This window comes from Micromonospora sp. CA-246542, assembly GCF_050942905.1.
GTDB lineage: Bacteria > Actinomycetota > Actinomycetes > Mycobacteriales > Micromonosporaceae > Micromonospora.
Map to the genome: position 1 here is coordinate 2,683,563 of NZ_CP192040.1, position 55,980 is coordinate 2,739,542.

The window sequence follows — 55,980 nt, forward strand, 5'->3', positions numbered from 1 at the left end:
GTCACGCTGATCGCGGCCAACGTCTCGCTCGCCGACCCCGCCGGGGTCGACCTGGTCCGGGTCGGCACGACCGCCGAGCTGCGCGAGGCGACCCTGAAGGCCGCCGACGAGGCCGACGCGGTCGTGATGGCGGCGGCTCCGGCCGATTTCCGACCGGCGACGTACGCGCCTGGCAAAATCAAGAAGTCGGACGACGGTGTCGCTCCCACCATCGAGCTCGTCACGAATCCCGACATCGCGGCGGAGCTCGGCCAGCGCAAGCGACCGGGGCAGGTGCTGGTGGTGTTCGCCGCCGAGACCGGCGACGCGGAGGCCAACGGCCGGGCGAAGCTGGCCCGCAAGCGGGCCGACCTCATCGTGGTCAACGAGGTCGGTCCGGACCGGGTCTTCGGCGCCGACACCAACACGGTGACGGTCATCGGCGCGGACGGCTCGGTGAGTCGTCTGCCGGAGCAGGCCAAGGAGGCGGTGGCCGACACCGTGTGGGACCTCGTCGTGGCGCGGCTGGCCAACCGCTCCTGACGGGTGGAACAGGGCGCGACCGCCCCCGACACCGGCCGCAGCGGTGACTAGACTGCCGCGGAACGACCTCACACGCTTAGGAGTGCCGTGACACGCCGCCTCTTCACGTCCGAATCGGTCACGGAAGGCCACCCGGACAAGATCGCCGACCAGATCAGCGACGGCATCCTCGACGCGCTGCTCGCCGAGGACCCGCACAGCCGGGTCGCCGTCGAAACCATGATCACCACCGGCCAGGTGCACATCGCCGGCGAGGTCACCACCAAGGCGTACGCCGACATCCCCACCATCGTCCGTCGGACCATCCTCGACATCGGATACGACTCGTCGAAGAAGGGTTTCGACGGCGCGTCCTGCGGGGTCAGCGTCTCGATCGGCGCGCAGTCCGAGGACATCGCGCAGGGCGTCGACAACGCCTTCGAGCTGCGGACCGGGGCGTCGGAGAGCGCGTTGGACGCGCAGGGCGCCGGCGACCAGGGCATGATGTTCGGCTTCGCCTGCTCGGAGACGCCGGAGTTGATGCCGCTGCCGATCGCGCTGGCCCACCGGCTGGCCCGTCGGCTCGCCGCGGTGCGCAAAGACGGCACGATCCCCTACCTGCGGCCGGACGGCAAGACCCAGGTCACCATCGAGTACGAGGGGCTGCGCCCCGTCCGGCTGAACACCGTCGTGGTGTCCAGCCAGCACGCCGCGGACATCTCGCTGGAGTCGCTGCTCACCCCCGACGTGCGCGACTCCGTCATCGCGCCCGAGCTGGAGAGCCTCGGCCTGGACACCGACGGCTACCGGCTGCTGGTCAACCCGACCGGCCGGTTCGAGATCGGCGGCCCGATGGGTGACGCCGGCCTGACCGGCCGCAAGATCATCGTCGACACGTACGGCGGGTACGCCCGGCACGGCGGCGGCGCGTTCTCCGGCAAGGACCCGTCCAAGGTGGACCGCTCGGCCGCGTACGCGATGCGCTGGGTGGCCAAGAACGTGGTCGCCGCCGGCCTCGCCGAGCGGTGCGAGGCGCAGGTCGCGTACGCCATCGGCAAGGCGCACCCGGTGAGCCTCTTCATCGAGACGTTCGGCACCGAGACCGTGCCGGTCGCCTCGATCGAGAGCGCCGTCTCCGAGGTCTTCGACCTGCGCCCGGCCGCGATCATCCGGGACCTCAACCTGCTCCGCCCGATCTACCAGCAGACCGCCGCGTACGGCCACTTCGGCCGGGAGCTGCCGGACCTGACCTGGGAGAGCACCGACCGGGCCGCCGACCTCAAGTCGGCCGCGGGAGCCTGACCGCCACCAGGCGTAGCGACCGGCGACCCGCACCGGGGTCGCCGGTCGCGCGCGTCTGCGTGGACGTGCCGCTGGCGCACCTGGACCGCCCGTTCGACTACCTCGTGCCGGCCGAGTTGGACGACGTGGCGGTGCCCGGCACCCGGGTCAAGGTGCGTTTCGCGGGGCAGTTGGTCGACGGTTGGCTGCTGTCCCGGGCGGACGACTCCGGGCACACCGGCCGCCTCGCCTACCTGGAGAAGGTCGTCTCGCCCGAGCCGGTGCTGACCCCCGAGGTCGCCCGTCTGGCCCGCGCGGTCGCCGACCGGTACGCCGGCAATCTCGCCGACGTCCTGCGGCTCGCCGTGCCACCCCGACACGCCCGTGTCGAGAAGGAGCCTCACGACGAGGAGTCCACGCCGGAGGCCGCGCCGGGGGAGCCGATCGACCCGAGGGGATGGCGGGACTATCCGGCCGGTCCGGCGCTGTTGCGGGCGCTCACCGACGGCCGGCCCGCCCGTGCGGTCTGGTCGGCGCTGCCCGGCGAGGACTGGGCCGCCCGCTACGCCGACGCCGTGGCCGCCACCGTCGCCGGTGGGCGCGGCGCGGTGGTCGTCGTACCGGACGCGCGCGACCTCGACCGTCTCGACGCGGCGCTGACCGACGTGCTGGGTCCGGGGCGGCACGTCGCTCTCTCCGCCGCCCTCGGGCCGGCCCGGCGCTACCGGGCGTTCCTCGCCGCCCGTCGCGGGCAGGTGCCGGTGGTCATCGGCACCCGGGCGGCGATGTTCGCCCCGGTGCGCCGGCTCGGTCTCGTCGCCGTCTGGGACGACGGGGACGACCTGCACTCCGAACCCCGCGCGCCCTATCCGCACGCCCGGGACGTGTTGCTCACCCGGGCGCGGCTCGGCGAGGCCGCAGCGCTGGTCGGCGGGTACGCGCGTACGGCCGAGGCGCAGTTGCTGCTGGAGACCGGCTGGGCCCGGGAGGTGGTCGCCGACCGGGCGACGGTACGGGCGCGGATACCGGCCATCGCGCCGACCGGGGACGACCCGCAGCTCGCCCGTGATCCCGGTGCGGCCACCGCCCGGCTGCCCAGCCTGGCCTGGACAGCCGCCCGCGACGCGCTCCGGGCGGGTCTGCCGGTGCTCGTGCAGGTGCCCCGCCGCGGCTACCTGCCCTCGGTCTCCTGCGCCGACTGCCGCACCCCGGCCCGCTGCGCGCACTGCGCCGGCCCGCTCGCCCTGCCGTCGGCCGGCGGCACCCCGTCTGCCGGTGGTGCGCCCGGGTCGCCGCCGCGTACGCCTGTCCCGAGTGTGGCGGGCGGCGGCTGCGGGCGGCGGTCACCGGCGCCCGGCGTACCGCCGAGGAGCTGGGCCGGGCGTTCCCCGACGTGCCGGTGCGGACCTCGGGGCGGGAGGAGGTGTTGACCGACGTGCCCGGCACGGCCGCCCTGGTCGTCGCCACGCCCGGCGCCGAGCCGGTCGCGGCGGGCGGCTACGGCGCGGTGCTGCTGCTCGACTCGTGGGCCCTGCTGACCCGGGCCGACCTGCGTGCCGGCGAGGAGGCGCTGCGCCGCTGGCTGGCCGCGGCGGCTCTGGCCCGCCCGGCGCCGGCCGGCCGCGTGGTGGTCGTCGCCGACGGCGCGCTCGCCCCGGTGCAGGCGCTGCTGCGCTGGGACGCCGCCTGGTTCGCCGGTCGGGAGCTGGCCGAGCGACGCGAGCTGGGCTTCCCGCCGGCCGTCCGGATGGCGAGCGTCACCGGTCCGGCCGAGGCGGTGGCCGACCTGCTCGCCGAGGCCCGACTTCCCGCCGACGCGGAGGTGCTCGGGCCCGTGCCGGCCGAGGAGGGGCGCGAGCGGATGCTGCTGCGGGTGCCCCGGGCGCGGGCCGCCGCGCTCGCCGAGGCCCTGCACTCGGCCGCCGGGGTGCGCGCCGCCCGCAAGGCCGCCGAGCCGGTTCGTCTCCAGGTCGATCCGTTGAGCCTGTTCTGACCGTTTCGCAGGCGGTGGCAGGCGGGCGCGGCGACCGGTGCCCGCACACCGCGTCCGGCAGAACGCTGGTGACGAGGTGGTAGCATCGCCCGTCATGCTCGGGCTGTCGATGATGTCAGGAAGCCGGTTATCAGGGGTGGACCAGTCGTGACCGTTCGACAATCGATCGTCTTCAACGGCGACCTCGGCAGCGGCAAGAGCACGGTGTCGGTGGAGATCGCCAAGCGGCTCGGTATGCGCCGGGTCAGCGTGGGTGATCTCTATCGGGAGATGGCGCAGCAGCGGCAGATGACCGCCCTGCAACTCAACCTGCACGCCGAGCTGGACCAGGCCGTCGACGGGTACGTCGACCAGCTCCAGCGCGACATCGCCGCCTCCGGCGAACACCTGATCATGGATTCGCGGCTGGCCTGGCACTTCTTCACCGACGCGCTCAAGGTGCACATGATCACCGAGCCGGGTGAGGCGGCCCGCCGGGTGCTGGCCCGCCCGTCCGGCCCGGCGGAGAGCTACGCCTCGCACGAGGAGGCCAAGGCCAAGCTCCGCGAGCGCAGCGCCAGCGAGCGCAGCCGGTTCATCCTCCGCTACGGGGTGGACAAGGCGCGGTTGCGCAACTACGACCTGATCTGTGACACCACCCGGGCCTCCGCCGCCGAGGTGGTCGAGCACATCGTCGCCGCGTACGAGGGCACGCTCGGCGCCGAGGTGCTGCGCGACGGCCCGCCGCTGCTGCTGCTGGATCCGGCGCGGGTCTACCCGACCGAGGACATCGCCACCCTGCGTGGCCTCTGGGACAGCGAGTTCGTCGGCGACGTGGCCGAGGCCGGCGACGAGTCGTTGGAGCCGCTCAAGATCGGCTTTACGGGGGAGTACTTCTTCGTCGTCGACGGTCACCGGCGGCTCAGCGCCGCCCTGCAGAACGGCTTCTCCCTGGTGCCGGCCCAGCTCGTCGCCGAGGTCGACGAGCCGGTCGTCGGCGGGATGAGCGCCGTGGACTACTTCGCCGCGCAGGTGCGGCCGGGCCTGGTCTACGACTGGGAGGCGGCCCACAAAATCCACCTGCCGTTGCCGGAGCCGGCGCTGCTGCGCGGCGACGCCGTGCTCGCGGCGGACACGGGCGTCGGCGCCTAGGCGCAGCCTGGGCGCGACACCCGGACCGGCGCGCGGGATGCGCGCCGGCCCGGGTGTCGGGTTGGACGATGGTCGTGCGGAGGCGTCAGCCCAGGACGACCCCGGAGGCGCCCACGCCGGCCATGCCGGAGAAGATGTCCTCGTAGTAGAACCGCCAGGCGCACACCCGCCCGGAGGTCACGTAGCCGGTGCACGCCGTCGTCGTGTTGGTGTCGTCGATGGCGGTGTTGGTGCCGGTCGCCCAGACCTGGAGGGTGTTCGCCGCGTTCACGATCTCCACCGGGCCGCCGCTGTCACCCTGGCCGACCGCGTTGGTGTGGGCGGTGTTCTCCGCCTGCACCTGACCGCAGACCGTGCCGAAGTTGCGCACGTTGATGCACAGGTTGCGGGCCTTCACCTGGATCGAGCAGCGGGTGCCGGAGTACGCGCCCGAGCTGCACACCCAGTTGCCGACCTGGCTGGCCTGCGCGCCGATCACCTGGTTGCTGAACTCGCTGACCACCGCGCCGGCCGCGTCCGTGCTGTTGTTGAAGACCCGACCGCCGCCGCTGCCCGCGATGAGCAGGGTGTCGCTGCTGACGTTGCGGCTGATGACGGTGCCGATGGTCTGCCCGGTCGGGTCGGCCGCCACGACGTTGAGGTTGGCGCAGTGCGCGGCGGAGAGCACCCGCGACACCCCACCCTGGTAGACGCCGAAGCCGGTCGAGCAGCCGCCACCGGTGGAGGTGTTGCGCCACGCCGCGCCACCCCACCAGGGCGGGCTGTCGTCCCACCGGGTGGCGGGAGCGGCGGCGACGCCGGTCTGGACGGTCACCGGAACGCCGGCCATAGCCGTCGCCCCGAGCAGACCGCTCTGCGTACCGACCAACCGGCCCGCGCCGTCGGCGCGCGGCCCCACGGTCGTGATCTTGTCGCCGGCCGTGGCGCGCAGCTTGTCGGCCGCGACCATCAGTTCCCGCTGCGAGTACGCGGCGGGCAGCACCGTCGTCGCGACGGTGGCCCGGGCGTTGGCCACCAGTCGGGCCGGCGGCTCGCCCTTCCAGTAGACCTGGAGGTGCCGGGTGGTGGGATCGGCGACGATGCCGGCGAAGCCGGAGTTCGCGCTGCGCTGCGCGGCGTTGGTGATCTGGGCGGCGGCGGTGTTCATCCGCTGCTGCAACTGGAGCAGCTCCGACCAGGAGGCGAAGCCGCCCGGCACCGTGGTGCCGTCGACGAACGATCCGGTGGTGGTGGCCTTGCCCTTCGGCGCGGCGGTGGCCGACGTGGCGGTCACGCCCGTGACGAGCAGCGTGAGGCCGCAGGCGGCCACGGCGATGCGACGCAGCATCGACGCGGACCGTCGGGCGTTCGGGTGTGGACGGATCATCTGTACCCCTTCCCCAGGGTTCGTGGCGCGGGCCGGGCCCGCACCAGGGACGGTGGCACGCGACGTCCGATCCGGACGGCGATCCTGGACGGGATTGGACACGGTCGGACAGCATCGGACGGCGAAAGGTCCGATGTGAACTGTCAAACATCGGCGATCTCCTATCTCACTGCCGGTGGCCGCGTCTAGCCTGCCCGTGTCGGCATCCGGGGCGGCCGGGTGACCGCGAGGGGGTGGGGGCCGCATGTCCGACCAGTGGATTCCTCCCGGCGTTCGTGCCGATGCGCAGGAGTCGTCTGGGGCGTGCGACGTGGCACGCCGTGCCGTCGCGGCGCAGAGCCTGCCGGATCTGGCCGGTCTGCTGCGTCAACTGCGCCGCCGCGAAGCACGGCAACAGGGCGAGACCCGGCTGACCTACCGGCAGTTGGCGGCGAAGACCGGCTGGTCACGCGGCATCATCGGGGAGTACTTCGCCGGCAATGTCCTGCCCCCGCCGGAGCGGTTCGACGCGCTCATCCGGTTGCTCGGCGCGAGCCCCACCGAGCAGGGCGTGCTGGCCACCGCGCGGGACCGGATCGAGGAGCGCCGCCGACGCCCCACCGGTGAGCACGCGACCGACGTACGGGCGGGCACCGGGGCGGTGCGTCCCCAGAGCGGCGGCGCACGGGTCGCCGCGATGTCGAACCGCCTCCCCGTACCCCGTCAACTGCCCCCGGCACTGCCCGGATTCGTCGGACGTACCGCCCAGCTCGCGCAGCTCGACGCCGCCTGTGCCAGCCCGGACGCCGCCGACGACGGCGGCCTGGCGCCGGCCGGGGTGGTGACCCTGTCCGGTACGGCCGGGGTCGGCAAGACCACCCTGGCGGTGCACTGGGCGCATCGGGTCGCCGACCGTTTCCCGGACGGTCAGCTCTACGTCGACCTGCGGGGATTCGACTCCACCGGCACGGTGGTGACTCCTGTCGAGGCGGTCCGGGGGTTTCTCGAGGCCCTCGAGGTGCCGCCCGAACGGATCCCCACCCATCTGAGCGCGCAGGTGGGCCTGTACCGCAGCCTGCTCGCGGGCCGTCGGATGCTGGTGCTGCTGGACAACGCCCGCGACGCCGAGCAGGTCCGGCCGCTGCTGGCCGGCAGCCCGACCTGCCTGGTCCTGGTCACCAGCCGCAACCGCCTGGCCGGTCTGGTCGCCGCCGAGGGCGCCCGGCCGGTGGGCGTGGAGCTGCTCAGCGCCGCCGAGGCGTGGCAGCTGCTGGCCCGCCGGCTCGGCGCGGACCGGCTGACCCTCGAGCCAGGGGCGGTGGACGAGATCATCGAGCGGTGCGCGCGGTTGCCGCTGGCGCTGGCGGTACTCGCCGCGCGGGGCGCGGCGAATCCCGGGTTCCCCTGGCCAGCCTCGCGGCCGAGCTGCGCGAGGCGCCCCGCCCGTTGGAGTCGTTCGACGCCGGTGATGCCGGCACCGACGTGCAGGCTGTGTTCTCCTGGTCCTACCGGAGCCTGACGCCCCCGGCGGCACGGCTGTTCCGGCTGTTCGGCTGCCACCCCGGCCCGGACATCGGCGTGGCGGCGGCGGCCAGCCTGGCCGGGGTGCCCCGGGAGCAGGCGCCCCGACTGCTCGCGGAGCTGGCCCACGCGCACCTTGTCACCGAGCACGCCCCGGGCGGTTCGGCGCGCACGACCTGCTCCGGGCGTACGCCGTCCAGCAGGCCGAACGGTTCGAGCCGGCCGGCGCCCGACGGGCCGCGATCCGGCGTGGGCTGGACCACTACCTGCACACCGCCCACGCGGCCGCGCTGCTGCTGCAACCGGGCCGCGATCCGGTCACCCTGGCCCCGGCCGCACCCGGTGTGCGGCCCGAGGAGATCGTCGACCACGGGCGGGCGCTCGCCTGGTTCACCACCGAGTACCCGGTGCTCCTGGCGGCGGTCGCGCACGCCCGGCACATCGGGTTCGACGGCCACGCCTGGCAGCTGGCGTGGACGCTGGTGGACTTCCTGCAACGCCGGGGGCGGTGGCCGGACCTCGCCACCGCCCAGCGGACCGCCCTGGCCGGGGCCCGCCGGGCGGGCGACCGGCTCGGGCAGGCGAACGCCCACCGGGACCTCGCCCGGGTGCTGTCCCGGCTGGGTCGGGTGGACGAGGCGGCGACCAACTACCGGGAGGCGCTGACGATCTTCGGGGCGTTGGGTGACCACACCGGGCAGGCGCGTACCCACCGCGCGTTCGGGGCGATGCTCGACGGCCTCGGCCGGCACGCCGAGGCGCTGGAGCACGGGCAGCGGGCGCTGGCGCTGTACCGCGACGCCGGCCACCTCGCCGGGGAGGCGAGCGCCCGCAACGCGGTCGGCTGGGCGCACGCCCAGCTCGGGCAGTACGCCCCGGCGCTCACGCACTGCGGGCAGGCGCTGACGTTGCTGCGCCGTACCGGTGACCGGCACGGTGAGGCGAACACCTGGGACAGCCTCGGCTTCATCCACGCCCGCCTGGGTGACCACGCCGAGGCGATCCGCTGTTACGGGCGCGCGCTCCGGCTCTACCGGCGGATCAGCGACCGTTACGACGAGGCGGACACCCTGTCCCGGCTCGGCGAGAGCCGGCAGGCGGCGGGGGACACCGTCGGCGCCGTGCGGACCTGGCGGCGGGCCCTGCGCATCCTCGACGACCTCGGCCATCCCGACGCCGAGCGGGTCCGTGCCCTGCTGGCCGCGGCGGCGACCGCCCGGGGCTGACGAGCGCCGGGCAGGGGATGCCTTCCGGCGGCGGCACCGGGATGATGGAGCCTTCCACGCATCGACGGGGAGGCCGACCATGGAGGCTGCCGAGGCGCTCACACTGCTCATGTCACCGCAGGGACGCGTCGATCCGTACCCGACGTACGAGCGGCTGCGCTCGCACGGTCCGGTGGTCGAGGCGTTGCCCGGCCTGTACGTGGTGACCGGCTACCCGGAGGTCGACGAGCTGCTGCGCGACCCCCGGCTCGTGGTGCTCGACGACGCGCTGCGGGACCAGGTGTGGCCGAACTGGCGGCAGAGCCCGGCGATGAAGTCGATCGCCCGGTCCATGCTGCGGACCAACCCGCCCGACCACAGCCGGATGCGTCGGCTCGCCGCCGGGGTGTTCAGTCCGCGCCGGATCGCCGGGATGCGTGACGTGGTGCGGGCGCAGGCCGAGGAGTTGCTCGACGCGATGATCGAGCGCGCCGAGGACGGCCGGCCGGTCGACGTGCTCGCCGACTTCGCGTACCCGCTCCCGGTCGGGGTGATCTGCGCGCTGCTCGGCGTGCCGGCGCAGGACCGACCGCTGTTCCGCCGCTGGGCCGGCGACATGACCGGGGTGCTGGAGCCGGAGATCACCACCGAGGAGCTGGCAGTCGCCGACGCGGGCGCAGCCGAGCTGCGCGACTACTTCGTCGAGCTGATCGTCGCCCGGCGCCGGGAACCGGCCGATGACCTGACCACCGCGCTGGTCCAGGTTCACGACGCCGACGGCGAGCGGCTCACCGGCGACGAACTGTTGGCCAACCTGGTGGTGCTGCTGGTGGCCGGCTTCGAGACCACCACCAATCTGCTCGGCAACGGCCTCGTCGTGCTGCTGCGCCACCCCGACGACGCCGACGCGCTACGCGCCGAACCCGGGCTCGTCCCGGCGTACGTCGAGGAGCTGCTGCGCTACGACTCCCCGGTGCAGCTGACCACCCGGACCAGCGCGGCGCCAGTGCGCTGCGGCGGGCTCGACCTGCCGGCCGGCAGCACGGCGCTGCTGCTGCTCGGCGCGGCCAACCGCGATCCCCGCCGCTTCACCGACCCGGAGCGTTTCGACCCCACCCGTGAGCAGGCGCACCCGCTGTCCTTCGGTGCCGGTCCGCACTACTGCCTCGGCGCCGGCCTTGCCCGGCTGGAGGCGCAGCTGGCGTTCCCGCTGCTGCTGCGCCGGTTGCCCGAGCTGGCACTGGCCGAGCCGCCCCGGCACCGGACCCGGCTGACCCTGCGCGGCTACGAGAGCCTGCTGGTGACGCTGGGCACACCGGCCCCGGCCGATCGAGGTACGCCGGCCGGCGCGCTGCCGGGCACTCCGTAGACTGGTACGGCACCGCTCGCCCGTCCGACGAAGGAGCCGTCCCGCGTGACCGTCCAGCCCATCCGTCTTTTTGGGGATCCGGTGCTGCGCACGCCGGCCGATCCGGTGGTCGACTTCGACGCCGAGCTACGTCGGCTCGTCGCCGACCTCACCGACACGATGCGGGAGCAGAACGGGGCCGGTCTGGCCGCGCCGCAGCTCGGCGTGAGCCTGCGGGTGTTCACCTTCGACGTCGACGACGTGCTCGGGCACCTGATCAACCCCGTGCTGGAGTTCCCCGACGAGGAGGAGCAGGACGGCCCGGAGGGCTGCCTGTCGATCCCCGGGCTCTACTTCGACACCAAGCGCCGGCAGAACGTCGTCGCCAAGGGCTTCAGCTCGTTCGGCGACCCGATGCAGATCGTCGGCAGCGGTCTGATGGCGCGCTGCGTGCAGCACGAGACCGACCACCTCGACGGGGTGCTCTTCCTGGACCGACTGGACGCGCAGGGGCGCAAGGAGGCCATGAAGGCGATCCGCCAGGCCGAGTGGTACGACGGTTCGGCCCCGCCCACGGTCAAGCTGAGCCCGCACATCAGCGACCCCTTCGGTCTGGGTCGGTGACCCGGATGCGTGTGATCTTCGCCGGCACTCCGGCGGTGGCCGTACCCGCCCTGGCCGCCGTCGCGGCCTCCCGGCACGAGCTGGTCGCCGTGGTCACCCGACCCGACGCGCCCGCCGGACGGGGGAGGGGCCTGTCCCGCTCCCCGGTCGGCGTGTGGGCCGACGAGCACGGCGTGGAGGTGCTCACGCCGGCCCGTCCCCGCGACCCGGAGTTCCTCGACCGGCTGCGCGCGCTCTCCCCGGACTGCGTACCGGTGGTGGCCTACGGCGCGCTGGTGCCGCCGTCCGCGCTGGAGATCCCCCGCCACGGTTGGATCAACCTGCACTTCTCGCTGCTGCCGGCCTGGCGGGGAGCCGCGCCCGTGCAGCACGCGGTGCTGCACGGCGACGAGCTGACCGGGGCCAGCGTCTTCGAACTGGAGCAGGGCTTGGACACCGGGCCCGTCTACGGCACCCTGACCGACGAGATCCGTCCCGGCGACACCTCCGGTGAACTGCTGGAACGCCTCGCCGACAGTGGCGCTGGGCTGCTCGTGGCCGTGCTCGACGCGATCGCCGACGGCACCGCCCGCGCCGAGCCGCAGCCGGCCGACGGGGTGTCCCTCGCGCCAAAGCTGACCGTGGAGGACGCCCGGGTCCGCTGGGGCGACCCGGCCTTCGCGGTGGACCGGCGCATCCGCGCCTGCACCCCGGCGCCCGGTGCGTGGACGACCTTCCGCGACGAGCGGGTGAAGCTCGGCCCGGTCGGGACGGTGGCCGACGGCCCGGACCTGAAACCGGGGGAGTTGCTGGTGGAAAAGACCCGCGTGCTGGCCGGCACGGCAACCGGGCCGGTGCGCCTCGGTGAGGTCCGCGCCGCGGGCAAGCGGGCCATGGCGGCCACCGACTGGGCGCGCGGCGTCCGCGTCGGCGCCGGCGAGGGACTCGCGTGACGGCCCCGGAGGGGACGCGTCCGTACCGGGGCGGTCCGTCGACCGGCCGTGGTGGCGACCGCCGGCCGGCGCGACCGCCGCTGGACCGGCCGCGCCGCGCGGCGTACGAGGCGGTGGCCGCCGTGCACCGCGACGACGCCTTCGCCAACCTGGTGCTGCCCATCATCCTGCGGGAGGAGGGGCTGTACGGCCGCGACGCCGCCTTCGCCACCGAGCTGACCTACGGCACGCTGCGTCACCTGGGCACGCTGGACGCGATCCTCAGCGACGCGGCCGGCCGGGACGTGGCCCGGATCGACCCGCCGGCACGCGACGCGCTGCGGATCGGGGCGTACCAGCTCCTGCACACGCGGGTGCCCCCGCACGCAGCCGTGTCGTCGACCGTGGACCTGGTCCGCTCGGTCGCGCCGGGCGCGGCCGGGTTCGCCAACGCGGTGCTGCGCGAGGTGTCGACCCGGGACATCGACGGGTGGGTGGCCAAGCTCGCGCCGCCGATCGAGACCGACCCGGTCGGGCACCTGGCGCTGGCCTACAGCCACCCGCAGTGGATCGTGCGGGCCTTCTCCGAGGCGCTCGGCGGTGACCTGGGCGAGACGGCCCGCCTCCTGATCGAGGACAACGAACGTCCCCCGGTGCACCTGTGCGCCCGACCCGGGTTGATCGATCCGGTCGAGCTGGCCGACGCGGTCGGCGGGGCGCCCGGCGCCTTCTCCCCGTACGCCGTCTATCTGCCGGGCGGCGCCCCGGGCGACGTGCCGGCGGTGGTCGACGGCCGCGCCCACGTCCAGGACGAGGGCTCCCAACTGGTGGCCGCCGCGCTCGCCGACGCGCCGCTGGACGGCCCGGACGGGCGCTGGCTGGACCTGTGCGCCGGCCCCGGCGGAAAGGCGGGTTTGCTCGGCGCGATCGCCGCGCAGCGGGGCGCCCGCCTGACCGCCGTGGAGGTGGCCGAGCACCGGGCCCGGCTGGTGTCCCAGGCGACCCGGGGCCTCCCGGTCACCGTGCTCGCGATGGACGGTCGTGAGGTCGGCGCGGACCCGAAGCTGCCGGAGGGCCACTTCGACCGGGTGCTGGTGGACGCGCCGTGCACCGGGCTGGGCTCGCTGCGTCGGCGTCCCGAGTCGCGCTGGCGGCGGCAGCCGTCGGACCTGCCGCCGCTGACCCGGCTGCAACGCGAGCTGCTGGGCGCGGCGCTGCGGGCGGTCCGTCCGGGCGGGTTGGTCGCCTACGTGACCTGCTCGCCGCACACCGTGGAGACCCACGTGACGGTCACCGAGGCGGCCCGCCGCAGCGGTGTGGCGGTGGACTTCGTCGACGCCCGACCGTTGCTGCCGGCCGGCATGCCCGGCCTGGGTGACGGCCCCACCGTGCAGCTGTGGCCGCACCGGCACGGCACCGACGCGATGTTCCTCGCCGTCCTGCGCAAGGGCTGAGCCGCCCCGCTAGCTGAAAGAAGGGCCCCTTGTTATACGCCAGGCGTTAACAAGGGGCCCTTCCTTTCAGCTCAGCGGGGGTCAGGTGATCGGGAGGCCCTTGTCGCCGGCGTTGCGCATCGAGCGGGTCAGGTTCCGGTCGCTGATCCACAGGAAGCACTGCACCCCACGGTTGCCGTTCTTCCACTCCTGCTCGTACGGCTGGTAGTAGATCGTCCCGGCGCGGAAGTCGAGCTTGGAGTCGTCGGGCACCTTGGCGTACTTGGCGGTGACCGACTGGCACGCCCGGTGGGTGCGCTTGGTGGTGCGGTTGAACTCCGCATAGCTGATGTCCGGGGCCCGCCAGATCCCGACGAACTCGGCGTGGTGCTTCGCCGTGCAGGACACCGGCACCATCGCCTCGATGTCGTCCTTGACCAGCTTCGGGTTGAAGCAGCGGTAGGCCAGCGGGGCCGCGCCGGCCAGCGCGCCGCGCAGACTGCCGGTGCGCAGGTCGACGGCGGTGTCGTCGATGCTGGCGATCTCGGTGACGTCGCAGCGGTACCAACGGGCGCCGCCGGCCCAGGCGGGCGACGACGGCAGCACGACGGTCAGTCCCAGGCGTCCGGAGCGCCAGTCGCCGCCGACCGCCTTGGTGACCTCCTTCTCGCAGCCGGCCTGTGCGGCGCGCATGCCCTCGGAGCCGGCGGGCGGGGTGGTGCCGCGCTCCGCGGCGGGCCCGGTGAGCGTGCCGACGTGGATGGTCTCCACCCGGTGCGCCTCGCTGCACTCCATCGGGTTGTAGCCGCTGAGGAAGCCGACCTGCTGAAAGGAGTGGTGGCAGACACCGGCCGCGGGTACGAACTGCTTCGCCGCCACGGGGGCCGGCCAGTCGTCGGTGAGGTTCCGGTCAACTCCGGTGGGCGTGCCACAGCCGGCGAGGGCCAGGGCCACCGCCGCGCCCCCGGCAATCGCCGTCAACCACCGTCGCATCTTCGACCTCCCGCCGCCGGTGACCTCCGGTCGACCTCCAGCCGGCCGGTAACGCCACGGCGCAGCAGCATACGGCACCGTAGCTCAGATCGCGGGTAGTCCCTCGGGGCCGGCGCCGCGCATCGAACGGGTGAGTTTCCGGTCGTCGCTCCACAGGAAACAGCGCACCCCGCGGTCGCCCTCCTCCCACTCCCGTTGCGACGGTGGGTAGTAGATGGACCCGGCCCGATACGGCAGCTCGCTGTTGTTGGGCACCGCCACGTATGCGGCGATCAGCGCCATGCAGCGCCGGTGCGCCTGCTCGCCGGAGCGGGTGAAGGCCGCCCAGCTCAGGTCCTTCTCCTCGTAGACGCCGACGAACTCGGCGCGGTGCGGCTCGGTGCAGAGCACCGGGGCCATGTAGTTGAGGTTGTCGCCGATCAGCTTGGGATCGAAACAGCGGTGGGTCAGTGGGCTGTCGCCGATCAGCGCGCCACGCAGGCTGCCGACGCGGTTCACCGGGCGGGTGTTGTCGATGCTGTCGGTCTCGCTGAGGTCGCAGCGGAACCAGCGTGCGCCGCCGGTCCACGCCGGCGCCGTGGGCAGCGACAGCGTCAGGGTGAGCCGGGCCGTGTGCCAGTCGCCGCCGAGCACGTCCCGGGCCCGCTGGTCGCACTCGGCGCGGGCCGCGCGCAGCGCGGTCGAACCCGGGCCCGGCCGGGCGCCGGCCCGCGCGGCCGGCCCGGTGAACGTGCCGACGTGGATCGCCTCGGCGAGGTGGCTGCGGGCGCAGTCGACGGTCTCGTACGTGCTGGCCTGCACGACCGCGGTGATCCGGGGCAGGCAGGTGTCGGTGGCCGGGGTGAACGGTCGGGGAACCCGCAGTTCCGGCCAGTCGTCGGTGAGATCACCGTCCGCGCCGCGTGCCGGCGCGCAGCCGGAGAGCAGCATCGTCGTGACGCCGACCAGCGCCAGCGCTGCAAGCCACCGTCGCATCGTCCGCCCTCCCGGGAGCTGGCGACCGGTCGCCGCGCCCCGTGGCGCGACCCCGGCGGGCGTGCAGCCTACGGCACCGTCCCGCTTGGAGTGTCGTCGCGTTTGGGTCGATCGGCCAGCCACTGATGTCTGTTCGTCCGGATTCGAGGATCCGGATCGGTTTATTCTGCACTACTGGTCACTGCTGGATCACAGCGTGTCGGAGTTGGTGCCGTGCTGCGGGCGGCGGGTGGCCGCGTTCGTACACTGGCCCCGTGACCGTACCGCCGCCAATCGTCGCGCCGAGCATCCTGGCCGCCGATTTCGCTCGCCTCGCCGAAGAGGTCCGTGCCGTCGAGGACGCCGCGGACTGGTTGCACGTGGACGTGATGGACAACCACTTCGTGCCCAACCTGACCATCGGGCTGCCCGTGGTGCAGAGCCTGCGGGCCGCCACCACGATGCCGTTCGACGTGCACCTGATGATCGACGACCCGCGTCGGTGGGCCCCGGGGTACGCCGACGCCGGGGCGTACAACGTCACGTTCCACGCCGAGGCGGCCGACGACCCGGTGGCCCTGGCCAAGGACCTGCGTTCGGCCGGCGCGAAGGCCGGACTGGCCATCGACCGGGACACCCCGATCGAGCCGTACCTGGACCTGCTGCCCAGCTTCGACACCCTGTTGATCATGACGATCAAGGCGGGCTTCGGCGGGCAGCGGTTCGTCCCGCAGTTGTTGGACAAGGTCCGCGCCGCCCGCCGGCACGTGAACGCCGGGCACCTGGAGCTGCGCATCGAGGTGGACGGCGGGATCGCCGCCGACACCATCGAGCAGGCGGCCGCGGCCGGCGCCGACGCGTTCGTGGCCGGCACCGCCGTCTACGGCGCCGCCGACCCGGCGGAGGCGGTACGGCACCTGCGGGCGCTGGCGGAACGCGCGGCGCCCGAGGCCTGAGATGGAGCCCGAGGCCGACCGCAAGGACGTCATCCTCGTCGTCGACGACGACGAGGACATCGCCCGGTTCGTCGAGTTCAACCTGCGGTTGCACGGCTTCGAGGTGATCCACGCCAGCGACGGTCAGGAGGCCCTGGAGGTCATCGAGCGCCAGCGCCCCGACCTCGCCGTGGTCGACCTCATGATGCCCCGCATCGACGGGCTGGAGCTGACCCGGCGGCTACGCGCCGACCCGATGACCTCCGCCCTGCCGGTGATCATGCTGACCGCCAAGGGGATGACCGTGGACAAGGTCCACGGGCTCAGCGCGGGCGCCGACGACTACCTGGTCAAACCGTTCGACACCGCCGAGTTGGTGGCCCGGGTCTCCTCGACGCTGCGGCGCAACAAGGAGTTCCGGGAGGTGTCCCCGCTCACCGGACTGCCCGGCAACAGCCGCATCCGGCGGGAGATCAGCGACCGGGTCCGGCAGGGGGTGGACTACGCGGTCGGCTACATCGACATCGACCGGTTCAAGAGCGTCAACGACCGGTACGGCTTCGTCCGGGGCGACGACTTCATCTCCGCCCTGGCCCGCAGCCTGCACCGGGCCGTGGTGGCGGTGGGGCTGCCCCCGGCCTTCCTCGGCCACGTCGGCGGCGACGACTTCGTGATCGTCTGCGCGCCCGACCAGGTCCGCCCGCTCACCTCCCGGGCGGTGGTCGACTTCGAGAAGTCCGCCGACACGCTCTACGACGCGAACGACCGTGAGCGCGGCTTCGTCGAGCTGAAGGACCGGCGCGGCAACATCCGCCGGGCGGCCCTGGTCACGCTCTCGATCGGCGTCTCGCTGTCCGACGCCGGCAAGCGGTTCACCGACCCGCTCGAAGCCATCGCGGTGGCCTCGGAGATGAAGACGGTCGCCAAGAGCCAACCGGGGTCGTACGTCGCCGTGGACCGGCGGCGCGGCGTCACCTGACGCGTGATCCCGCTGTGAAGTAGCTCGCCTGAATAACGACACGCCGGGTTCGGCGTGTAAGACTGCGAAGTACCCACCACGCGCTGGCGGGACTCGGTGAAATTCCGAACCGGCGGTGATCCACGGTCCAACCGTGGTCAGCCCGCGACCCGGACGGCTCTGCCGCCCGGTGGACCTGGTGAAAATCCGGGGCCGACGGTTGGGGGCGGCTCGTCCGCGCCCAGACAGTCCGGATGGGAGACAGCGCGCGGGACGGACGGGTCCGAGCCGGCCGCTGGCTTCAGCGTGCCGTGCCGCCCACCCGGGGCGGCTGTGCCGTACCCGGAATCCGCCGCCGCCTGCCCGCGGTCCATACCGCCTCCCTGACCGCCCGCGCGATGAGGCGAGTGAGAGGGCAGGACAGGGCGATGGCCAGCGTCTCCGTCGACGAGGCGATGCGGCGTGCGATCGAGCTGGCGGCGCGCGGGCTGGGCACCACCAGCCCCAACCCGGTGGTCGGGTGCGTGCTGCTCGACGCGGACGGCCAGGTCGTGGGCGAGGGCTTCCACGCGTACGCGGGCGGACCGCACGCCGAGATCGTCGCGCTGGCCCAGGCCGGCCGGCGGGCCAAGGGCGGCACGGCGGTCGTCACTCTGGAACCCTGCGACCACACCGGCCGCACCGGCCCCTGTAGCACCGCGCTGGTCCAGGCCGGCGTGGCCCGGGTGGTCATCGCCGTACCCGATCCGAACCCGGTGGCCTCCGGGGGCGCGGCCACGTTGCGCTCCGCCGGGGTCCAGGTGGACCTGGGAGTACGCGGCGAGGAGGCCGAGGCCGGCAACGTGGCCTGGCTGACCTCGATGCGCCGGGGTTGGCCGTACGTCATCTGGAAGTACGCCGCCACCCTCGACGGCCGGTCCGCCGCCGCCGACGGCACCAGCATGTGGATCACCTCGGAGGCGGCCCGGATCGACGTGCACGCGCTGCGCGGCACCGTCGACGCGGTCATCGCCGGGGTGGGCACCGTGCTCGCCGACGATCCGCGCCTGACCGCCCGCAACCTGCGCGACGGCAGCCTGGCCATCCGGCAGCCGCTGCGGGTCGTGGTGGACAGCTCGGGGCGTACCCCGGTGGACGCCCGGGTCCGCGACGGCGCCGCGCGGACGTGGATCGCGACCGCCGCCGAGGTCGGCGCGGGCAAGGACGGCCGGGTCGACCTGCCGGCGCTGCTCGCGGCGCTGCACCAGCGCGGCGTCCGGGCGGTGCTGCTGGAGGGTGGGCCCCGGCTGGCCGGCGCGTTCCTGGCCGCCGGCCTGGTGGACAAGATCGTCGGGTACGTCGCGCCGCGGCTGCTCGGCGCCGGCCCCACCGCCCTGGTCGACGCGGGAGTGACGACCATCGCTGAGGCCATCGATCTGGAGCTCGTCGACGTTACGCAGGTCGGTCCGGATCTCCGGATCACCGCTTTGCCCCGAAAGAGGGAGGGCTGACATGTTCACCGGCATTGTCGAGGAATTGGGCGAGATCGTGCGCGTCACGGCCACAGCGGGTGATTCCGCGCTGATCGCCGTGCGGGGCCCGCTCGTCACCTCCGACGCCCGGCACGGTGATTCCATCGCCGTCAACGGTGTCTGCCTGACCGTCGTGGACGCGGCGGACGGCGTCTTCACCGCCGACGTCATGGGTGAGACCCTGCGCCGCTCCGCGCTGGGCGCGCTGCACGCGGGCGACCCGGTCAACCTGGAACGGGCCGCCGCGCTGGGCAGCCGCCTCGGTGGGCACCTCGTGCAGGGTCACGTCGACGGTGTCGGCGAGCTGATCTCCCGCGAGCCGGCCGAGCAGTGGGAGACCGTACGGTTCCGGCTCCCCGCCGAGCTGTCGCGGTACGTGGTGGAGAAGGGCTCGATCACGATCGACGGCGTGTCGCTGACCGTGGCAGCCGTCGGCGTCGACGAGTTCGCCGTCGGGCTCATCCCGACCACCCTCAAGCTGACCACCCTCGGCGCGAAGGGCGTCGGTGACCCGGTCAACCTCGAGGTCGACGTGGTGGCCAAGTACGTCGAGCGGCTGCTGGGCAGCCGGCTCACCGAGACCGGCGAGGTGGCCTGATGAGCGCCATCGGCTGGCTCCTCGACGCCCAGGTGCAGGTCGCCGGCTCGCCGGTGCTGGTCCGGGAGATCGTCGGCAACGCGTTCGGCCTGATCTCGGCGCTGCTCGGGCTGCGCCGGCTGGTCTGGGCCTGGCCGGTCGGCATGATCGGCAACGCGCTGCTGTTCACCGTCTTCCTCGGCGGTGTGTTCGCCACCCCGCAGGCTCACGACCTGTACGGGCAGGCCGGCCGGCAGGTCTTCTTCTTCGCGGTGAGCGTCTACGGCTGGTGGCGCTGGCAGCGCAACCGTCGGGCCGACGCCCAGCACGCCGCGGTGCTGCCGCGCTGGGCCACCGGGCGGGAACGGCTCGCCCTGCTGCTGGCCGCCGTCGTCGGCACCGCCGCGGCGTACCCGCTGCTCAAGGCGCTGGGCTCCTGGGGCCCGCTGCCGGACGCCTGGATCCTCACCGGCAGTCTGCTCGCCACCTACGGCATGGCCCGCGGCTGGGTCGAGTTCTGGCTGGTGTGGATCGCCGTGGACGCCGTCGGCGTGCCGCTGCTGCTGCGCGGTGGGTTCTACCCGTCGGCGGTCATGTACCTGATCTACGGCGCCCTCTGCGCCTGGGGCTTCGCCGCCTGGTGGCACACGTCGCGCGCCACCCGCCCGGCCACCGCACTCCCGCCCACCTACACGGAGGCCGTCGCATGAGCTTCGCCGATATCGAGCACGCGGTCGCCGAGATCGCGGCCGGACGGCCGGTCGTCGTGGTCGACGACGCCGACCGGGAGAACGAGGGCGACCTGATCTTCGCGGCCGAGCTGGCCACGCCGGAGCTGATGGCGTTCATGGTGCGCTACACCTCCGGGTACGTCTGCGTGCCGTTGACCGAGAGCGAGGCCGACCGGCTCGACCTGCCGCCCATGCACCACACCAACCAGGACCGGCGTGGCACCGCGTACACGGTGACCGTCGACGCCCGGGAGGGGGTCAGCACCGGCATCTCGGCGGCCGACCGCGCGTACACCATCCGACTGCTCGCCGACGCGGCCACCGACCCGACGGACCTGGCGCGTCCCGGGCACGTGGTGCCGCTGCGCGCCCGCGAGGGTGGGGTGCTGCGCCGGCCCGGGCACACCGAGGCGGCGATCGACCTGACCCGGCTCGCCGGGCTGCGTCCGGCGGGTGTGCTCTGCGAGCTGGTCAACGACGACGGCACCATGATGCGGTTGCCGGACCTGGAGAAGTTCGCCGCCGAACACGGTCTCGTGCTGATCACCATCGCCGACCTGATCGCCTACCGGCGGCGGACCGAGAAGCAGGTCGAGATGGTGGCCGAGGCCCGGATGCCCACCCGGCACGGGGTGTTCCGCGCGCTGGGCTACCGCTCCGAGCACGACCCGGCCGAGCACGTCGCCCTGGTCATCGGAGACCTCGGTGACGGCCGGGACGTGCTGGTCCGGGTGCACTCCGAGTGCCTCACCGGGGACGTGTTCGGCTCGCTGCGCTGCGACTGCGGGCCGCAGTTGGACGCCGCGCTGGCCCGGGTCGCCCGCGAGGGCCGGGGTGTGGTGCTCTACATGCGCGGCCACGAGGGGCGTGGCATCGGGCTGCTGCACAAGCTCCAGGCGTACCAGTTGCAGGACCAGGGCCGCGACACCGTCGACGCCAACCTCGACCTGGGCCTGCCGGCCGACGCCCGCGACTACGGCACCGGCGCGCAGATCCTCTACGACCTGGGCGTGCGCTCGATGCGACTACTCACCAACAACCCGGCCAAGCGGGCCGGGCTGGAGGGTTACGGGCTCACCATCACCGGCCGCGAGGGCCTGCCGGCCGGCGCGCACCCGGAGAACCTGCGCTACCTGCGCACCAAGCGGGACCGGATGGGTCACCTGCTGGACGAGTTGGACGAGGTGTCCGAGGCGCCGCTGGGGCGTCCGGTCGCCAACGACGAGATCGGAGCATGACGATGGCGGGTTTCGGTGAGCCGGGAGTCGACGCGGTGGACGCCGCGGGGCTGACCGTCGGCGTGGTGGCCGCGCGCTGGCACGGCGACCTGACCGACCACATGCTGGAGCGCGCGGTCGCCGCCGCCGAGGCGTGCGGCGCGCGATCCGTGGTCGCCCGCGTCGCCGGCTCGGTCGAGCTGCCCGTCGTCGCCCAGGCCCTCGCCCGCCGCTGCGACGTGGTGGTCGCGCTCGGCGTGGTCGTCCGGGGCGCGACCGCCCATTTCGACTACGTGTGCCGGTCGGTCACCGACGGGCTGACGCGGGTGGCGCTGGACGAGGGCAAGCCGGTCGCGCACGGTGTGCTCACCGTGGAGACCATCGAGCAGGCCCGGGACCGCGCCGGGCTGCCCGGCTCGGCGGAGGACAAGGGCTGGGCGGCGACCGTCGCGGCGCTCGACGCCGCGCTGGCCGTGCGGACGGTGGCGGCGGGCAACGCGCAGCGGGTCGGCTTCGCCGGCTGACCCGCTCGGCCCGCGGCCGGGCCGGGTCGCGGTCGGGCCCGACGGCGGCCGTCCGGTCTCAGAGCCGGCCGGCCTCGATGATCCGGCGGAGGAACTGCCGGGTACGGGGCTGCGTCGGCTCGCCGAGCACCTGCTCCGGCGGGCCGCTCTCGACGACGCGCCCCGCGTCGAGGAAGCACACCTCGTCGGCGACCTCCCGGGCGAAGCCCATCTCGTGGGTGGCCAGCACCATGGTCATCCCGTCGGCCTTCAGATCCCGGATCATCGTCAGCACCTCGCCCACGAGTTCCGGGTCCAGCGCCGAGGTGACCTCGTCGAGCAGCATGAGCCGAGGCGAGTTCGCCAGCGCCCGGACGATCGCCACCCGCTGCTGCTGCCCGCCGGAGAGCCCGTCCGGGTAGGCGTGCGCCTTCGCGCCCAGCCCCACCCGGTCGAGCAGGTCGCGGGCCTGGGCCTCGGCCTCCGCACGGGTTCGCCGGTGTACGCGCCGGGGCGCGAGGGTGATGTTGTCCAACACGCTCAGGTGCGGAAACAGGTTGTACGCCTGGAACACCATGCCGATCCGCCGGCGTACCCGGTCGGCGTCGACCCGTGGGTCGGAGATGTCCTCCCCGTCCAGCTCGATCGTGCCGTCGTCCAGCTCGTCGAGGAGGTTCACGCACCGCAGGAGCGTGGACTTGCCCGACCCGGACGCCCCGATCAGCGCCACCACCCGGTGCTCGGCGACCGTCAGGTCGAGCCCGTCCAGCACGACGTGGCCGGCGAACTCCTTGCGCAGCCCCCGGCAGCGCAGCAGCGTCATGGTCAGCCTCCCGACTGGCGACGGGCCGAGCGCAGCGTCACCCAGTCGGTGACCGCGATCAGCGGGATCGCGAGCAGTACGAACAGCACGCCCGCCACGATGTACGGCGTGTAGTTGAACGTCTGGGCGGTGGCGATCTGGGCGGCCCGGACCGCGTCGATCGGACCGGCGAGCGAGACCAGCCCGACATCCTTCTGTAGGGCCACCACGTCGTTGAGCAGCGGTGGCGCCACCCGGCGGACGGCCTGCGGCAGCACCACGTGCCGCATCGTCTGCCGGTAGGTCAGGCCGAGCGACCGCGCCGCCGCGAGTTGGCTGGGGTGCACCGACTCGATGCCGGCCCGGAACACCTCGGCGAGGTAGCCGCCGTAGGTGAGCACCAGCGCCAGCCCGCCCAGCACCAGCACCGACGGCATGCCCCGCAGCCGCAACCCGGGGACGCCGAGGGTGAGCAGGTAGAGCACGATGATCAGCGGTAGGCCGCGGAACGTGTACGTGTAGCCGGCGGCCAGCGCCCGTACCGGGAAGAAGATCGGGCCGCGCAGCGTCCGCAGCACGGCGATCACCAGCCCCAACAGCAGGGCCCCGGCCGCGCAGCAGACCAGCAGCCGTACGTTGAGCCAGAGCCCGTCCAACACGGCCGGCAGCGCGTCGGCGGCGATCCTCGGGTCCAGGAACGACTCCCGTACCCGGTCCCAGCCCGGCGCGCCGGTCACCGCGACGACCAGCAACGTGCCGAGCGCCGCCGTGGACGAGGCCGCGACCAGCACGCTGTAGACGGTCTGTCGACGCCGGTACGCCGTTCGCCGTGCCTGGGCCGCCGAGGGGGTGTGCGCCGGTGGCGTTACGGCGGGGGTGGTTTCCCGCGGCGTCACGTCAGCTCGGCCGCGCCCGCCACCTGCGCGAGCCATTTCTGCTCCAACTCCTTCAGCGTGCCGGCCTCGCTGAGCTGACCCACCGCTCCGCTCACACAGCGGGTCAGCGGCGAGTTCTTGTCCAGCAGCAGCCCGAACACCTCCGGCACGCCGACCCGCGGCACCTGGCCGACGATCACCGCGTCGGTGACCTCCGCGCCGGTGATGTAGAAGGCCGTCGGCAGGTCCACCACGAGACCGTCGATCTGCCCGTTCTGCAGGGCCTTCTTGGCGTCGTCGTTGCTGTTGTAGACCTGCGGCTTCACGGTGGGCTTGATGACGTCGGTGATCGCCTGGTAGCTGGTCGTGCCGACCTGGGCCCCGAGCTTGGCGCCCTTCAGGTCGGCCACGGTCTTCTTGCCGGCGATCTTCGACGACTTGAGCGCGATGACCGTCTGCCGCACCAGGTAGTACGGCGCGGAGAAGTCCACCGCCTGTTTGCGCTCCTCGGTGACCGAGAACTGGTTGATGTCGAAGTCGAAGGTCTTCTCCCCGGGCGCGATCGCGGTGTCGAACTTCACCCGGGTCCAGGTGACGTCCCCCCGCGCGTAGCCCAGCTTCTCGGCCACGGCGTACGCGACGGCGGCCTCGAAGCCCTCGCCGTTCTCCGGCTTGTCCTGCCGGAACCACGGCTCGTACGCCGGCTGGTCGGTGGCGATGGTGAGCTTGCCCGCCGTACGGGTGGGCAGGCTGTCCTTGACGCAGGACGGCGCGGCGGTGACGGTGGGAGTCGGTTCGTCCTGCGGCGCACAGGCGGCGACGGCGCCGACGACGGCGCCGACGAGGGTGAGCGCGAGAAGACGTGAGCGGCTGGCCATGGCGGACAGCGTAAAGCTCCACGGGCATCGATCGAAGATCTTCCCACCGTGACGATAGGGAATTGTCCGCCTGCTGGGTTCGGCCGGACCCGGACGTCCGGTGGCGGCCCGGCGGCTGGAAGAATCGTTCCCCGTGAAGACGTTCGAGGAGTTGTTCGCCGAGCTGCAGGCCAAGGCCGCCGCCGGCACCCCGGGCTCGGGCACCGTCGCCGCTCTGGACAAGGGCGTGCACTTCATCGGCAAGAAGGTCGTCGAGGAGGCGGCCGAGTCGTGGATGGCCGCCGAGCACGAGGGGCCCCAGCGCACCGCCGAGGAGATCTCCCAACTGCTCTACCAGGTCCAGGTGCTGATGCTCGCCAGCGGTCTCGAGCTCGAGGACGTCTACCGACATCTGTGAGTGCGCCCCGTCGTTGATCAGATTCGATCGAAGGAGCACTCCGTCATGCTGCGTGTCGCCATCCCCAACAAGGGCACCCTGGCCGAGCCGGCCGCCCAGATGCTGCGCGAGGCGGGTTACCGCCAGCGCACCGATCCCAAGGACCTCGTCTGCCGGGACGAGGCCAACGACGTCGAATTCTTCTACCTGCGTCCCAAGGACATCGCCACCTACGTCGGCTCCGGTGATCTCGACCTCGGCATCACCGGCCGTGACCTGCTGATCGACTCGGCCGCGCCCGCCGAGGAGGTCGTCGATCTCGCCTTCGGCCGGGCCACCTTCCGGTTCGCCGCCCGCCCCGACGACATCGACTCCGTTCAGGAGTTGGGCGGGCACCGGATCGCCACCGCGTACCCGGGGCTGGTCGAGCGGCACCTCGACGAGGCGGGCGTCAAGGCCGAGGTGATCCGCCTCGACGGCGCGGTGGAGAACGCCGTACGCCTCGGGGTGGCCGACGTGATCGCGGACGTGGTGGAGACCGGAGCGACGCTGCGTCAGGCGGGCCTCGTCGTGTTCGGCGAGCCGCTGCTGCGCTCGTCGGCGGTGCTGGTGCGCCGGGCCGGCGCGCCGGCCCACCCGCAGGCCGAGCAGCTCCTGCGCCGCCTGCACGGCGTGCTGGTGGCCCGCCGTTACGTGATGCTCGCCTACGACGTGCCGGCCGGTCTGCTGGACCGGGCCAGCGGGTTGACCCCCGGCATCGAGTCGCCCACGGTCTCGCCGCTGCACCGCGAGGGCTGGGTGGCCGTGCAGGCCATGGTGCTCAGCGACGACGTGCACCGGATCATGGATGAGCTGTACGACCTGGGCGCCCGCGCCATCCTGGTCACCAACATCCACGCCTGCCGCCTCTGACCGCCGGTTGATCCACCCGAGATCGCGCAAGTGGGGGTGTCCACCCGCGCGGGTGACTCCCACTTCGCCGACCTCGGGTGGATCACCGCTGTCCTGCGCCGGTGCGGTGCACGGAGGTCCGCCTGGCGCCCGGCGCCCGGCGTCCGGCGTTCCCCGTCCGGCGTCCCGGGGGCAAGATCACGCTCGATCCAGGATGTAGTGGCGTCAGCCCGCCACCGATACCACTACATCGTGGATCGAGCACGATCTTGCGGCGGCGGGTGGCGCCTCGGCGGGTGGTGCGCGGATCGAGCGGACGTGAGTGGCAGACTGGGGGAGTGAGTGACACCGAGCTGGTCCGCCTCAAGCCCCGCCGCATCCGGGTGGTGTGCTGGTCCGCGGCGATCGTGCTGGTGGTGGTGTTCGCCCTGGTCGCCACCTCGCTGACCGGGCCGACCGGCGACGGGTACGGCAGCTTCCAGCGCGGTGACCAGATCGCCATGATCGGCCTCGGCATCTTCGGGGCATTGGGCTTCCTGCTGTTCACCCGCCCGCGCATCGAAGCGGACGAGCGGCGCATCCGGGTGCGTAACGTGATCAGCTCCTACGAGCTGCCCTGGGAGGTTGTCCGGGGTGTCCGCTTCGATCGCGGAGCGCCCTGGGCCAGCCTGGAACTGCACGACGACGACCTGCTGCCGTTGATCGCGCTCCAAGCGGCCGACAAGGAGTTGGCCGTCGACGGGGTGCGCGCCCTGCGCCGGCTGCACGAGGCCCACCAGGCCCGCCTCGCCGAACGCGCCGTCGGCAGCTGAGCACCCACCCCCGCACGCGAACCACCGCGCTCCCGCAATGCCTCCCCGACGCCTCCCCACGCCAGCTCGAAGCTGACTCAGTGCGGTGATCAAGAGGTTTGCGTCACGGGGCACGGCGTGTCGTGACGCAAACCTCTTGATCACCGCGCGCCGCGCGGCCCGCGCACCCCGCGATCTGCCGGTCGTGCCCGGTTTGGGGGTGGGCGGGGCGGCGGTGTAGTGTTGTCGAGTCGACCAGGCTGTCTCCGCGTGCGAGCAGACAGCCTTGAAAGCGGAGCGCCTGCTCCCACCCGAGTCGCCGCTACGGTGGCCGGGTCCGGTCACCGGTTCCGGGCATGTCCCGGTCCCGGATGCGCGATCCTGTGATCGTGCCGACCGGTCGAGCGGGCCCTGGCATACGCCGGGGCCTTCTGTTTTCCAAGTCGGTTCCCTCCCGGGAGCCGCAGGGGTCGGCACCTGAGCAGAAACGACTCGAGGAGGCCCCATCAGCGTCGAACCACGCGTGAACGAGCAGATCCGGGCACGTGAGGTCCGACTGGTCGGCCCAGAGGGTGAGCAGGTGGGCATCGTCCCGCTGGAGCGCGCCCTTCAGCTGGCCGCGGACGTCGATCTGGACCTGGTCGAGGTTGCGCCGATGGCGCGCCCGCCGGTGTGCAAGCTCATGGACTTCGGCAAGTTCAAGTACGAGAGCGCACTCAAGGCGCGCGAAGCGCGGCGTAACCAGCAGCAGACCGTCATCAAGGAAATGAAGCTTCGGCCGAAGATCGACCCGCACGACTACGAGACCAAGAAGGGTCACGTGGTGCGGTTCCTCAAGGCGGGCGACAAGGTCAAGGTGACGATCATGTTCCGCGGTCGCGAGCAGAGCCGCCCGGAGCTGGGTTACCGGCTCCTGCGCCGGCTCGAGTCCGAGATCACGGATCTGGGATACGTCGAAGCCGCTCCCAAGCAGGACGGCCGAAACATGATCATGGTTCTCGCTCCGCACCGGGCCGTAAAGGCTTCCGCGGTCGCCGCCACGGCGTCGCGCGGTGGTCCTCGGGACCGGGTCGGGGACGAGTCCGCCGCTCCGGCAGCCGATGAGACCGCGGCGGTCGGCGAGACCGCAGCAGCCGGCGACACCGGCACCGCCGCCACCAGCGGCGAGTAACAGGGGAGAAGACGTTCCACATGCCGAAGATGAAGAGCCACACGGGTATGGGTAAGCGGGTCAAGCTGACCGGCAAGGGCAAGGTCGTTGCCCAGCAGGCCGGCCTGCGCCACAACCTGGAGAAGAAGCCCTCCACCCAGACCCGCCGGCTGACCGGCACGGTCGTGCTGGCCAAGGCCGACGTCAAGCGCATCAAGAAGCTGCTCGGCCGCTGACGCGCGCCACCTTTACGTAAGAAGGAGTTGAGATGGCACGCGTCAAGCGGGCTGTAAACGCCCAGAAGAAGCGTCGTACCCTGCTGGAGACCGCGAGTGGTTACCGCGGCCAGCGCTCCCGGCTGTACCGCAAGGCCAAGGAGCAGGTGCTGCACTCGATGCAGTACGCCTACCGGGACCGTCGTGACCGCAAGGGCGACTTCCGGCAGCTGTGGATCCAGCGGATCAACGCGGGCGCCCGGGCCAACGGGATGACCTACAACCGCCTGATCCAGGGCCTGCGTCTGGCCGGCATCGAGGTCGACCGCAAGATCCTGGCCGACATGGCCGTCAACGACGCCGCCTCGTTCGCGGCGATCGTCGAGCTGGCCCGGGCTGCGGTCACGGCCGAGGGCACCGGCGGCGCGGCGGCTCAGGCCGCCTGATCCCCACGCACCAGAGAGAGGCGTCTCCCGCGTCGGCACCGCCGTCCGGGGGGCGCCTCGATCGTGCCGAAGGAGCAAACCCCATGGCCTTCACCCCGCGTACCCCCAGGGTTGTCGCCGCCCGCCGCCTGCAACGCCGCCGGGACCGCGACGCGGCCGGCCGGTTCCTGGCCGAGGGCCCGCAGGCGGTCCGCGAGGCCCTGGCGCGGCCGGGGGTGGTCACCGAGCTTTTTGGTACGACCACCGCGCTGGACCGGTACCCGGAGCTGGCCGCCACGGCGGCCCGCGCCGACGTGCCGGTCTCCGAGGTGACCGACGACGCCATCGCGGCTCTGACCGAGACGGTCGCCCCGCAGGGGCTGGTGGCCGTCTGCCGGCACCTGGACGTGACGTTGGAGCAGGCGCTCGCGGGTGCGCCCCGGCTGGTGGCGGTGCTCGCCGAGATCCGCGACCCCGGTAACGCCGGCACCGTGCTGCGCACCGCCGACGCGGCCGGCGCGGGCGCGGTGATCTTCGCCGGCGACGCCGTCGACCCGTACAACGGCAAGTGTGTCCGCGCCTCCGCCGGCAGCCTGTTCCACGTCGACGTGGTGCGCGCGCCCGATCCGGTCACGGTCGTCGACGCGCTGCGCGTCGCCGGGCTGTCGATCTTCGCCACCACCGGGTACGGCGATGACGACCTGGATGATCTGACCGACTACGGCCGGCTCGTCGGGCCCACCGCCTGGCTGTTCGGTTCCGAGGCGCACGGGCTGCCCGAGGAGTTGACCGCCGCCGCCGACGCCCGGGTGCGGGTGCCGCTGTACGGGCGCGCGGAGAGCCTCAACCTGGCTGCCGCGGCGGCCGTCTGCCTGTACGCTTCAGCGAGAGCACAGCGCTGAGGTGACCCTCGGCGCGACTGACAGCAGGGGAGAGCGTCCGTCCATGAACGCGCCACGGCGTTCGTTTAGCCAGCCCGCCGGTGTCGGCGGGCGGCGGGCCTGACCTGCTCCCTGCGCAACTCCTACCGGCGGGCTGCGGCACAGCCGCGCGTCCGTAGACTCGCTTCGCCGCCCCGATGACGGGCTGGCGCCGCCGTGAGGGAGTGCCCGTACGCCATGAGCTACCGCAACGATCCGTACGACCCGAAGCAGGTCGCCCTGCTCGACCCGGCCGCCCTGGCCGAGGCCGTCGCCGACGCCACGAAGGCGTTCGACGACGCCGCCGACCCGGACGCGTTGACCGCGCTGCGCCCCGCGCACCTCGGTGACCGGTCTCCGGTGTCCCTCGCGCGCCGGGAGATCGGCGCGTTGCCGCCGGCCGCGAAGTCCGACGCCGGCAAGCGGGTCAACGAGGCCCGCCGGGCGATCGAGACCGCGTACGCCGAGCGCTCCGAGGTGGTGGAGCGCGAGCAGGCCGCGCGGGTGCTCGTGGAGGAGCGGGTGGACGTCACCCTGCCGTACGCCCGGCGTCCCCGTGGTGCCCGGCACCCGCTGAGCACGCTCATGGAGTCGATCAGCGACCTGTTCGTCGGGATGGGTTACGAGGTGGCCGAGGGCCCCGAGGTCGACCTGGAGTGGGTCAACTTCGACGCGTTGAACATCCCCGCCGACCACCCGGCGCGCGGGTTGATGGACACGTTCCACATCGCATCCCCTGATGGGTCCGCGGGCTCCGGCCTCGTTCTGCGCACGCACACGTCGACGGTGCAGACCCGCACCATGCTCAGCCGCAAGCCGCCGATCTACGTGATCGTTCCCGGCCGGGTCTACCGCACCGACGAGATCGACGCCACCCACAGCCCGGTGTTCCACCAGGCCGAAGGCCTGGTGGTCGACAAGGGCATCACGATGGCGCACCTGCGGGGCACCCTCGACCACTTCGCGCGGGCGATGTTCGGTCCCGAGGCGAAGACCCGGTGGCGGCCGCACTACTTCCCGTTCACCGAGCCGTCGGCGGAGTTCGACGTGTGGTTCCCGGAGCACCGCGACGGTCCGCAGTGGGTCGAGTGGGGTGGCTGCGGGATGGTCAACCCCCGGGTGCTGCGCGCCTGCGGGGTCGACCCGGAGGTCTACTCCGGCTTCGCCTTCGGCATGGGCATCGACCGGACCCTGATGGTCCGGCACGGGGTCAGCGACATCCGCCATCTCTTCGAGGGCGACGTGCGGTTCAGCCGCGCGCTCGGGACCGGGGCGTAGGCGATGCGGGTACGAGACACGGGAACGGTGGTCTGAAGTCATGCGAGTTTCTGTCAGTTGGCTGCGGGAGTACGTCGACCTCCCCGCCGACCTACCCACCGGTGACCTGGAGCAGGCCCTGGTCGACCTCGGCATCGAGGTCGAGTCCGTACTGGACCTGCGCGCGAGCGTCACCGGTCAGCTCGTCGTCGGCGAGGTACGCGAGATCGAGGAGCTGACCGGCTTCAAGAAGCCGATCCGGTTCTGCCGGGTGGACGTGGGCGCCGCCAACGGCACCGGCGAGCCGCAGGAGATCGTCTGCGGGGCGCGCAACTTCGCCGTCGGCGACCGGGTCGTGGTGATCCTGCCCGGCGGCGTGCTGCCCGGCGGGTTCGCGATCGGCGCGCGCAAGACGTACGGGCACAACTCGGCCGGCATGATCTGCTCGGCCAAGGAGCTGGGCCTGGGCGACGACCACTCCGGCATCATCGTGCTGCCGCCGGAGGTGGCCGCCAAGCCGGGCGACGACGCGCGGTCCGTCGTGGGCCTCGACGACGTCGTGTTCGAGCTGGAAATCACCCCGGACAGGGGGTACGCGCTGAGCCTGCGCGGTCTGGCCCGGGAGCTGTCGCACGCGTTCGACGTGCCGCTGCACGACCCGGCCCTGGCGCCCGCCCCGAGCGGAACGCCGACGCCGGCGTACCCGGTCGAGGTCCGCGACACGGTCGGCTGTGACCGGTACGCCGCCCGCCTGGTGCGCGGCGTCGACCCGGCCGCGCCCACGCCGTCGTGGATGGCCCAGCGGCTCGTCACCGCCGGCATCCGCAGCATCTCGCTGCCCGTCGACATCACCAACTACGTGATGTTGGAGCTGGGCCAGCCGATGCACGCCTTCGACGCCGACCGGATCGCCGGCCCGCTGGTGGTCCGTCGTGCCGAGGCGGGGGAGAAGCTGACCACCCTGGACGGTGTCAGCCGTGTGCTCACCGCCGACGACATGGTCATCTGCGACGACACGGGTCCGATCTCGCTCGCGGCGGTGATGGGCGGCGAGACCAGCGAGGTCGACACCGGAAAAACCACAAACGTGCTCTTCGAGGCCGCCCACTGGGACCCGGCCATGGTCGGGCGCACGGCCCGCCGGCACAAGCTGTTCAGCGAGGCCGCGAAGCGCTGGGAGCGGGGCGTCGACCCGGCGGTGCCGCTGGTCGCGCTGGAGCGGGCCGTGGGGCTGCTCACCGAGCACGGCGGCGGCGCTCCGAGCGCCGAGATCCTGGACATCGACCACGTCCGGCCGCGTACCCCGATCACCCTGCCGGCGGACCTGGCGACCCGGCGGGTCGGCGTCGAGTACCCGCCGGCGCGGGTCGTCGCCCTGCTGGAGCAGGTGGGATGCACGGTCGCGCAGGGCGCGGACCGGCTCTCCGAGGACCCGGGAGCGGTCGGCACGGCCAGCGGCGCCGGGTCGGTGCTGAGCGTCACCCCGCCGAGCTGGCGGCCCGACCTGACCGACCCGGCCGACCTGGTCGAGGAGGTCGTCCGCCTCGACGGGTACGACAAGGTGCCGTCGGTGCTGCCGACCGCGCCGCCCGGGAACGGTCTGACCCCGCGCCAGCGTCGCCGCCGGGCCGTCGCATGGTCGCTGGCCGAGCGGGGGTACGTGGAGGTGCTCGCGCACCCCTTCGTCTCCCCGGAGCTGGCCGACCAGCTCGGACTGCCGGCCGACGATCCGCGTCGACCCGCGGTGCGCCTCGCCAACCCGCTGTCCGAGGAGGAGCCGCTGCTGCGCACCACGCTGCTCGGTCCGCTGCTCGGCATCCTCAAGCGCAACCTCGGCCGGGGTCACCGCGACCTCGCCCTGTACGAGATCGGCGCGGTCTTCCATCCGCGCCCCGACGCCGGCAGCCCGCCCGCGATGGGCGTGGACCGGCGACCCACCGACGAGGAGTTCGCCGCCGCCGACGCGGTCGTGCCGGCCCAACCGGTGCACGTCGCGGCGGTGCTCGCCGGTGACCTGGACCCGGCCGGCTGGTGGGGCGCGGGCCGCCCGGCCGGCTGGGCGGACGCCATCGAGGCGGCCCGGGACGTGCTGGCCGCCGCCGGCATCCCCGACGAGCGGGTCGAGGTACGCGCCGCCGAGTACGCGCCGTGGCACCCCGGCCGCTGCGCCGAGCTGCGGGTCGACGACACCGTCGTCGGGCACGCCGGTGAGCTGCACCCGGCGGCGGTGGCGGCCCTGGAGCTGCCCCGCCGCACCTGCGCCATGGAGCTGGACCTGGACGTGCTGCCGCCGGTGCCGGTGGTTCCCGCGCCGACGGTGTCCGGGTTCCCGCCGGCGTTGATCGACGTGGCGCTGGTGCTCGACGAGTCGGTCCCGGCCGAACAGGTGCGTCGGGCGCTGGAGGCGGGCGCCGGCGAGCTGTTGGAGGACGTGCGACTGTTCGACGTGTACTCCGGCGCGCAGCTCGGCGAGGGTCGACGGTCGCTGGCGTACAAGCTGACGTTCCGCGCGCCGGACCGGACGCTGACCGTCGAGGAGGCGCTGGCCGCCCGGGACGCGGCGGTCGCCGTCGCGGCCGAGCGCTTCGGCGCCACCCTGCGCGGCGCCTGACACAGCGGACGGGCCTCTCCTCCTGCGCGGGGGGAGAGGCCCGTCAGCCGTCGTCGGACTCCAGCTCGCCGAGTTCGCGTAGGCCTGGTAGATCACAGACGGTGATCCGACGGTAGTCGGTGTCGACCAATCCGTCCGATCGCAGCTCTCGCAGGGCCTTCTGGATGGCGGTCTCGGAGGCGCCGCAGATGGTCGCCAGGTCGGGCTGCGTAAGCCGAACGTCGATGATGACGCCGTCCGGCCCCTGTCGACCGTGGCTGCGGCAGAGGTCGGCGATCACCCGGGCCACCCGCAGTTTCACCGAGTACGAGGTGAAGTCGATCCGCCGTCGATTGGACCAGCGCAGCCGGTCGGAGACCATCGCGGCGAGTTCGAGAGCGGCGTCCGGGTGCTCCTTGAGGAACCGTTTGAAACGGTCCGGCTGGATCACGCTGTAGATCGCCGGCCCGCAGGTCGTCACGGTAGCGGAGCGGGGTTCGTTGTTGAGCGCGGACATCTCGCCCACGAGGTCGCCCCCAACGCGGAGCGACAGGAGAGCAGGCCGGCCGTCCGGCAGCGTGGCGGTGACCTTGGTAAGGCCCTCTTCGAGGAGTACGAGATGGGTCTCCCGTACGCCCTCGTGGATCACGATCTGCCCGGCGGGGACCTGACGACGGACACCCAACCGCAGTAGTGCCGTCCGCTCCCGTGGAGCGAGCCGTTGCAGGAACGTGCCGTAGGGCCACGTGTCGCCGGCCAGGTCGCGTGGTCGTAGCACCCGCAGCCTCCTTCTCCAGGGACAGCTGCCGAAGCGTATCGGTTCCTGCGCGTAGCGCGATGCCCCAGCTTCGGCTATCACGTCGATCAGCAGGCGCACCGCTGTCAGGGCCAACACCACCGTCGGGGGTAACCCGAGGCTGAGCAGCAGGTCGAGCAGATCCGTCCTCATGCGACAAGCACAGCGCGTGGGTGGCTGGTTGATCCCTCAGCAGGACGGGATGACGGGTTCTCGACTTCCGCCTGGGATGCCGTAGTTCTACGGGATCCCGTCCCGCGCATACCGGTTCGATGGCTCCTGCGGTGCTTGCCCGCGGGGCGAGCCGGATGAAGAAGGGCGGAAGTTGGATGCGACATCCCGAGCGGCGCTTGTTGATTTCTGTGGACATGGAGCGGTACAGCAGACGCAGCAATGTCCAACAGTACGAGGCGCAGCGGCACTTCCGAGAGCTGCTGCACGAGGCCGCCGACGCTGTCGGTCTTGACCGGGTGGCCTGGACGACTCAGCAGGCGGGCGATGGCGAGCTGGCGATTGTGCCTCGTGAGGTCTCCGAGTCGCGGGTGATCGGCAGGTTCGTTCCGGAGTTGAACCGGCGGCTACGCCACCACAACAGCAGCCGTCTCCCGGCTGCCCGGATTCGGCTCAGGGTGGCGGTGCATCAGGGGTTGGTGCATCTCGACGGTGCGAACGGCTTCCCGGGCAACGCCGTGGTGTTCGTCTGTCGGTTGGGCGAGGCCGCTCCGGTCAAGCAGGCGCTGGCCGCCTTCCCTGGTGCCGGCGTCGCGCTTGTCGTCTCGACCGAGATCTTTCGCGATGTGGTCACCGAGTACCCGGAGGAGATGCGGCCGGAGCGGTTCGTTCGGATCGAGGTTGCCCACCCGGACAAGGAATTCCGCGAGGACGCCTGGCTCTGCGTGGTGGACGAGGACATCAACGGCGCCGCGATCCAGGGCGTGGCAGCGAGCCCTGGCCAGGGTGATGCGCAGTCTGCGGAGAAGCCGGAGGGCACGACCGAGGCGAAGCCGGTCACCAGCGAGACGGAGCACGGTGGAATCCGCACCGGCGACATCAGCGTCAAGGGACAGAACGCGATCGGCCCGGGCGCGACGGCGATCGGCTCGATCGGCCGCGACGCGAACTTCGGCAAGCCCCGATGATCGGTCAGCACCTTCCTGCCTCCGCCGGCGCTGAGCGGGATCTGAAGGACCTGCTGCACGACGGGTCGGATGAGCGCTCTGCCGATGTCCCGTTAGATGACTCCGGCGATGGTGTGCTAAACGGGGCGCGGGACGGATCAACACTCACGGATTCCGTCGATGGTGAGGATGAGGCGGGCTTGGCCGAGGAACCGCCCGAGGAGGAGGCGGATGAGACGGAGGACGTCCTCGACCCCGCGGACGTGCTGCGTCGGCTGGCCGCCCTGCTGGGTGGCTCGGGGGGCATCGATGTAGGTGATGTTCAGGTCCAGGGACAGAACGCCACCGGACATGGCGCCGTCGCGATCGGGACGGTCAACCTCACCACTGCGCTGTCCGACGGGGCTGGGCGCGTCTGGTTCGAGACACTTGCCGAGGCGAACGTCCGCGAGACTGCGAGCGGGTACGCATTCACGTCCACTGACCAGCGACTCGATCACTATCTCCGGCATCAGCACCTGGTCTGCCTTTCCGGGCCGGTCGGGAGTGGACGGTATACGTCGGCCACCCTGGCGGTGGCCCGCAGGCACGGGTTCGACCGGGTCTGCGTGCTCGGCGGCGTCGAACAGTTGTCCGATCTGCTCGGCGCGGGAGCGTCGTTGCCTGCGGGGCACGGCTACGTGGTCCGACTGAGTGAGGTGGTTGTCCGCGCGGTCGACGGATTCACACTGGTGGCGCTGGCTGCCAGGGCCGCGACCTCGGGAACGACGGTGGTCCTGGTCGGTGACTTCTCCCAGCGGAAGCGCGACCTCGTCGCCCACGTCGTTGATCATCGCCCGGCCCCGGCAGCCGAGGTGTTCCGGGCGCAGCTTCGCCGTCAGCTCAGAGGGCACTGTGTCGGCTGGTGCACGGACACCTGTGATGGACGCTGCCTGAAGAGGTATGTGGATCTGGACTGCGCCGAACACCCACTGTTGTCGGCCTATCTGGCCGGAGAGCCTCGGCCCAGCGAGGTTCTGAAGGTAGTCGCGACGATCGCTCCCACCGTTCCCAAGGCTGGCGCTCTGACCGAGCGGCTGGAGCAGTTTCTGCCGCTTCAACTCCGTGAGCGGGCCGTCGAGATCCTCGACGTGCGAGGTGGCGGCGAGGCGATCGACGGGTTCACCAGCGACGAGGTGCGTGCGTTCCGCCTCTCCTGCGCCGTGCTGGCCGGGCAGCCCGTGGCCGAGATGCACGAGGCAGCTCAACGTCTGGCCCGATGGGACTTCCACGAGGTGACGCCGGTGGGTGCACCCCTCCGGGGGGCCGCGATCGACGCGCTGGTGGGGTCGACACTGAGCCAAGCCGTCACACGGGTGCCGGACGCGCGTGTGCCGGGTGGGTGTCGGATCGACTTCCCGGCGGGTACCGAGTCGATCCGGGCGGCACTGCTGGACGTCGCGTGGACTGACTGGTGGTCGCCCGGACAGCTCCTCGGCTGGCTCGCAGACCTGATCCGAGAGGGCCTTCCACCGGTCCGGCAGGCCGCCGCCGGGGCCATCGGGTGGTCGGCGACGCGCGATGTGCAGGCGGCCCTCGACACGGTGCGGGATTTGGCCCGGGAACGGCGTGCTGGGGTCCGACAAGCGGCAGCGATCGTGCTGGTCGCCATGGCCATGCAGCCGACGTTGCGCTACCGGGTCCGCGCCGAGCTCGATCAGTGGGCCGCCGGGCCGGCAGCGCATCTACAGGACACCGTGGCACGTGCGTACAGCCTGGGGCTGGCCCGGGTCTGGCCGGACGCGGCGTTGGTCCAGTTGCGCCAGATCGCGCAGGCCCGGATGCAGCGGCGGAACAACTCCGTCGTCCGCGGGCTGGTCGAGGTATATCAGAACGGTCATGGTGCGAGCGTCGTGCCGGCGCTGGTGGACTGGACCGCGTCCGCCGACCCCGAGGTGCAACTCCATGCCGCGCGGACCCTGCGGGTGCTCGCGGACCGTTGGGCAGAACCGCCCAGAGAGCACTGGCCGGAGCTGCTGCACCTGGTGGATCAGCGAACGATAGATCTGGTCGATTTGGCCGTCCTCTGGGCGACCGCCCTGAGCCTGCCGAAGACGGCGTACCGATCGTGGCGAACCCTGGGCTTCTGGTTGGACCGGGCGGACCAGCAGCCGGTCGTCGCCGGCCACTGCCTTGACCTGCTGCGTCACGTCATCGCTGGACAGCCGGCCCTGCGTCATCGCCTGAACCATCAGCTTCACCACGTGTGGCGTCCGGTGATGCCACACCACGACCTGCTCGACGACGTACAACGACTGATCGATGAGGAGACGCGATGAGCGCAGGCCCGGTCGGTGGCCCCGGCACGAGAGCACCCATACCTGGGCAGATGGAACGCCGCCGCTGGTGGCATGCGTTCTTCCCGCCGACCGAGCCCCCGCTTCCCCCGGCCCCACCTGCGCCGATCGTTCCCGCCACCGTGACATTCCGTCAGGACGTCCCGGCGCCGATCCTGGTGCCGGCGAAGGGGGACGCATACGACTTCCGCTTGCACGCCGTCTACAACTGGACGGCGCAGAACATGACCTACGAGGAGCTTCGGTTTCGCGCCGAGCGGTATCTGGGATGGGCTGGCGGGATCGTCCGGGAACGGGCGGTGGACCTGGCACGTGAACATGAGCCCCACCGTTCGCACGACCTCGAACGTGCGCTGAACAGTCTGCTCGGTGGCCAGCGCTGGCCGCGTGAGGGTTCGCCGCACTTCGGAGTGCTCGTCCGCGTCAGCCCCGACGAGCGGGTGCGTGAGCGGCTCCGGCCGTACTGGGAGGATCGGATTCGGCTTGAGTGTGATCACGAGTTGCAGAAGATCCGGGCGGCCCAGGCGGATGAGCTGACTCGTCGCTGGTGTGCCGTGCTACAGAATCTCGAGGACGATCCCGTCACCTCGCACGCCGCACGGTTGACAAGCGAGCAGTTCGCCGAGGTTTTCGGTCGGTACGTCCAGGAGCGTCGGGAGGCCGTGCCCGATCTCGTGAAACTACTGCGCGAGGCGGTCCGGGGGCACGGGGATCTCGGTATGGGGCCGAGCGAGTACACGGAGGCGTGGGACGCAGCCCTGCGGACGTACGAGCGCCAGCACGGGTTGTCCGAGCAGTCGAGCTGACAGCGGGGCGTCCTCTGCTGGAATACTCGGGCGGAGGACGCCACCCTGCGCCGGCCGACAGCGGTGCTCATCACCATGCAGTAGGCTGTATTAACTTGCAGGAAACAATCGCCCTTGCTAGTCTCCTCTGCATAGTCATGCGGAGGTGGGTATGGGAATTCGAGTCGCGGTCGCGGGCGCGAGCGGGTACGCCGGTGGCGAGCTGCTGCGCCTGATCGCCGGGCATCCGGAGTTTGAGCTGGTCGCCGCCACCGCGCACCGCCAGGCCGGGCACCGCGTCGACGTGGCGCATCCGCAGCTCACCGGGCTCGACCTGGTATTCGGCGAGACCGATCCGTCGATCCTCGCCGACGCCGACCTGGTCTTCCTGGCGCTGCCGCACGGCGAGTCGGCGACTCTCGCGGCCCAGCTCCCGCCCGAGGTACGCGTCGTCGATCTGGGTGCCGACCACCGGCTCGCCGACCCCTACGCGTGGGCGCAGTACTACGGCGGCACGCACGCCGGCCAGTGGACGTACGGCCTGCCCGAGCTGCCCGGCCAGCGGGAGCTGATCGCCGGCTCCACCCGGGTCGCGAACACCGGCTGCTACGCCGCCGCGATCACTCTCGCGCTCGCGCCGCTGATCGCCGACGGCGCGGCCAACCCCGCCGACGTGGTCGTGGTCGCCGCCTCGGGCACCTCCGGCGCGGGCCGGGCGGCGAAGCCGCACCTGCTCGGCAGCGAGGTGATGGGCGACCTGTCGCCGTACCGGGTCGGCACCCACCAGCACGTGCCCGAGATCAAGCAGGCGTCCGGTGCGACCGGCCTGTCGTTCACCCCGGTCCTGGCGCCGATGCCACGCGGCATCCTCGCCACGGTCACCGCCGTGCCGGCCCGCGGCGTCGACCCGCAGGAGGTGCTGGCGCAGGCGTACGCCGACGCGCCGTTCGTGCACGTGCTGCCGGAGGGGCGCTGGCCGCACACGGCCGCCACGCTCGGCTCCAACTCGTGTCACCTCCAGGCCACCGTCGACGTCGACTCGGGTCGGCTGATCGTGGTCAGCGCGCTGGACAACCTCGGCAAGGGCGCCGCCGGCCAGGCCGTGCAGAACGCCAACCTGATGCTCGGCCTGCCGGAGACGACGGGCCTGTCAATCTGGGGAGTCAGCCCGTGAGTACAGCGCAGCGGAGCCCCGCAGTCGCGAACGAAAGGCCAGCGGCATGAGTGTCACCACCCCTCGGGGGTTCCGGGCGGCCGGAGTGACCGCCGGACTGAAGACCAGCGGTGGCCCGGACGTCGCGCTGGTGGTCAACGACGGCCCGGACGCCGGTGTCGCCGGTGTCTTCACCACCAACCGGGTCAAGGCCGCGCCGGTGCTCTGGAGCCAGCAGGTCGTGCAGGGCGGCGTGGTCCGCGCCGTGGTGCTCAACTCCGGTGGCGCGAACGCCTGCACCGGCCCGGCCGGTTTCCAGGACACGCACGCCACGGCCGAGCACACCGCCTCGGCGCTGAGCGCGGTCAGCCCGCGGCTGCTCCTCGGGGCCGGCGAGGTGGCGGTCTGCTCCACCGGGCTGATCGGTGAGCGGTTGCCGATGGACAAGCTGCTGCCGGGCGTCCGTACCGCCATCCGGCAGTTGTCACGCGACGGCGGCCTGGTCGCCGCCGAGGCCATCATGACCACCGACACCCGGCCGAAGACCACGGTGGCCCGGGGCAGTGGATGGACGGTCGGCGGCATGGCCAAGGGTTCCGGCATGCTCGCGCCGGGCATGGCCACCATGCTCTGCGTGCTCACCACCGACGCGGTGGCCGGGCCGGCGGTCCTGGACGAGGCTCTGCGCGCCGCGACCCGGGTGACCTTCGACCGGGTCGATTCCGACGGCTGCATGTCCACCAATGACACGGTGCTGCTGCTGTCCAGCGGCGCCAGCGGGATCGAGCCGACCCCGGCCGAGTTGGCCGCCGCGGTCACCACTGCCTGCCACGACCTGGCGCAGCAGCTCATCGCCGACGCGGAGGGCGCCACCAAGCAGGTCGCCATCGACGTCGTGGGGGCCGCGACCGAGGACGACGCGGTCGAGGTGGGCCGCTCGGTCGCTCGCAGCAACCTGGTCAAGACCGCCCTGTTCGGCAACGACCCGAACTGGGGTCGGATCCTCGCCTCGGTCGGCACCACCACGGCCGCCTTCGAGCCGGACGAGGTGGACGTGGCCGTCAACGGGGTGTGGCTGTGCCGGGGCGGCGCCGCGGCCGAGGACCGTTCGAAGGCCGACCTCAGCGCCCGGGACGTCACCATCCGGATCGACCTGCACGCGGGCGATGCGACGGCCACGATCTGGACCAACGACCTGTCCCACGCGTACGTGCACGAGAACTCGGCGTATTCAACATGAACCTCAGCAGTGATCTCACCCGGGCGCAGGTGAAGGCGGAGACGCTGATCGAGGCGCTGCCCTGGCTGGCGCGTTTCTCCGGCGCCACCGTCGTGGTCAAGTACGGCGGCAACGCCATGACCGAGCCGGAGCTGCAGCGGGCGTTCGCGGCCGACATGGTGTTCCTGCGCTACGCCGGTCTGAAGCCCGTGGTGGTGCACGGCGGCGGTCCGCAGATCTCGGCCATGCTGGGCCGGCTCGGCATCGAGAGCGAGTTCCGGGGCGGCCTGCGGGTGACGACCGCCGAGGCGATGGACGTGGTCCGGATGGTGCTCGTCGGGCAGGTCGGGCGGGAGTTGGTCGGGCTGATCAACTCGCACGGCCCGTACGCCGTCGGCCTCTCCGGCGAGGACGCGCGGCTGTTCACCGCGGTGCGCCGCCCGGCGTACGTGGACGGGCGGCCGGTCGACGTGGGCCAGGTCGGCGACGTCGAGTCGGTGGACACCTCGGCGGTGACCGACCTGATCGACGCCGGTCGGATTCCGGTGATCTCGACGGTCGCGCCGGACGCCGACGGTGTCCTGCACAACCTCAACGCGGACACCGCCGCCGCCGCGCTCGCCGTCGCCCTGCGGGCCCGCAAGCTGGTCGTCCTCACCGACGTGGCCGGCCTGTACGCCGACTGGCCGGACACCAACAGCCTGGTCTCCGAGATCACCGCGGACGACCTGGCCAAACTCCTGCCCCGGCTGGAGTCGGGGATGGTGCCGAAGATGGAGGCCTGCCTGCGGGCCGTGCGCGGGGGCGTGCCCGCCGCGCACGTGGTCGACGGCCGGGTGGCGCACTCCACGTTGCTCGAGGTGTTCACGTCGGAAGGGTTCGGAACGATGGTGGTGCCGCAGGACGGGACGGACGGGGCATGAGCAGTCTGGTGCAACGGTGGACGCAGTCCATGATGGACAATTACGGCACGCCGCCGCTGGCGCTGGTCTCCGGCGCGGGCGCCGTGGTGGTCGACGAGGCGGGCCGCGAGTACGTGGACCTGGTGGGCGGGATCGCGGTGAACGCCCTCGGCCACGCCCATCCGGCGGTGGTGGCCGCCGTGTCGAAGCAGGTGGCCACGCTGGGGCACGTCTCCAACCTCTTCGTCGCCGAGCCGCCGGTGGCTCTCGCCGAGCTGCTGCTGGCGCTCGCCGGCAGCCGACCCGGCCGGGTCTTCTTCGCCAACTCCGGCGCGGAGGCGAACGAGACCGCCTTCAAGCTGTCCCGGCGCACCGGGCGCAGTCACGTGGTCGCCACCAACGGCGGTTTTCACGGTCGCACCATGGGCGCCCTCGCCCTGACCGGTCAGCCCGCCAAGGCGGACCCGTTCCGGCCGTTGCCCGGCGAGGTGACCCACGTCGACTACGGCGACGTGAGCGCCCTGGAGGCGGCGGTCACCGACGCCACCGCCATGGTGATCCTGGAGCCCATCCAGGGTGAGAACGGCGTGGTCGTACCGCCGACCGGCTACCTGACGGCGGCCCGGCGGATCACCGCCCGGCACGGGGCGCTGCTGGTGCTCGACGAGGTGCAGACCGGCATCGGCCGTACCGGGCACTGGTTCGCCCACCAGGCCGAGGGCGTGGAGCCCGACGTGGTGACCCTGGCGAAGGGCCTGGGTGGCGGGCTGCCGCTGGGCGCGACGCTCGCCTTCGGCCGGGCCGCCGACCTGCTCACCCCCGGCTCGCACGGTACGACCTTCGGCGGCAACCCGGTGAGCTGCGCCGCCGCGCTCGCCGTGGTGGCGACCATCGCCAACGAAGGGCTGCTCGACCACGTCAAGCGCGTCGGCGAACGGCTGCGTCGGGGCATCGAGGCGCTGGACCACCCGCTCGTCGCGGGCGTACGCGGGGCCGGGTTGCTGCTCGGCGTGGTGCTCACCGCGCCGGTGTCGACGGTCCTGGCCGAGGCGCTGCGGGAGGCCGGCTTCCTGACCAACCCGGTGCAGCCGGGCGTACTCCGGCTCGCCCCGCCGTTGATCCTCACCACCGAGCAGGTCGACGCGTTCCTCGCCGCGCTCCCGGCGGCCCTGGACGCGACGGCCCCGGCGGCGGCCGGCACGAGCGCTCCCGTGACCACCGAATCCTCCACCCAGCCCACCACGACGGGGACCACCGCATGATCCGGCACTTCCTGCGCGACGACGATCTCTCGCCCGCCGAACAGTCCAGCGTGCTCGACCTGGCGGCCCGGATGAAGGTGGACCGGTTCGGCCACCAACCGCTGGCCGGCCCCCGCTCGGTGGCGGTGCTCTTCGACAAGCAGAGTCTGCGGACCCGGATCTCGTTCGACGCCGGCATCGCCGAGCTGGGCGGCCATCCGCTGGTCGTGGACACCCAGGTCACCCACTTCGGGCGGGGCGAGACGCTCGCCGACGCGGGCCGGGTGCTGTCCCGCTACGTCACGGCGATCGTGCTGCGGACCCACGGCGACGATCGGATCGCCGAGGTCGCCAGCGGCGCGACCGTCCCGGTGGTCAACGCGCTCACCGACGGGTTCCACCCCTGCCAACTGCTGGCCGACCTGCTGACCATCCGGGAGCGGTGCGGCGGCACGTCCGGCCGGACCCTGACCTACGTGGGGGACGGCGCGAACAACATGGCGCAGTCGTACCTGTTGGCCGGGGCCACGGCCGGGATGCACGTGCGGATCGCCGGCCCGGCGGGGTTCGCGCCGGACGAGGCCGTGGTGCGCCGGGCCAGCGAGATCGCCGCCGGGACCGGCGGGTCGGTACGGGTGCTGACCGACCCGGCGCAGGCGGCCCGCGACGCCGACGTGCTGGCCACCGACACCTGGACCTCGATGGGTCAGGAGGCCGACGGGTTGGACCGGGTCACCCCGTTCCTGCCGTACCAGGTCAACAAGGAGTTGCTCGACCACGCCGCGCCGGACGCGATCGTGCTGCACTGCCTGCCGGCGCACCGGGGCGAGGAGATCACCGACGAGGTGCTCGACGGTCCGCAGAGCGCGGTGTTCGACCAGGCGGAGAACCGGCTGCACGCCCAGAAGGCGCTGCTGACGTTCCTGCTGGCGGCCTCCGGGGACCGACGATGACCACCCCCCTGACCCGTGCCGCCCGGCACGCCCGGATCGTCGAGCTGATCCGGGACCGGCCCGTACGCTCGCAGACCGAACTGGCCGACCTGCTCGCCGCCGACGGCGTCGGGGTCACCCAGGCGACCCTCTCGCGGGACCTGGAGGAGTTGGGCGCGGTCAAGGTGCGTGGCGGCGACGGCCCGGCCGTCTACCTGATCCCCGAGGACGGGAAACGGCCGCTGCGCGACGCCGAGGCCGCACCGGCCCGGCTGGTGCGGCTGCTGCGTGAGCTGCTCAACGGGGTGGACGCCAGCGGCAACATCGCGGTGCTGCGTACCCCGCCGGGCGCGGCCCAGTACCTGGCCAGCGCGTTGGACCGGGCGGGCCTGCCCGAGATCGTCGGCACCATCGCCGGCGACGACACCATTCTCGTCGTGGCCCGGGAGACCGTCGGTGGGGCCGCGCTCGGCGACAAGCTCGCCGGTTGGTCCCGCCGGGAAGACACCGTCGAAGGGAACAACGCACCGTGACCGCGCACATGTGGAGCACGCCGAGCCGGATGGCTGCGGCCCGTGCCGCCCGGATGGGTGGCTGACGACCATGGGGACCACAATGGGCGGCGTGGACGACAAGAGCCTCACCGAGAACAGCGCCGGCACCAACCGGACGAGCCTGTGGGGTGGCCGGTTCGCCGGCGGCCCCGCCGAGGCGCTCGCCCGGCTGTCGGTGAGCGTGCAGTTCGACTGGCGCCTCGCCCCGTACGACATCGCGGGTTCCCGGGCGCACGCCCGGGTCCTGGCCGGCGCCGGCCTGCTCGACCCGGAGGAGCTGGGCCGCATCCTGGCGGCCCTGGACGACCTGGAGGCGGCCTGTGCGTCGGGGGCGTTCCGGCCCACCGTCGACGACGAGGACGTGCACACCGCGCTGGAGCGGGGGCTGCTGGAGCGTCTGGGGAGCCTGGGCGGCAAGCTGCGTGCCGGTCGGTCCCGCAACGACCAGGTCGCCACCGACCTGCGGCTCTACCTGCGGGACCACGCGCGGGGTGTGGCCAGCCGCGTCGTCGAGCTGGCCGAGGCGCTCGTCGAGCAGGCCGAGCGGCACGTCGACACGGCCGCGCCCGGCATGACCCACCTTCAGCACGCCCAGCCGGTCACCTTCGGGCACTGGTTGCTGGCCCACGTGCAGCCGCTGCTGCGTGACCTGGAGCGGCTGCGCGACTGGGACCACCGGGCGGCGATCAGCCCGCTCGGCGCGGGCGCGCTCGCCGGCTCGGGCCTTCCGCTGGACCCGGTGGCGGTCGCCAAGGAGCTGGGTTTCCGGACGTCGTTCGCCAACTCGATGGACGCGGTCGCCGACCGGGACTTCGTGGCCGAGTTCCTCTTCACCACCGCGCTGATCGGGGTGCACCTGTCCCGCCTCGGCGAGGAGGTGGTGCTGTGGACGTCGCACGAGTTCGGCTGGGTGGAGCTGGACGACGCGTTCGCCACCGGTTCGTCGATCATGCCGCAGAAGAAGAACGCGGACATCGCCGAGCTGGCCCGGGGCAAGTCCGGCCGGTTGGTCGGCGGCCTGATGACGGTGCTGACCATGCTCAAGGGCCTGCCCATGACGTACGACCGGGACATGCAGGAGGACAAGGAGCCCGCGTTCGACGCCGTCGACACCCTGGAGCTGCTGCTCCCGGCCCTGGCCGGGATGATCTCCACGATGACCGTCCGGGTGGACCGGCTCGTCGCCGCCGCCCCGGTGGGCTTCTCCCTCGCCACCGAGGTCGCCGACTGGCTGGTCCGGCGCAACGTGCCGTTTCGGGACGCGCACGAGATCACCGGTCGGTTGGTGGCGCTCTGCGCGGCCCGCGAGTGTGAGCTGGAGGACGTCTCCGACGCCGACCTGGCCGCCGTCAGCGAGCACCTTGACCCGTCCGTGCGTGACGTGCTCTCGGTGCGCTCGGCCCTCGCGGCCCGCACCACCCCCGGCTCGACCGGCCCCGGTCCGGTCGCCGACCAGCTCGCCGCCGCGGCGGACCGGCTGGCCGGCTGGCGGGAGTGGGCCACCGAGCGGGTCGTACCCCGCTGACCTGACCGTGGCGTCGGCGCGGGCCGCCGGCGCCACGGTGGTTCAGGCCGTCGGGCGCTCCCGCTTCGGGAGCTTGGCCACCACCATGTCGTACGACGAGTCGACCGCCTCGGTCAGCTCGTCGGTGTCGATCCCGCCGTCGAGGCGCAGCGTGTTCCAGCCGGACCGGCCGATGTACGGCATCGGGCGCGCGTCGGCGGGATAACGGTGCAGCCACTCGTCGGCGATCTCGCGGTTCGCGCCGCACTTCACGCCGACGGTGGGCGCCGCGACGCCGTTGCCGAGGAACGCGAAGATCCGGCTGCCCACCTTCACCACCTCGTCGTCCTCCCACGGCCGGTCCAGCCACGCGCCCGGCTTGGCCAGGCAGTACGCCAACATCTCCCCACGTTCCACAAACCCCTCCTAGTCATAACCCCCGCCCCCGCCCCCGCCTGCGCCCCCGCCCCCGCCCCCGCCTGCGCCGATCTTGCAGTTTGTGTTGTCGATACGTGACCGATCTGCCGTTGTGTCGGGACAGAAAGTGCAAGATCGGCGGGATTCGAGAGCGGGGATCAGGGGGTCTGTTCGGTGGAGCGGGCGGCTACCCGTTCGTAGCGTTGGCGGGCGGCCTGCGCGCTGCCCAGGCCCAGCCCGTACGCGATGGACTGCCAGGTGAGGCCCCGGTCACGGGCGAGGGTGAGCAGTCCGGCCTCCAGGGCGTCCAGCTCGGCGCGCACGTGGGGGAGCAGGGTCAGCGCGGCCGTCAGGTCGGCGGCGTCGACCGGCTCCTCGGAGGGCTCCCGCTCGGCCCCGCCGGCGGCGAGGGCGGTGACCAGGGCGACCGCCTCCCACGGGTCCAGCACGTACGGGTGGGCCCAGCGCCCCCGCCGCGCGTCGGAGCCGGCGTGCCGCTCGCTGATCCGTTGCAGCGCCTCGTAGGTGCGGTGGGCGCGGGCCCGACCCGGGTCGGGTGCCGTGAAGAGATCCGAGGTCGTCATGTCCCGAGCACACCCCATCAACGAGCTGTTGTCAACAGAATGTTGAAACGTGGCGGCACGAGAATCCGTGCCGCCACGCCACGACTCAGAGCGCCAGGTCGAACCGGTGCTCGTCGGTGATCGAGTTGCACAGCGCGTCGCAGGAGTTCCCGGTCACCACGCCGAACGCCACGCCCGGCGCGAAGGGACGCTCGGTGGCGGTTACCGCGATCCGCACCTTCTGGGTGTTGGCGTCGCAGGCAACCTTCCGGGTGGTCGTGCCGGTCCGCATCGTGTCCCCGATCGCCTGGGCGACCTTCACGGTCAGGTCGACCTGCGTCGGCTGCGAGCAGGTCAGGGTGACCGGGACGAAGACCGCCGCCCCACTGGCATCGATCTTGCCGATGCCGCCCAGTACGACGGCGGTCAGCGGGGCGCCATCGGTTGCGGCGCCCACCCGCACCGGGGCGCTGGCGCTGGCCGACGAGGCGAGGGCCAGCACGGCCCCGGCCGCGGCGAGGCCGACGGCGAACAGGGGGCGGCGGATCGTGCGTACGGTCATGGTGGTTCCTCTCCCGATGTGCCGCCGCGCCCTGCGACGACACCGGATACACCCGCCGGTCGCGGCGCGGGTTTCGCCGCAGCAAATGGCGAGCAGGTGAACCCTGGTGGGCCTCCCGGTGGCGGGCAGGACCGGTCGACGGGGTGACCAGACTGCGGCCTGGGTACCGTTCGGCCATGGATCTCGCGCCGGATGACCGCACCGCCGACGCCGGCCTGACCGAGTTGGCGGACCTGCTCGCCGGCCCGCTGCTGCCGGCGGCGCGTGGCCTGCTGGGCTGCCGCCTCACCGCCGGGGGCGTCACCGTCCGGATCACCGAGGTAGAGGCGTACGCGGGCACGGCCGGTGACCCCGCCTCGCACGCCCACCGGGGCCGCACGCCCCGCAACGCGGTGATGTTCGGTCCCGCCGGGCACGCCTACGTCTACTTCACCTACGGAATGCACTGGTGCGTGAACGTGGTCACCGGTGACGAGGGGGAGGCCGCCGCGGTGCTGCTGCGCGCCGGCGCGGTCGTCGACGGGCTGGACACGGCACGGGAGCGCCGGCCGGCCGTGCGGCGCGACGTGGACCTCGCCCGTGGGCCGGCCCGGCTCTGCGCCACGCTCGGCATCGACCGCGCGACGTACGGCGCGTACCTGCTCGGCGACGGGCCGGTCCGGTTGCGACCGCCGGTCGAGCCGGTACCGCCGGCGTCGGTGGTGGCGGGGCCACGGGTCGGCGTGACGGGCGCGCACGACCTGCCCTGGCGGTTCTGGCTCGACGGCGATCCGACGGTCAGCGCGTACCGGCGGCACGTGCCCCGCGTCCGTCGCTGAGCGCGCCGCGACGGAGGCTGTCGGAGGGTGTGGCCATAATCACCGAACCTGCTCACCGACGGTATCGGAGGACGTCATGGCAACACTGCTCGCGATCGGCACCGCCAAGGGATTGTTTCTCGCCACCAGCACCGACGACCGGCGCAGTTGGGAGATCACCGGTCCGCACTTCCCGATGACGGGTGTCTACGCGGTCGCGATCGACACCCGTGGCGTCACCCCGCGGCTGCTCGCCGGCGTGACCAGCTCGCACTTCGGCCCCAGTGTCGCCACCAGCGACGACCTCGGCGTCACCTGGGACGAGCCCGACCAGGCGCCGGTCGCGTTCCCGGCCGACACCGGCGTCTCCCTCGGCCGGGTCTGGCAGCTGATGCCGGCCGGCACCGACGAGCCGGACGTCGTCTGGGCCGGCACCGAGCCCTCGGCGTTGTTCAGGTCCACCGACGGCGGCCGCAGTTTCGAGCTGGTCCGTTCCCTCTGGGACCACCCGCACCGCCCCCAGTGGGAGGCCGGGTTCGGCGGTCAGGCCGTGCACACCGTGCTGCCCCACCCGCGTGACCCGGCCCGACTGCTGGTCGCCATGTCCACCGGCGGGGTCTACCGCTCGGAGGACGCCGGGGCGAGTTGGGCGCCCGGCAACACCGGCATCCGCGCCTACTTCATGCCCAACGAGTGGCCGGAGTTCGGCCAATGCGTGCACAAGGTCGCCCGCGACGCCGACAACCCCGAGCGGCTGTACGCGCAGAACCACCACGGCGTCTACCGTTCCGATGACGACGGCCGCACCTGGTCCTCGATCGCCGACGGGCTGCCCAGCGACTTCGGCTTCCCGATGGTGGCTCACCCCGGGCGCGGCGGCACGGTATGGACCTTCCCGCTGGTGGCCGACAGCGAGCGGTTTCCGGCCGATCACCGCTGCCGGGTGTTCCGTTCCGTCGACGCCGGCGGCAAGTGGGAGGCGCAGTCGGTGGGGCTGCCCGAGGGGCCGTTCTATCCGGCGGTGCTGCGCGACGCCATGTGCGCCGATGGCGCGACCCCGGGTGGGGTCTACTTCGGCACCCGCTCCGGCTCGGTCTTCGCCAGCCGCGACGAGGGCGACTCCTGGTCGCTGGTGGCCGCGCACCTGCCCGACGTGCTCTGCGTCCGCGCCGCGGAGGTCTGAGCGTGGTCACCGTGCTGCTGCCCGGCCCGTTGCGCGGCGAGGCCGGGGGTGCGAGTCGGCTGAACGTCACCGCCGCCGGGACGCTGCGGGCGGTCCTCGACGAGGTGGCCGTCGCGCATCCCCGGCTGGCCCGGCGCATCCGCGACGAGCGCGGCGAGCTGCGCCGCTACGTGAACGTCTTCGTCGACGGGGAAGACTGCCGGCACTCCGGGGGTCTGGCCACGACGGTGGTGGACGGCGCGGAGGTGCAGGTGTTGCCATCGGTGGCGGGAGGCTGACCGGGCCGGTTCTGCGACGTGATGTCCGGTTGCGGTGGGTGACCGGTGCCACTGCGCGACGTCCCGCCGACGGAATAGTTGACTCGTCAAATAAGTTGTGAGCTGCGTCCGGGTACCACGACGGCATCCGGTTGACACGCGAGGAGCTGGTCATGCAGTTCGGAGTCTTCACCGTCGGTGACGTCACGGTCGATCCGACCACCGGTCGGGAGCCGACCGAGCATGAGCGGATCAAGGCGATGGTCGCCATCGCACTCAAGGCCGAAGAGGTCGGGCTCGACGTCTTCGCCGCCGGTGAGCACCACAACCCGCCGTTCGTCCCGTCGTCCCCCACCACCATGCTCGGTCACATCGCGGCCCGCACCGAGCGGCTGTTGCTGTCCACCGCGACCACGCTGATCACCACCAATGACCCGGTGAAGATCGCTGAGGACTACGCGATGCTCCAGCACCTGAGCGACGGCCGGGTGGACCTGATGATGGGCCGTGGCAACACCGGCCCGGTGTACCCGTGGTTCGGCAAGGACATCCGCGCCGGCATCCCCCTGGCCATCGAGAACTACGACCTGCTGCACCGGCTGTGGCGCGAGGACGTGGTCGACTGGAAGGGCAAGTACCGCACGCCGTTGCAGTCGTTCACCTCGACGCCGCGCCCGCTCGACGGGGTGCCGCCGTTCGTCTGGCACGGCTCGATCCGCAGCCCCGAGATCGCCGAGCAGGCCGCGTACTACGGCGACGGTTTCTTCGCCAACCACATCTTCTGGCCCAAGGAGCACACCCAGCGGATGGTCGGCCTCTACCGCGAGCGGTACGCCCACTACGGCCACGGCTCCGCCGACCAGGCCATCGTCGGCCTCGGCGGCCAGGTGTTCATGCGCCGCAACTCGCAGGACGCCGTCCGGGAGTTCCGGCCGTACTTCGACAACGCCCCGGTCTACGGGCACGGGCCGTCGCTGGAGGAGTTCACCCGGGAGACCCCGCTGACCGTCGGCAGCCCGCAGCAGGTCATCGACCGCACGCTCGGCTTCCGCGAGTACGTCGGCGACTACCAGCGGCAGCTCTTCCTGATGGACCACGCCGGTCTGCCGCTCAAGACCGTGCTGGAGCAGCTCGACCTGCTCGGCGAGGAGGTCGTGCCGGTGCTGCGCAAGGAGTTCGCCGCCCTGCGTCCGGCGCACGTCCCCGAGGCGCCCACGCACGCCTCGATGGTCGCCGCGGCCGGTGGCGCGAAGGACAGCACCGTGCACGCCGTCGACGACGTCACGGGCAAGGCGCCGGAGGGGGCGACCCGATGACCCGCCGTACCCTCGCGGTGGTGTCGGCGGGGCTGAGCCAGCCCTCGTCCACCCGGCTGCTCGCCGACCAGCTCGCCGGGGCGACCCGCGACGAGCTGGTCCGGCGGGGCCACGACGCGGAGTTGCGCCCGATCGACCTGCGCGAGTACGCCCACGACGTCGTCAACAACATGCTCACCGGGTTCCCGCCGACCGCGCTGCGCGAGGCCATCGACACGGTGACCGCCGCAGACGGCATCATCGCCGTCACCCCGATCTTCAGCGCCTCGTACAACGGGCTGTTCAAGTCGTTCTTCGACGTCCTCGACGCGGGCTCGCTTGTCGACCGGCCGGTGCTCATCGCCGCCACCGGTGGCACCGCCCGGCACTCCCTCGCGCTGGAGCACGCGGTCCGCCCGATGTTCAGCTACCTGCGGGCGGTGGTGGTCCCCACGGCGGTCTTCGCCGCGCCGGAGGACTGGTCCGACGGGACGGCCGACGGAGCGTTGCGGGGCCGGATCCGGCGCGCGGCCGCGGAACTGGCCGACCAGATCGAGCGACGGCCGCCCACCAGCGGCCCGGCGGACCCGTTCGCCCTCACCACCGATTTCCTGCAGATGCTCGGCCGAGGTGGCGACGCCCCGGTCAGCTGACCGGGTGGGCCACCAGCACCGGGCAGTGGGCGTGGTGGACGGCGGCCTGACTGACCGAGCCGAGCAGCAGCCCGGCGAATCCGGCCCGACCCCGGGTGCCGACGACCAGCAGCGACGCCGCGCCGCTGGCCTCGACGAGCCCCTGGGCCGGGCTGGACGCCCGGACCGGGTGCTCCCGTACCACCAGGTCGGGATGCTCGGCCCGGACGACGGCGGAAGCATCGGCGAGCAACCGCACCGCCTCGGCCTGCTCGGCGGCCTGCGCCTCCTCGATCTCGTCCGGCACCGGCCGGTCGCCGCCCGACGGGCCGACGTGCGCGAGGACCAGCGGGACGTCGCGTAACGCCGCCTCGACGGCTCCGTAGCCGACGGCGAGCTGGGAGGACTCGGACCCGTCCACACCGACGAGCACCGGCCCGTCCACGTCGATCGGCCGCCCCTCGGGACGGACCACCAGCACCGGGCAGCGCGCGTGCGCGGCGACCTGCGCGCCGACCGAGCCGAGCAGCAGGCCGGTGAACCCGCCCAACCCGCGGCTGCCCACCACGACGAGTTCCGCCTGGCGGGACTCCTCGACCATCGTCGCGCCGGGCCCGCCGGCGACCTGGCGTACCTCGACGGCGAGGCCGGGAAACCGCTCGGTGAGGTCGGCCGCGACGCCCTCCACCATCCGCTGCGCCTCCTCGGACGGCGGCGGCATCGTCAGGTCGTACGGGTTGAGGGGCGCGTGCAGGTAGCCGTGCACCACCAGCAACGGGCGGGACCGCAGCTGGGCGGCGCGGGCCGCGTGCTCCGCGGCGACGAGACTGGACGGCGAGCCGTCCACACCCACCACGACCTGTCGGTTCATCAGCTCTCCCTGGATCGGCCACCACTCCCACGCCGATCTTGCAGATTCTGTTGGCGGAATGTCGTCTTAGTCATCTTATGTCGCGACAGGAAGTGCAAGATCGGCGGGGGAGGGGTGTCGGGGGTGGGGCTTACTCTCGCTGGGTGACCTCTGATGTGCGGCTGCGGCAGGTGCGCGAGGACGACCTCGTGGAGTTCTTCCTGCACCAGCAGGATCCCGAAGCGAACCGGATGGCCGCTTTCGGTCCCGCCGACCCGTCCGACCACCGCGAGTTCGCCCGACACTGGGCGCGGGTGCTCACCAACCCCGCGAACCGGGTCCGCACCGTCGAGGCCGATGGCGAGGTGGTCGGCTACGTGAGCGCCTTCCCGGTCGACGACCAGACCGAGGTCAGCTACTGGATCGACCCGACCCGCTGGGGCCGGGGCTACGCCACCGCGGCCCTGGCCGCGCTGCTGCGCGAGCTGCCCCGGCCGGTGCACGCCCGGGCCGCGAAGGACAACGCCGCCTCTCTCGCGGTGCTGCGCAAGTGCGGGTTCGTCGTGGTCGGCGAGGACTCGGGGTACGCCAACGGGCGCGGCACCGAGGTCGAGGAGTGGCTGCTGGAGCTGCCCGCCGACGCCGCTGACCTGGGCTAGCACTAGTCTCGCGGGGTGAATTGGTTGGATCTGGTCGGCTGGGCCGGCTCCGCGGTACTTGTCTGGTCGCTGCTGCAGTCGCGCATCCTGCGCCTGCGCGCCCTGAACCTCGTCGGTTGCGCCGTGCTGATCGGCTACAACGCCGCCATCGAGGTGTGGCCCATGGTCGGGCTCAACATCGTCCTCGCGGTGATCAACATCTGGTACCTGCGGGGAATGCTCGCCACCCGCCACGACGAGCAGACCTACCAGGTGGTCCAGGTCGGGGTCGACGACCAGTTCCTCGCCCACACGCTGCGCGTGCACGGGTCGGACATCGCCCGCTTCAACCCCGACTTCCACTGGGATCCGGCCGCCGCCGACCGCTCGGCCTTCCTCGTGGTCACCGCCGACGAGGTGGTGGGGGTGGTGCTGTCGCACGCCGAGGCACGCGGGGTCGCCCAGATCGACCTGGACTACGTGACCCCGAAGTTCCGGGACTTCACGCCCGGCGAGTTCGTCTACCGGCGCAGCCGCCTCTTCACCGAACGTGGCTTCCACCGGGTCGTCAGCCCGCCCGGCATGATCGCCCCGTACTACCACCGGCTCGGGTTCCGCCCCGAGGGCGACTCGTACGTCCTCGACCTACCCGCGTCCCCGGCCGCCGGATCGGCGTAGCGTCACCCCGGCAGGATTCGGCCGACCCCGCACGGGGCACAGAAGCGCGTACGCCGGGCGGCCTCGTCGACCGGCGGGCGCCGTGCGTACGGCCGGCGTCACCACCGCAGAGGGAGCGAACCGGGCGTGCAGAGCTACGGGAGCCAACTGGCCCTGGTCGGGATCCTGATCGTGATCAACGCGCTCTTCGCCGGCAGCGAGATGGCGTTGGTGTCACTACGGGACAGCCAGATCCAGCGCCTCGAACGCACCAGCCGGGCCGGCGGGGTACTGGCCCGGCTCGCCAAGGACCCGAACCGCTTCCTCGCCACCATCCAGATCGGCATCACCCTCGCCGGCTTCCTGGCCTCCGCCGCAGCGGCGGTCTCCCTCGCCAAGCCCCTCGTGCCGCTGCTCGGGGTGTTCGGCAACGCCGCCGACACAGTGGCGATCGTGGTGGTGACCCTCGCGCTGACCTTCGTCACCCTGGTCTTCGGCGAGCTGGCCCCCAAGCGGATCGCCATGCAGTCCGCCGAGCGGTGGGCCCTGCTGGTGGCCCGCCCGCTCGACGTGCTCGCCAGCCTCACCCGCCCGGCCGTCTGGGCCCTCGGCGCGACCAGCGACCTGGTCGTCCGCCTGTTCGGGCTCAACCCGAAGCACGAACCCGAGGAGATCGGCCCGGACGAGCTGCGCGACATCGTCGCCGGCAACCACGGCTTCACCAAGGAACAGCGCACGATCATCGCCGGCGCGGTGGAGATCGCCGACCGGCGGTTGCGGGCTGTGCTCGTACCCCGGTTGCAGGTCTTCACGCTCGACAGCGGGACCACGGCGGAGGCCGCGCGGCTCGTGCTGGCCGCCACCGGGCACTCCCGGGCGCCCGTGGTGCGCCACGGCGGCCTGGACGACACCGCCGGCGTGATCCACCTGCGTGACCTGGTCGGCGTGCCCGACGACCGGCCGATCGACGAGATCGCCCGCCCACCGATGCTGCTGCCCGACTCGCTGCCGGTGGTGGACGCGCTGCGCCAGTTCAAGGCCGAGCGCCAGCACATCGCGCTCGTCGTGGACGAGCGCGGCGCCGTCGACGGCATCGTGACGTTGGAGGACATCCTCGAGGAGATCGTCGGGGAGATCTACGACGAGACCGACCGGGACGGCTACTCGGTGCGCCGCGAGTCGGACGGCACGATGGTGCTGCCCGGCACCTTCCCGGTGCACGACCTTCCGGACATCGGCGTCGAGCTGCCCTCGCGCCCGGCCGGCGACTACACCACCGTCGCCGGGCTGGTGCTGGCCCGCCTCGGGCACATCCCGACCGTCGCCGGGGAGGACGTCACCCTGGACGGCTGGGTGCTGACGGTGGCCGACATCGACCACCGGGCCATCACCGAGGTACGCCTGCGGCAGATCCCCGCCGCCGACGACACCGACGGCGGTGACGACACCGACGAGGCCGTCGAACCGGTGCTGGACGAGGCCCGGAGCTGACCGGGCCGCCAATCAGTCGCGCGAGAGGTTCTGCAACCGGACCTGCCCACGGGCCACCAGGCGCTCCTTGGCGTCGGTGATCTCCACCTGCCAGAGCTGCTGGCTGCGCCCCCGGTGCACCGGCGTGCCGACCGCCCGCAGCTCGCCGTCGCGCACGGCCCGCAGGAAGTCGGTCTGGTTCGCCACCCCGACCACCGTGCCCCGGTCGGCCAGCCAGAGCGAACCGCCGACACTGGCCGCGGTCTCCACGACCGAGCAGTACACCCCGCCGTGCTGGATGCCGAACGGCTGGTGCAGGTCCGGACGGACCTGCCAGCTGATGACGACGCGGTCGGGGGTCGCCTCCTCGAATTTCAGGCCGAGCAGGTTGACGAAACCACCCGTCAGATCCGGTGTCTCCACGGCAGAACCCTCCCGAAATCAGTGGGGCGCAAGCGTAACCGGGCGCGTCGCGTCAAACCCGGTACGGGTCGATGCCGGCGATGGGGGAGAATCGGTGACCGTGACCGACAGCAACCTCCCGCCGTCCGGGCCGGACTCCCTGACCGACGACCTGCTCTGGCGTGGCCTCATCCAGGACTCGACCGGCCTCGACGAGCTGCGCGAGCTGCTCGACGGTGGGAGCGCCGCCACCTATTACGTGGGCTTCGACCCCACCGCGCCGAGCCTGCACGTCGGCAACCTCATGCAGGTGCTCATGGCCCGTCGGCTGCAACTCGCCGGCCTCCGCCCGTTGCTGCTGGTCGGCGGGGCGACCGGGCAGATCGGTGACCCGAAGGAGAGCGCCGAGCGGGCGCTGAACCCGACCGAGGTGATCGCCGGGTGGGTCGAGAGGATCCGCGAACAGCTCGCGCCCTTCGTGTCGTACACCGGGGACAACGCGGCGCAGCTGGTCAACAACCTGGACTGGACCGGTGAGATGTCGGTGGTCGACTTCCTCCGGGACGTCGGCAAGCACTTCCCGGTCAACAAGATGCTGGCGCGGGAGGTGGTGCGGGCCCGGTTGGAGACGGGCATCAGCTTCACCGAGTTCAGCTACCAGCTGCTGCAGGCGAACGACTTCTTCGAACTGCATCGCCGGCACGGTTGCCAGCTTCAGTTCGGCGGCTCCGACCAGTGGGGCAACATCACCGCCGGCGTCGACTACGTACGTCGGCGGGGCATGGGGCCGGTGCAGGCGTTCACCACGCCGCTGGTCACCAAGGCCGACGGCACCAAGTTCGGCAAGAGCGAGGGCGGCTCCGTCTGGCTCGACC

At 72.4% G+C, this 55,980-nt stretch carries 57 protein-coding genes, 1 pseudogene and 1 riboswitch (2 of these 59 running past the window's edge); of the genes and pseudogenes, 45 read left to right on the plus strand and 13 right to left on the minus strand.

The window, feature by feature from the left end; translation table 11 throughout:
* The 4 genes and pseudogenes from coaBC to ACQP0N_RS12575 all read left to right on the plus strand — a co-directional run.
* Positions 1-522 carry the final stretch of a bifunctional phosphopantothenoylcysteine decarboxylase/phosphopantothenate--cysteine ligase CoaBC gene (gene coaBC / locus ACQP0N_RS12560; protein ID WP_433120154.1) on the plus strand. 687 nt of this gene lie to the left of the window's left edge, so 522 of the gene's 1,209 nt are visible here — the last part of the coding sequence; its start codon lies beyond the left edge, outside the window; the stop codon is at positions 520-522.
* Between the two features lie 87 nt (positions 523-609).
* On the plus strand, positions 610-1,803 hold the full coding sequence (gene metK / locus ACQP0N_RS12565) for a methionine adenosyltransferase (RefSeq protein ID WP_355624166.1): 1,194 nt from the start codon (positions 610-612) through the stop codon (positions 1,801-1,803).
* A gap of 59 nt (positions 1,804-1,862) precedes the next feature.
* Positions 1,863-3,775 (plus strand): annotated as a pseudogene (locus ACQP0N_RS12570) (primosomal protein N').
* Between the two features lie 147 nt (positions 3,776-3,922).
* Positions 3,923-4,906 (plus strand): AAA family ATPase, encoded by a 984-nt coding sequence (locus ACQP0N_RS12575; protein ID WP_357133425.1) that lies wholly within the window; start codon positions 3,923-3,925, stop codon positions 4,904-4,906.
* Between the two features lie 85 nt (positions 4,907-4,991).
* On the opposite strand, the gene ACQP0N_RS12580 is transcribed toward ACQP0N_RS12575, so the two are convergent.
* Entirely contained in the window at positions 4,992-6,272 is a 1,281-nt protein-coding gene (locus ACQP0N_RS12580) for a hypothetical protein (protein WP_433120157.1), read from the minus strand.
* Between the two features lie 310 nt (positions 6,273-6,582).
* Here ACQP0N_RS12580 and ACQP0N_RS12585 point away from each other — a divergent pair, with 310 nt between their 5' ends.
* Positions 6,583-7,770: an NB-ARC domain-containing protein gene (locus tag ACQP0N_RS12585; RefSeq protein WP_433120159.1), complete on the plus strand. Its 1,188-nt coding sequence runs from the start codon at positions 6,583-6,585 to the stop codon at positions 7,768-7,770.
* Here ACQP0N_RS12585 and ACQP0N_RS12590 read toward each other — a convergent pair.
* Positions 7,757-8,143: a hypothetical protein gene (locus tag ACQP0N_RS12590; protein WP_433120161.1), complete on the minus strand. Its 387-nt coding sequence runs from the start codon at positions 8,141-8,143 to the stop codon at positions 7,757-7,759. The two genes, ACQP0N_RS12585 and ACQP0N_RS12590, sit on opposite strands and share 14 nt — an antisense overlap.
* Here ACQP0N_RS12590 and ACQP0N_RS12595 point away from each other — a divergent pair.
* The 5 genes from ACQP0N_RS12595 to ACQP0N_RS12615 all read left to right on the plus strand — a co-directional run bounded on the left by ACQP0N_RS12595 (position 8,117) and on the right by ACQP0N_RS12615 (position 13,314).
* Complete coding sequence (locus tag ACQP0N_RS12595; protein ID WP_433120163.1) at positions 8,117-8,998, plus strand: tetratricopeptide repeat protein; 882 nt, start codon at positions 8,117-8,119, stop codon at positions 8,996-8,998. The genes ACQP0N_RS12590 and ACQP0N_RS12595 overlap by 27 nt on opposite strands.
* A gap of 79 nt (positions 8,999-9,077) precedes the next feature.
* The gene (locus ACQP0N_RS12600) at positions 9,078-10,346 is read left to right on the plus strand and encodes a cytochrome P450 (RefSeq protein ID WP_433120165.1); all 1,269 of its coding nucleotides are present in this window, start codon (positions 9,078-9,080) and stop codon (positions 10,344-10,346) included.
* Between the two features lie 45 nt (positions 10,347-10,391).
* The gene (gene def, locus ACQP0N_RS12605; RefSeq protein ID WP_355053093.1) at positions 10,392-10,949 is read left to right on the plus strand and encodes a peptide deformylase; all 558 of its coding nucleotides are present in this window, start codon (positions 10,392-10,394) and stop codon (positions 10,947-10,949) included.
* A 5-nt stretch (positions 10,950-10,954) separates the two neighbouring features.
* Positions 10,955-11,881, plus strand: a complete 927-nt coding sequence (gene fmt / locus ACQP0N_RS12610) for a methionyl-tRNA formyltransferase (protein ID WP_433120167.1) — start codon at positions 10,955-10,957, stop codon at positions 11,879-11,881.
* Positions 11,836-13,314: an RsmB/NOP family class I SAM-dependent RNA methyltransferase gene (locus ACQP0N_RS12615; protein ID WP_433121593.1), complete on the plus strand. Its 1,479-nt coding sequence runs from the start codon at positions 11,836-11,838 to the stop codon at positions 13,312-13,314. Before fmt ends, ACQP0N_RS12615 begins: the two co-directional genes overlap by 46 nt.
* A gap of 81 nt (positions 13,315-13,395) precedes the next feature.
* Here the strand turns inward: ACQP0N_RS12615 and ACQP0N_RS12620 are convergent, their stop codons facing one another.
* Together ACQP0N_RS12620 and ACQP0N_RS12625 are read right to left on the minus strand one after the other, a co-directional pair.
* On the minus strand, positions 13,396-14,286 hold the full coding sequence (locus ACQP0N_RS12620) for a septum formation family protein (protein WP_433120169.1): 891 nt from the start codon (positions 14,284-14,286) through the stop codon (positions 13,396-13,398).
* Positions 14,287-14,370: 84 nt separating this feature from the next.
* Positions 14,371-15,261: a septum formation family protein gene (locus ACQP0N_RS12625; protein WP_357133410.1), complete on the minus strand. Its 891-nt coding sequence runs from the start codon at positions 15,259-15,261 to the stop codon at positions 14,371-14,373.
* A gap of 254 nt (positions 15,262-15,515) precedes the next feature.
* On the opposite strand from ACQP0N_RS12625, the gene rpe reads away from it, so the two are divergent.
* The 7 genes from rpe to ribH all read left to right on the plus strand — a co-directional run bounded on the left by rpe (position 15,516) and on the right by ribH (position 21,693).
* On the plus strand, positions 15,516-16,196 hold the full coding sequence (rpe, locus tag ACQP0N_RS12630; protein ID WP_355053098.1) for a ribulose-phosphate 3-epimerase: 681 nt from the start codon (positions 15,516-15,518) through the stop codon (positions 16,194-16,196).
* A gap of 1 nt (position 16,197) precedes the next feature.
* Positions 16,198-17,154 (plus strand): GGDEF domain-containing response regulator, encoded by a 957-nt coding sequence (locus ACQP0N_RS12635; RefSeq protein WP_433120172.1) that lies wholly within the window; start codon positions 16,198-16,200, stop codon positions 17,152-17,154.
* 78 nt (positions 17,155-17,232) lie between these two features.
* Positions 17,233-17,403: riboswitch (FMN riboswitch) on the plus strand.
* Positions 17,404-17,561: 158 nt separating this feature from the next.
* Complete coding sequence (ribD, locus tag ACQP0N_RS12640) at positions 17,562-18,623, plus strand: bifunctional diaminohydroxyphosphoribosylaminopyrimidine deaminase/5-amino-6-(5-phosphoribosylamino)uracil reductase RibD (RefSeq protein ID WP_433120174.1); 1,062 nt, start codon at positions 17,562-17,564, stop codon at positions 18,621-18,623.
* A gap of 1 nt (position 18,624) precedes the next feature.
* Entirely contained in the window at positions 18,625-19,242 is a 618-nt protein-coding gene (locus ACQP0N_RS12645; RefSeq protein ID WP_433120176.1) for a riboflavin synthase, read from the plus strand.
* Complete coding sequence (pnuC, locus tag ACQP0N_RS12650; protein ID WP_433120178.1) at positions 19,242-19,931, plus strand: nicotinamide riboside transporter PnuC; 690 nt, start codon at positions 19,242-19,244, stop codon at positions 19,929-19,931. Before ACQP0N_RS12645 ends, pnuC begins: the two co-directional genes overlap by 1 nt.
* Positions 19,928-21,190, plus strand: a complete 1,263-nt coding sequence (locus ACQP0N_RS12655) for a bifunctional 3,4-dihydroxy-2-butanone-4-phosphate synthase/GTP cyclohydrolase II (RefSeq protein WP_433120180.1) — start codon at positions 19,928-19,930, stop codon at positions 21,188-21,190. The genes pnuC and ACQP0N_RS12655 overlap by 4 nt, the downstream gene beginning before the upstream one ends.
* Positions 21,191-21,192: 2 nt before the next feature.
* Complete coding sequence (gene ribH / locus ACQP0N_RS12660) at positions 21,193-21,693, plus strand: 6,7-dimethyl-8-ribityllumazine synthase (protein ID WP_355053145.1); 501 nt, start codon at positions 21,193-21,195, stop codon at positions 21,691-21,693.
* 58 nt (positions 21,694-21,751) lie between these two features.
* Here ribH and ACQP0N_RS12665 read toward each other — a convergent pair whose 3' ends face one another.
* The 3 genes from ACQP0N_RS12665 to ACQP0N_RS12675 form a co-directional block, all read right to left on the minus strand.
* Positions 21,752-22,495 carry an amino acid ABC transporter ATP-binding protein gene (locus tag ACQP0N_RS12665; RefSeq protein WP_433120182.1) on the minus strand — a complete coding sequence of 248 codons (744 nt, stop codon included), beginning with the start codon at positions 22,493-22,495 and terminating at the stop codon, positions 21,752-21,754.
* A gap of 2 nt (positions 22,496-22,497) precedes the next feature.
* Entirely contained in the window at positions 22,498-23,265 is a 768-nt protein-coding gene (locus ACQP0N_RS12670; RefSeq protein ID WP_355053146.1) for an amino acid ABC transporter permease, read from the minus strand.
* Between the two features lie 101 nt (positions 23,266-23,366).
* Positions 23,367-24,227, minus strand: a complete 861-nt coding sequence (locus ACQP0N_RS12675; protein ID WP_355053105.1) for an ABC transporter substrate-binding protein — start codon at positions 24,225-24,227, stop codon at positions 23,367-23,369.
* A gap of 133 nt (positions 24,228-24,360) precedes the next feature.
* On the opposite strand from ACQP0N_RS12675, the gene ACQP0N_RS12680 reads away from it, so the two are divergent.
* The 9 genes from ACQP0N_RS12680 to pheT all read left to right on the plus strand — a co-directional run bounded on the left by ACQP0N_RS12680 (position 24,361) and on the right by pheT (position 32,863).
* Positions 24,361-24,624 (plus strand): phosphoribosyl-ATP diphosphatase, encoded by a 264-nt coding sequence (locus tag ACQP0N_RS12680; RefSeq protein ID WP_355053106.1) that lies wholly within the window; start codon positions 24,361-24,363, stop codon positions 24,622-24,624.
* Positions 24,625-24,669: 45 nt separating this feature from the next.
* Entirely contained in the window at positions 24,670-25,515 is an 846-nt protein-coding gene (gene hisG / locus ACQP0N_RS12685) for an ATP phosphoribosyltransferase (RefSeq protein ID WP_433120185.1), read from the plus strand.
* 317 nt (positions 25,516-25,832) lie between these two features.
* Positions 25,833-26,306: a PH domain-containing protein gene (locus ACQP0N_RS12690; RefSeq protein WP_396802300.1), complete on the plus strand. Its 474-nt coding sequence runs from the start codon at positions 25,833-25,835 to the stop codon at positions 26,304-26,306.
* 502 nt (positions 26,307-26,808) lie between these two features.
* Positions 26,809-27,456 (plus strand): translation initiation factor IF-3, encoded by a 648-nt coding sequence (gene infC / locus ACQP0N_RS12695; protein ID WP_355053109.1) that lies wholly within the window; start codon positions 26,809-26,811, stop codon positions 27,454-27,456.
* 20 nt (positions 27,457-27,476) lie between these two features.
* The gene (rpmI, locus tag ACQP0N_RS12700; protein ID WP_355053110.1) at positions 27,477-27,671 is read left to right on the plus strand and encodes a 50S ribosomal protein L35; all 195 of its coding nucleotides are present in this window, start codon (positions 27,477-27,479) and stop codon (positions 27,669-27,671) included.
* Positions 27,672-27,703: 32 nt separating this feature from the next.
* A complete protein-coding gene (rplT, locus tag ACQP0N_RS12705; RefSeq protein ID WP_007458417.1) occupies positions 27,704-28,096 on the plus strand; it encodes a 50S ribosomal protein L20 in 393 nt (130 codons plus the stop codon).
* Between the two features lie 83 nt (positions 28,097-28,179).
* Positions 28,180-28,977, plus strand: coding sequence for a TrmH family RNA methyltransferase (locus ACQP0N_RS12710; RefSeq protein ID WP_355053111.1), 798 nt, complete (start codon positions 28,180-28,182; stop codon positions 28,975-28,977).
* Between the two features lie 216 nt (positions 28,978-29,193).
* Positions 29,194-30,273, plus strand: a complete 1,080-nt coding sequence (gene pheS, locus ACQP0N_RS12715) for a phenylalanine--tRNA ligase subunit alpha (protein ID WP_433120189.1) — start codon at positions 29,194-29,196, stop codon at positions 30,271-30,273.
* 40 nt (positions 30,274-30,313) lie between these two features.
* Positions 30,314-32,863 (plus strand): phenylalanine--tRNA ligase subunit beta, encoded by a 2,550-nt coding sequence (pheT, locus tag ACQP0N_RS12720; RefSeq protein WP_433120191.1) that lies wholly within the window; start codon positions 30,314-30,316, stop codon positions 32,861-32,863.
* 43 nt (positions 32,864-32,906) lie between these two features.
* Here pheT and ACQP0N_RS12725 read toward each other — a convergent pair whose 3' ends face one another.
* Entirely contained in the window at positions 32,907-33,620 is a 714-nt protein-coding gene (locus ACQP0N_RS12725) for a Crp/Fnr family transcriptional regulator (RefSeq protein WP_433120193.1), read from the minus strand.
* 290 nt (positions 33,621-33,910) lie between these two features.
* Between ACQP0N_RS12725 and ACQP0N_RS12730 the strand changes: the two genes are divergently transcribed.
* From ACQP0N_RS12730 to argH, 10 genes are all read left to right on the plus strand, one after another.
* Positions 33,911-34,777, plus strand: coding sequence for a hypothetical protein (locus tag ACQP0N_RS12730; protein WP_433120195.1), 867 nt, complete (start codon positions 33,911-33,913; stop codon positions 34,775-34,777).
* Entirely contained in the window at positions 34,774-37,074 is a 2,301-nt protein-coding gene (locus tag ACQP0N_RS12735; RefSeq protein ID WP_433120197.1) for a hypothetical protein, read from the plus strand. The genes ACQP0N_RS12730 and ACQP0N_RS12735 overlap by 4 nt, the downstream gene beginning before the upstream one ends.
* A 140-nt stretch (positions 37,075-37,214) precedes the next feature.
* Entirely contained in the window at positions 37,215-37,898 is a 684-nt protein-coding gene (locus ACQP0N_RS12740) for a hypothetical protein (RefSeq protein ID WP_433120199.1), read from the plus strand.
* 151 nt (positions 37,899-38,049) lie between these two features.
* Positions 38,050-39,051 carry an N-acetyl-gamma-glutamyl-phosphate reductase gene (argC, locus tag ACQP0N_RS12745; RefSeq protein WP_433120201.1) on the plus strand — a complete coding sequence of 334 codons (1,002 nt, stop codon included), beginning with the start codon at positions 38,050-38,052 and terminating at the stop codon, positions 39,049-39,051.
* Positions 39,052-39,097: 46 nt separating this feature from the next.
* Positions 39,098-40,270, plus strand: a complete 1,173-nt coding sequence (argJ, locus tag ACQP0N_RS12750) for a bifunctional glutamate N-acetyltransferase/amino-acid acetyltransferase ArgJ (RefSeq protein WP_433120203.1) — start codon at positions 39,098-39,100, stop codon at positions 40,268-40,270.
* On the plus strand, positions 40,267-41,172 hold the full coding sequence (argB, locus tag ACQP0N_RS12755; RefSeq protein ID WP_433120205.1) for an acetylglutamate kinase: 906 nt from the start codon (positions 40,267-40,269) through the stop codon (positions 41,170-41,172). The genes argJ and argB overlap by 4 nt, the downstream gene beginning before the upstream one ends.
* Entirely contained in the window at positions 41,169-42,413 is a 1,245-nt protein-coding gene (locus ACQP0N_RS12760; protein WP_433120207.1) for an acetylornithine transaminase, read from the plus strand. The genes argB and ACQP0N_RS12760 overlap by 4 nt, the downstream gene beginning before the upstream one ends.
* The gene (gene argF, locus ACQP0N_RS12765; protein ID WP_433120209.1) at positions 42,410-43,345 is read left to right on the plus strand and encodes an ornithine carbamoyltransferase; all 936 of its coding nucleotides are present in this window, start codon (positions 42,410-42,412) and stop codon (positions 43,343-43,345) included. Before ACQP0N_RS12760 ends, argF begins: the two co-directional genes overlap by 4 nt.
* Positions 43,342-43,857 carry an arginine repressor gene (locus tag ACQP0N_RS12770; RefSeq protein ID WP_355053129.1) on the plus strand — a complete coding sequence of 172 codons (516 nt, stop codon included), beginning with the start codon at positions 43,342-43,344 and terminating at the stop codon, positions 43,855-43,857. The genes argF and ACQP0N_RS12770 overlap by 4 nt, the downstream gene beginning before the upstream one ends.
* A gap of 82 nt (positions 43,858-43,939) precedes the next feature.
* Positions 43,940-45,403 carry an argininosuccinate lyase gene (gene argH / locus ACQP0N_RS12775; RefSeq protein WP_421476686.1) on the plus strand — a complete coding sequence of 488 codons (1,464 nt, stop codon included), beginning with the start codon at positions 43,940-43,942 and terminating at the stop codon, positions 45,401-45,403.
* A gap of 42 nt (positions 45,404-45,445) precedes the next feature.
* Here argH and ACQP0N_RS12780 read toward each other — a convergent pair whose 3' ends face one another.
* From ACQP0N_RS12780 to ACQP0N_RS12790, 3 genes are all read right to left on the minus strand, one after another.
* Entirely contained in the window at positions 45,446-45,799 is a 354-nt protein-coding gene (locus ACQP0N_RS12780) for an MmcQ/YjbR family DNA-binding protein (RefSeq protein ID WP_433120211.1), read from the minus strand.
* A 158-nt stretch (positions 45,800-45,957) separates the two neighbouring features.
* Entirely contained in the window at positions 45,958-46,383 is a 426-nt protein-coding gene (locus tag ACQP0N_RS12785) for a DNA-binding protein (RefSeq protein WP_433120213.1), read from the minus strand.
* A gap of 85 nt (positions 46,384-46,468) precedes the next feature.
* Positions 46,469-46,924: a hypothetical protein gene (locus ACQP0N_RS12790; protein WP_433120215.1), complete on the minus strand. Its 456-nt coding sequence runs from the start codon at positions 46,922-46,924 to the stop codon at positions 46,469-46,471.
* 176 nt (positions 46,925-47,100) lie between these two features.
* Here ACQP0N_RS12790 and ACQP0N_RS12795 point away from each other — a divergent pair, with 176 nt between their 5' ends.
* From ACQP0N_RS12795 to ACQP0N_RS12815, 5 genes are all read left to right on the plus strand, one after another.
* On the plus strand, positions 47,101-47,742 hold the full coding sequence (locus tag ACQP0N_RS12795; protein ID WP_433120217.1) for a DNA-3-methyladenine glycosylase: 642 nt from the start codon (positions 47,101-47,103) through the stop codon (positions 47,740-47,742).
* A gap of 76 nt (positions 47,743-47,818) precedes the next feature.
* Positions 47,819-48,904, plus strand: a complete 1,086-nt coding sequence (locus tag ACQP0N_RS12800) for a WD40/YVTN/BNR-like repeat-containing protein (protein ID WP_433120219.1) — start codon at positions 47,819-47,821, stop codon at positions 48,902-48,904.
* Between the two features lie 2 nt (positions 48,905-48,906).
* The gene (locus tag ACQP0N_RS12805; RefSeq protein ID WP_355053134.1) at positions 48,907-49,182 is read left to right on the plus strand and encodes a ubiquitin-like small modifier protein 1; all 276 of its coding nucleotides are present in this window, start codon (positions 48,907-48,909) and stop codon (positions 49,180-49,182) included.
* A gap of 152 nt (positions 49,183-49,334) precedes the next feature.
* Positions 49,335-50,477 carry an LLM class flavin-dependent oxidoreductase gene (locus ACQP0N_RS12810; protein ID WP_433120221.1) on the plus strand — a complete coding sequence of 381 codons (1,143 nt, stop codon included), beginning with the start codon at positions 49,335-49,337 and terminating at the stop codon, positions 50,475-50,477.
* A complete protein-coding gene (locus tag ACQP0N_RS12815) occupies positions 50,474-51,109 on the plus strand; it encodes an FMN reductase (protein WP_433120223.1) in 636 nt (211 codons plus the stop codon). The genes ACQP0N_RS12810 and ACQP0N_RS12815 overlap by 4 nt, the downstream gene beginning before the upstream one ends.
* Here ACQP0N_RS12815 and ACQP0N_RS12820 read toward each other — a convergent pair.
* Positions 51,102-51,959 carry a universal stress protein gene (locus ACQP0N_RS12820; protein WP_433120225.1) on the minus strand — a complete coding sequence of 286 codons (858 nt, stop codon included), beginning with the start codon at positions 51,957-51,959 and terminating at the stop codon, positions 51,102-51,104. The genes ACQP0N_RS12815 and ACQP0N_RS12820 overlap by 8 nt on opposite strands.
* A gap of 143 nt (positions 51,960-52,102) precedes the next feature.
* Between ACQP0N_RS12820 and ACQP0N_RS12825 the strand changes: the two genes are divergently transcribed.
* The 3 genes from ACQP0N_RS12825 (at position 52,103) to ACQP0N_RS12835 (ending at position 54,724) form a co-directional block, all read left to right on the plus strand.
* On the plus strand, positions 52,103-52,597 hold the full coding sequence (locus ACQP0N_RS12825; RefSeq protein ID WP_433120227.1) for a GNAT family N-acetyltransferase: 495 nt from the start codon (positions 52,103-52,105) through the stop codon (positions 52,595-52,597).
* A 15-nt stretch (positions 52,598-52,612) separates the two neighbouring features.
* Entirely contained in the window at positions 52,613-53,254 is a 642-nt protein-coding gene (locus ACQP0N_RS12830) for a hypothetical protein (RefSeq protein WP_355053139.1), read from the plus strand.
* A 126-nt stretch (positions 53,255-53,380) separates the two neighbouring features.
* A complete protein-coding gene (locus tag ACQP0N_RS12835) occupies positions 53,381-54,724 on the plus strand; it encodes a hemolysin family protein (RefSeq protein ID WP_433120229.1) in 1,344 nt (447 codons plus the stop codon).
* A 12-nt stretch (positions 54,725-54,736) separates the two neighbouring features.
* Here ACQP0N_RS12835 and ACQP0N_RS12840 read toward each other — a convergent pair whose 3' ends face one another.
* On the minus strand, positions 54,737-55,126 hold the full coding sequence (locus tag ACQP0N_RS12840; RefSeq protein WP_422739656.1) for a PaaI family thioesterase: 390 nt from the start codon (positions 55,124-55,126) through the stop codon (positions 54,737-54,739).
* 100 nt (positions 55,127-55,226) lie between these two features.
* Between ACQP0N_RS12840 and tyrS the strand changes: the two genes are divergently transcribed.
* Positions 55,227-55,980 carry the 5' portion of a tyrosine--tRNA ligase gene (gene tyrS / locus ACQP0N_RS12845; RefSeq protein WP_433121596.1) on the plus strand. 539 nt of this gene lie beyond the right edge of the window, so the window shows 754 of its 1,293 coding nt (coding positions 1-754); the start codon lies at positions 55,227-55,229; its stop codon lies beyond the right edge, outside the window.

Coding starts and splice junctions, on each gene's coding strand:
- ACQP0N_RS12580 (WP_433120157.1), bottom strand. CDS start 6,272: ATGATCCGTCCACACCCGAACGCCCGACGGTCCGCGTCGATGCTGCGT.
- ACQP0N_RS12600 (WP_433120165.1), top strand. CDS start 9,078: ATGGAGGCTGCCGAGGCGCTCACACTGCTCATGTCACCGCAGGGACGC.
- fmt (WP_433120167.1), top strand. CDS start 10,955: ATGCGTGTGATCTTCGCCGGCACTCCGGCGGTGGCCGTACCCGCCCTG.
- ACQP0N_RS12620 (WP_433120169.1), bottom strand. CDS start 14,286: ATGCGACGGTGGTTGACGGCGATTGCCGGGGGCGCGGCGGTGGCCCTG.
- ACQP0N_RS12625 (WP_357133410.1), bottom strand. CDS start 15,261: ATGCGACGGTGGCTTGCAGCGCTGGCGCTGGTCGGCGTCACGACGATG.
- ACQP0N_RS12635 (WP_433120172.1), top strand. CDS start 16,198: ATGGAGCCCGAGGCCGACCGCAAGGACGTCATCCTCGTCGTCGACGAC.
- ribD (WP_433120174.1), top strand. CDS start 17,562: ATGGCCAGCGTCTCCGTCGACGAGGCGATGCGGCGTGCGATCGAGCTG.
- ACQP0N_RS12645 (WP_433120176.1), top strand. CDS start 18,625: ATGTTCACCGGCATTGTCGAGGAATTGGGCGAGATCGTGCGCGTCACG.
- pnuC (WP_433120178.1), top strand. CDS start 19,242: ATGAGCGCCATCGGCTGGCTCCTCGACGCCCAGGTGCAGGTCGCCGGC.
- ACQP0N_RS12655 (WP_433120180.1), top strand. CDS start 19,928: ATGAGCTTCGCCGATATCGAGCACGCGGTCGCCGAGATCGCGGCCGGA.
- ribH (WP_355053145.1), top strand. CDS start 21,193: ATGGCGGGTTTCGGTGAGCCGGGAGTCGACGCGGTGGACGCCGCGGGG.
- ACQP0N_RS12665 (WP_433120182.1), bottom strand. CDS start 22,495: ATGACGCTGCTGCGCTGCCGGGGGCTGCGCAAGGAGTTCGCCGGCCAC.
- ACQP0N_RS12675 (WP_355053105.1), bottom strand. CDS start 24,227: ATGGCCAGCCGCTCACGTCTTCTCGCGCTCACCCTCGTCGGCGCCGTC.
- hisG (WP_433120185.1), top strand. CDS start 24,670: ATGCTGCGTGTCGCCATCCCCAACAAGGGCACCCTGGCCGAGCCGGCC.
- rpmI (WP_355053110.1), top strand. CDS start 27,477: ATGCCGAAGATGAAGAGCCACACGGGTATGGGTAAGCGGGTCAAGCTG.
- rplT (WP_007458417.1), top strand. CDS start 27,704: ATGGCACGCGTCAAGCGGGCTGTAAACGCCCAGAAGAAGCGTCGTACC.
- ACQP0N_RS12710 (WP_355053111.1), top strand. CDS start 28,180: ATGGCCTTCACCCCGCGTACCCCCAGGGTTGTCGCCGCCCGCCGCCTG.
- pheS (WP_433120189.1), top strand. CDS start 29,194: ATGAGCTACCGCAACGATCCGTACGACCCGAAGCAGGTCGCCCTGCTC.
- pheT (WP_433120191.1), top strand. CDS start 30,314: ATGCGAGTTTCTGTCAGTTGGCTGCGGGAGTACGTCGACCTCCCCGCC.
- ACQP0N_RS12730 (WP_433120195.1), top strand. CDS start 33,911: ATGGCTCCTGCGGTGCTTGCCCGCGGGGCGAGCCGGATGAAGAAGGGC.
- ACQP0N_RS12735 (WP_433120197.1), top strand. CDS start 34,774: ATGATCGGTCAGCACCTTCCTGCCTCCGCCGGCGCTGAGCGGGATCTG.
- argC (WP_433120201.1), top strand. CDS start 38,050: ATGGGAATTCGAGTCGCGGTCGCGGGCGCGAGCGGGTACGCCGGTGGC.
- argJ (WP_433120203.1), top strand. CDS start 39,098: ATGAGTGTCACCACCCCTCGGGGGTTCCGGGCGGCCGGAGTGACCGCC.
- argB (WP_433120205.1), top strand. CDS start 40,267: ATGAACCTCAGCAGTGATCTCACCCGGGCGCAGGTGAAGGCGGAGACG.
- ACQP0N_RS12760 (WP_433120207.1), top strand. CDS start 41,169: ATGAGCAGTCTGGTGCAACGGTGGACGCAGTCCATGATGGACAATTAC.
- argF (WP_433120209.1), top strand. CDS start 42,410: ATGATCCGGCACTTCCTGCGCGACGACGATCTCTCGCCCGCCGAACAG.
- ACQP0N_RS12770 (WP_355053129.1), top strand. CDS start 43,342: ATGACCACCCCCCTGACCCGTGCCGCCCGGCACGCCCGGATCGTCGAG.
- argH (WP_421476686.1), top strand. CDS start 43,940: ATGGGCGGCGTGGACGACAAGAGCCTCACCGAGAACAGCGCCGGCACC.
- ACQP0N_RS12785 (WP_433120213.1), bottom strand. CDS start 46,383: ATGACGACCTCGGATCTCTTCACGGCACCCGACCCGGGTCGGGCCCGC.
- ACQP0N_RS12790 (WP_433120215.1), bottom strand. CDS start 46,924: ATGACCGTACGCACGATCCGCCGCCCCCTGTTCGCCGTCGGCCTCGCC.
- ACQP0N_RS12795 (WP_433120217.1), top strand. CDS start 47,101: ATGGATCTCGCGCCGGATGACCGCACCGCCGACGCCGGCCTGACCGAG.
- ACQP0N_RS12800 (WP_433120219.1), top strand. CDS start 47,819: ATGGCAACACTGCTCGCGATCGGCACCGCCAAGGGATTGTTTCTCGCC.
- ACQP0N_RS12810 (WP_433120221.1), top strand. CDS start 49,335: ATGCAGTTCGGAGTCTTCACCGTCGGTGACGTCACGGTCGATCCGACC.
- ACQP0N_RS12815 (WP_433120223.1), top strand. CDS start 50,474: ATGACCCGCCGTACCCTCGCGGTGGTGTCGGCGGGGCTGAGCCAGCCC.
- ACQP0N_RS12820 (WP_433120225.1), bottom strand. CDS start 51,959: ATGAACCGACAGGTCGTGGTGGGTGTGGACGGCTCGCCGTCCAGTCTC.